Annotated in this window: 59 protein-coding genes, 2 tRNA genes and 1 riboswitch (1 of these 62 cut by a window edge); of the genes, 29 read left to right on the forward strand and 32 right to left on the reverse strand. The window is 55.5% G+C overall.

The features are described from left to right. Positions 1-99: 99 nt before the first annotated feature. From guaA to ACTQ3R_RS04875, 3 genes are all read right to left on the reverse strand, one after another. On the reverse strand, positions 100-1,389 hold the full coding sequence (gene guaA, locus ACTQ3R_RS04865; protein ID WP_441779098.1) for a glutamine-hydrolyzing GMP synthase: 1,290 nt from the start codon (positions 1,387-1,389) through the stop codon (positions 100-102). Between the two features lie 131 nt (positions 1,390-1,520). Further along, complete coding sequence (locus tag ACTQ3R_RS04870) at positions 1,521-2,048, reverse strand: cob(I)yrinic acid a,c-diamide adenosyltransferase (protein ID WP_441779097.1); 528 nt, start codon at positions 2,046-2,048, stop codon at positions 1,521-1,523. After that, complete coding sequence (locus ACTQ3R_RS04875) at positions 2,049-3,032, reverse strand: RluA family pseudouridine synthase (protein ID WP_441779096.1); 984 nt, start codon at positions 3,030-3,032, stop codon at positions 2,049-2,051. Between the two features lie 179 nt (positions 3,033-3,211). On the opposite strand from ACTQ3R_RS04875, the gene ACTQ3R_RS04880 reads away from it, so the two are divergent. Continuing rightward, complete coding sequence (locus ACTQ3R_RS04880) at positions 3,212-3,715, forward strand: YceD family protein (RefSeq protein WP_441779095.1); 504 nt, start codon at positions 3,212-3,214, stop codon at positions 3,713-3,715. A 43-nt stretch (positions 3,716-3,758) separates the two neighbouring features. After that, on the forward strand, positions 3,759-3,959 hold the full coding sequence (rpmF, locus tag ACTQ3R_RS04885; protein ID WP_441779094.1) for a 50S ribosomal protein L32: 201 nt from the start codon (positions 3,759-3,761) through the stop codon (positions 3,957-3,959). A gap of 51 nt (positions 3,960-4,010) precedes the next feature. Here rpmF and recO read toward each other — a convergent pair whose 3' ends face one another. From recO to ybeY, 5 genes are all read right to left on the reverse strand, one after another. Then, complete coding sequence (gene recO, locus ACTQ3R_RS04890; RefSeq protein WP_441779093.1) at positions 4,011-4,766, reverse strand: DNA repair protein RecO; 756 nt, start codon at positions 4,764-4,766, stop codon at positions 4,011-4,013. An 18-nt stretch (positions 4,767-4,784) separates the two neighbouring features. Next, positions 4,785-4,931, reverse strand: a complete 147-nt coding sequence (locus tag ACTQ3R_RS04895) for a hypothetical protein (RefSeq protein ID WP_441779092.1) — start codon at positions 4,929-4,931, stop codon at positions 4,785-4,787. A 134-nt stretch (positions 4,932-5,065) separates the two neighbouring features. Then, entirely contained in the window at positions 5,066-5,965 is a 900-nt protein-coding gene (gene era, locus ACTQ3R_RS04900) for a GTPase Era (RefSeq protein ID WP_441779091.1), read from the reverse strand. A 47-nt stretch (positions 5,966-6,012) separates the two neighbouring features. Beyond that, the gene (locus ACTQ3R_RS04905; RefSeq protein WP_441779090.1) at positions 6,013-6,174 is read right to left on the reverse strand and encodes a hypothetical protein; all 162 of its coding nucleotides are present in this window, start codon (positions 6,172-6,174) and stop codon (positions 6,013-6,015) included. A gap of 25 nt (positions 6,175-6,199) precedes the next feature. Next, complete coding sequence (ybeY, locus tag ACTQ3R_RS04910) at positions 6,200-6,688, reverse strand: rRNA maturation RNase YbeY (protein ID WP_441779089.1); 489 nt, start codon at positions 6,686-6,688, stop codon at positions 6,200-6,202. A 133-nt stretch (positions 6,689-6,821) separates the two neighbouring features. On the opposite strand from ybeY, the gene spoVAD reads away from it, so the two are divergent. Both spoVAD and spoVAE read left to right on the forward strand, forming a co-directional pair. Beyond that, entirely contained in the window at positions 6,822-7,835 is a 1,014-nt protein-coding gene (gene spoVAD / locus ACTQ3R_RS04915) for a stage V sporulation protein AD (protein WP_441779088.1), read from the forward strand. Positions 7,836-7,844: 9 nt separating this feature from the next. Further along, complete coding sequence (gene spoVAE / locus ACTQ3R_RS04920) at positions 7,845-8,201, forward strand: stage V sporulation protein AE (protein WP_441779087.1); 357 nt, start codon at positions 7,845-7,847, stop codon at positions 8,199-8,201. Positions 8,202-8,231: 30 nt separating this feature from the next. On the opposite strand, the gene plsX is transcribed toward spoVAE, so the two are convergent. The 4 genes from plsX to dprA form a co-directional block, all read right to left on the reverse strand. Then, positions 8,232-9,281: a phosphate acyltransferase PlsX gene (plsX, locus tag ACTQ3R_RS04925; protein WP_441779086.1), complete on the reverse strand. Its 1,050-nt coding sequence runs from the start codon at positions 9,279-9,281 to the stop codon at positions 8,232-8,234. Between the two features lie 47 nt (positions 9,282-9,328). Then, entirely contained in the window at positions 9,329-10,633 is a 1,305-nt protein-coding gene (trmFO, locus tag ACTQ3R_RS04930) for a methylenetetrahydrofolate--tRNA-(uracil(54)-C(5))-methyltransferase (FADH(2)-oxidizing) TrmFO (RefSeq protein WP_441779085.1), read from the reverse strand. An 8-nt stretch (positions 10,634-10,641) separates the two neighbouring features. Continuing rightward, positions 10,642-13,053, reverse strand: a complete 2,412-nt coding sequence (topA, locus tag ACTQ3R_RS04935) for a type I DNA topoisomerase (RefSeq protein ID WP_441779084.1) — start codon at positions 13,051-13,053, stop codon at positions 10,642-10,644. 65 nt (positions 13,054-13,118) lie between these two features. Next, positions 13,119-14,354, reverse strand: a complete 1,236-nt coding sequence (gene dprA, locus ACTQ3R_RS04940; RefSeq protein WP_441779083.1) for a DNA-processing protein DprA — start codon at positions 14,352-14,354, stop codon at positions 13,119-13,121. A gap of 83 nt (positions 14,355-14,437) precedes the next feature. On the opposite strand from dprA, the gene ACTQ3R_RS04945 reads away from it, so the two are divergent. Next, positions 14,438-15,682 carry an MFS transporter gene (locus tag ACTQ3R_RS04945; RefSeq protein ID WP_441779082.1) on the forward strand — a complete coding sequence of 415 codons (1,245 nt, stop codon included), beginning with the start codon at positions 14,438-14,440 and terminating at the stop codon, positions 15,680-15,682. Between the two features lies 1 nt (position 15,683). Here ACTQ3R_RS04945 and ACTQ3R_RS04950 read toward each other — a convergent pair whose 3' ends face one another. Beyond that, positions 15,684-16,436, reverse strand: coding sequence for a TrmH family RNA methyltransferase (locus tag ACTQ3R_RS04950; protein ID WP_441779081.1), 753 nt, complete (start codon positions 16,434-16,436; stop codon positions 15,684-15,686). 109 nt (positions 16,437-16,545) lie between these two features. After that, on the reverse strand, positions 16,546-17,358 hold the full coding sequence (dapF, locus tag ACTQ3R_RS04955) for a diaminopimelate epimerase (protein WP_441779080.1): 813 nt from the start codon (positions 17,356-17,358) through the stop codon (positions 16,546-16,548). A 207-nt stretch (positions 17,359-17,565) separates the two neighbouring features. Here dapF and ACTQ3R_RS04960 point away from each other — a divergent pair, with 207 nt between their 5' ends. The 5 genes from ACTQ3R_RS04960 to ACTQ3R_RS04980 all read left to right on the forward strand — a co-directional run bounded on the left by ACTQ3R_RS04960 (position 17,566) and on the right by ACTQ3R_RS04980 (position 22,933). Beyond that, positions 17,566-19,674 (forward strand): glutamine synthetase III family protein, encoded by a 2,109-nt coding sequence (locus ACTQ3R_RS04960; RefSeq protein WP_441779079.1) that lies wholly within the window; start codon positions 17,566-17,568, stop codon positions 19,672-19,674. Positions 19,675-19,790: 116 nt separating this feature from the next. Continuing rightward, entirely contained in the window at positions 19,791-21,050 is a 1,260-nt protein-coding gene (locus ACTQ3R_RS04965; RefSeq protein WP_441779078.1) for a diaminopimelate decarboxylase, read from the forward strand. A 14-nt stretch (positions 21,051-21,064) separates the two neighbouring features. Next, entirely contained in the window at positions 21,065-21,421 is a 357-nt protein-coding gene (locus tag ACTQ3R_RS04970; protein ID WP_441779101.1) for a CidA/LrgA family protein, read from the forward strand. After that, positions 21,418-22,101, forward strand: a complete 684-nt coding sequence (locus ACTQ3R_RS04975; protein WP_441779077.1) for an LrgB family protein — start codon at positions 21,418-21,420, stop codon at positions 22,099-22,101. Before ACTQ3R_RS04970 ends, ACTQ3R_RS04975 begins: the two co-directional genes overlap by 4 nt. Positions 22,102-22,204: 103 nt before the next feature. Continuing rightward, the gene (locus tag ACTQ3R_RS04980) at positions 22,205-22,933 is read left to right on the forward strand and encodes an NAD-dependent protein deacylase (protein WP_441779076.1); all 729 of its coding nucleotides are present in this window, start codon (positions 22,205-22,207) and stop codon (positions 22,931-22,933) included. A gap of 42 nt (positions 22,934-22,975) precedes the next feature. Here the strand turns inward: ACTQ3R_RS04980 and ACTQ3R_RS04985 are convergent, their stop codons facing one another. The 11 genes from ACTQ3R_RS04985 to ACTQ3R_RS05035 form a co-directional block, all read right to left on the reverse strand. Beyond that, positions 22,976-23,434: a low molecular weight protein-tyrosine-phosphatase gene (locus tag ACTQ3R_RS04985; RefSeq protein WP_441779075.1), complete on the reverse strand. Its 459-nt coding sequence runs from the start codon at positions 23,432-23,434 to the stop codon at positions 22,976-22,978. A gap of 161 nt (positions 23,435-23,595) precedes the next feature. Beyond that, on the reverse strand, positions 23,596-24,795 hold the full coding sequence (locus ACTQ3R_RS04990; protein WP_441779074.1) for a tyrosine-type recombinase/integrase: 1,200 nt from the start codon (positions 24,793-24,795) through the stop codon (positions 23,596-23,598). An 85-nt stretch (positions 24,796-24,880) separates the two neighbouring features. After that, the gene (locus ACTQ3R_RS04995) at positions 24,881-25,075 is read right to left on the reverse strand and encodes an excisionase (protein WP_035301233.1); all 195 of its coding nucleotides are present in this window, start codon (positions 25,073-25,075) and stop codon (positions 24,881-24,883) included. A 240-nt stretch (positions 25,076-25,315) separates the two neighbouring features. Continuing rightward, positions 25,316-26,611, reverse strand: coding sequence for a VapE domain-containing protein (locus tag ACTQ3R_RS05000; protein WP_441779073.1), 1,296 nt, complete (start codon positions 26,609-26,611; stop codon positions 25,316-25,318). Between the two features lie 13 nt (positions 26,612-26,624). After that, entirely contained in the window at positions 26,625-27,260 is a 636-nt protein-coding gene (locus ACTQ3R_RS05005; RefSeq protein ID WP_441779072.1) for a CHC2 zinc finger domain-containing protein, read from the reverse strand. Between the two features lie 15 nt (positions 27,261-27,275). After that, positions 27,276-28,751, reverse strand: a complete 1,476-nt coding sequence (gene mobQ / locus ACTQ3R_RS05010) for a MobQ family relaxase (protein WP_441779100.1) — start codon at positions 28,749-28,751, stop codon at positions 27,276-27,278. 2 nt (positions 28,752-28,753) lie between these two features. After that, positions 28,754-29,053 carry a DUF3847 domain-containing protein gene (locus ACTQ3R_RS05015; RefSeq protein ID WP_441779071.1) on the reverse strand — a complete coding sequence of 100 codons (300 nt, stop codon included), beginning with the start codon at positions 29,051-29,053 and terminating at the stop codon, positions 28,754-28,756. 314 nt (positions 29,054-29,367) lie between these two features. After that, positions 29,368-29,679: a hypothetical protein gene (locus ACTQ3R_RS05020; RefSeq protein ID WP_441779070.1), complete on the reverse strand. Its 312-nt coding sequence runs from the start codon at positions 29,677-29,679 to the stop codon at positions 29,368-29,370. An 18-nt stretch (positions 29,680-29,697) separates the two neighbouring features. After that, positions 29,698-29,928, reverse strand: a complete 231-nt coding sequence (locus tag ACTQ3R_RS05025; protein ID WP_154040653.1) for a hypothetical protein — start codon at positions 29,926-29,928, stop codon at positions 29,698-29,700. Positions 29,929-30,024: 96 nt separating this feature from the next. After that, entirely contained in the window at positions 30,025-30,768 is a 744-nt protein-coding gene (locus tag ACTQ3R_RS05030; protein ID WP_154040654.1) for a DUF2089 domain-containing protein, read from the reverse strand. Positions 30,769-30,866: 98 nt separating this feature from the next. Continuing rightward, the gene (locus ACTQ3R_RS05035; protein WP_118586058.1) at positions 30,867-31,085 is read right to left on the reverse strand and encodes an LLM class flavin-dependent oxidoreductase; all 219 of its coding nucleotides are present in this window, start codon (positions 31,083-31,085) and stop codon (positions 30,867-30,869) included. 58 nt (positions 31,086-31,143) lie between these two features. Here ACTQ3R_RS05035 and ACTQ3R_RS05040 point away from each other — a divergent pair, with 58 nt between their 5' ends. The 3 genes from ACTQ3R_RS05040 to ACTQ3R_RS05050 all read left to right on the forward strand — a co-directional run bounded on the left by ACTQ3R_RS05040 (position 31,144) and on the right by ACTQ3R_RS05050 (position 33,200). Beyond that, entirely contained in the window at positions 31,144-31,656 is a 513-nt protein-coding gene (locus ACTQ3R_RS05040) for a hypothetical protein (protein WP_441779069.1), read from the forward strand. 15 nt (positions 31,657-31,671) lie between these two features. Next, a complete protein-coding gene (locus tag ACTQ3R_RS05045; protein WP_441779068.1) occupies positions 31,672-32,520 on the forward strand; it encodes a helix-turn-helix domain-containing protein in 849 nt (282 codons plus the stop codon). Between the two features lie 119 nt (positions 32,521-32,639). After that, complete coding sequence (locus tag ACTQ3R_RS05050) at positions 32,640-33,200, forward strand: NYN domain-containing protein (protein WP_441779067.1); 561 nt, start codon at positions 32,640-32,642, stop codon at positions 33,198-33,200. A 77-nt stretch (positions 33,201-33,277) separates the two neighbouring features. Here ACTQ3R_RS05050 and ACTQ3R_RS05055 read toward each other — a convergent pair whose 3' ends face one another. Continuing rightward, the gene (locus ACTQ3R_RS05055) at positions 33,278-33,409 is read right to left on the reverse strand and encodes a hypothetical protein (RefSeq protein WP_441779066.1); all 132 of its coding nucleotides are present in this window, start codon (positions 33,407-33,409) and stop codon (positions 33,278-33,280) included. Between the two features lie 216 nt (positions 33,410-33,625). Between ACTQ3R_RS05055 and ACTQ3R_RS05060 the strand changes: the two genes are divergently transcribed. The 3 genes from ACTQ3R_RS05060 (at position 33,626) to ACTQ3R_RS05070 (ending at position 36,825) form a co-directional block, all read left to right on the forward strand. Next, positions 33,626-33,717, forward strand: a tRNA-Ser gene (locus ACTQ3R_RS05060). 561 nt (positions 33,718-34,278) lie between these two features. Beyond that, complete coding sequence (locus tag ACTQ3R_RS05065) at positions 34,279-35,682, forward strand: uracil-xanthine permease family protein (protein ID WP_441779065.1); 1,404 nt, start codon at positions 34,279-34,281, stop codon at positions 35,680-35,682. A 111-nt stretch (positions 35,683-35,793) separates the two neighbouring features. Next, positions 35,794-36,825: an acyltransferase gene (locus ACTQ3R_RS05070; protein ID WP_441779064.1), complete on the forward strand. Its 1,032-nt coding sequence runs from the start codon at positions 35,794-35,796 to the stop codon at positions 36,823-36,825. Between the two features lie 103 nt (positions 36,826-36,928). On the opposite strand, the gene ACTQ3R_RS05075 is transcribed toward ACTQ3R_RS05070, so the two are convergent. Next, on the reverse strand, positions 36,929-38,275 hold the full coding sequence (locus tag ACTQ3R_RS05075; RefSeq protein WP_441779063.1) for a HAMP domain-containing sensor histidine kinase: 1,347 nt from the start codon (positions 38,273-38,275) through the stop codon (positions 36,929-36,931). Beyond that, a complete protein-coding gene (locus tag ACTQ3R_RS05080; protein ID WP_441779062.1) occupies positions 38,268-38,963 on the reverse strand; it encodes a response regulator transcription factor in 696 nt (231 codons plus the stop codon). The genes ACTQ3R_RS05075 and ACTQ3R_RS05080 overlap by 8 nt, the downstream gene beginning before the upstream one ends. A gap of 183 nt (positions 38,964-39,146) precedes the next feature. Here ACTQ3R_RS05080 and ACTQ3R_RS05085 point away from each other — a divergent pair, with 183 nt between their 5' ends. The 7 genes from ACTQ3R_RS05085 (at position 39,147) to ACTQ3R_RS05115 (ending at position 44,913) form a co-directional block, all read left to right on the forward strand. Beyond that, a complete protein-coding gene (locus tag ACTQ3R_RS05085; RefSeq protein WP_441779061.1) occupies positions 39,147-39,725 on the forward strand; it encodes a TVP38/TMEM64 family protein in 579 nt (192 codons plus the stop codon). Between the two features lie 16 nt (positions 39,726-39,741). Further along, the gene (locus tag ACTQ3R_RS05090; RefSeq protein WP_441779060.1) at positions 39,742-40,362 is read left to right on the forward strand and encodes a CDP-alcohol phosphatidyltransferase family protein; all 621 of its coding nucleotides are present in this window, start codon (positions 39,742-39,744) and stop codon (positions 40,360-40,362) included. After that, complete coding sequence (locus tag ACTQ3R_RS05095; protein WP_441779059.1) at positions 40,359-41,195, forward strand: phosphatidylserine decarboxylase; 837 nt, start codon at positions 40,359-40,361, stop codon at positions 41,193-41,195. Before ACTQ3R_RS05090 ends, ACTQ3R_RS05095 begins: the two co-directional genes overlap by 4 nt. After that, positions 41,188-41,832 carry a phosphatase PAP2 family protein gene (locus tag ACTQ3R_RS05100; protein WP_441779058.1) on the forward strand — a complete coding sequence of 215 codons (645 nt, stop codon included), beginning with the start codon at positions 41,188-41,190 and terminating at the stop codon, positions 41,830-41,832. Before ACTQ3R_RS05095 ends, ACTQ3R_RS05100 begins: the two co-directional genes overlap by 8 nt. Positions 41,833-42,034: 202 nt before the next feature. Further along, positions 42,035-43,249, forward strand: a complete 1,215-nt coding sequence (gene dpaL, locus ACTQ3R_RS05105) for a diaminopropionate ammonia-lyase (RefSeq protein WP_441779057.1) — start codon at positions 42,035-42,037, stop codon at positions 43,247-43,249. Between the two features lie 19 nt (positions 43,250-43,268). Next, positions 43,269-44,453 (forward strand): YgeY family selenium metabolism-linked hydrolase, encoded by a 1,185-nt coding sequence (locus ACTQ3R_RS05110; RefSeq protein ID WP_441779056.1) that lies wholly within the window; start codon positions 43,269-43,271, stop codon positions 44,451-44,453. Positions 44,454-44,544: 91 nt separating this feature from the next. After that, positions 44,545-44,913, forward strand: coding sequence for a RidA family protein (locus ACTQ3R_RS05115; protein WP_441779055.1), 369 nt, complete (start codon positions 44,545-44,547; stop codon positions 44,911-44,913). Positions 44,914-44,988: 75 nt separating this feature from the next. Here ACTQ3R_RS05115 and ACTQ3R_RS05120 read toward each other — a convergent pair whose 3' ends face one another. Beyond that, a complete protein-coding gene (locus tag ACTQ3R_RS05120; protein ID WP_441779054.1) occupies positions 44,989-45,912 on the reverse strand; it encodes an alpha/beta hydrolase in 924 nt (307 codons plus the stop codon). A gap of 92 nt (positions 45,913-46,004) precedes the next feature. Next, positions 46,005-46,739 carry a hypothetical protein gene (locus tag ACTQ3R_RS05125; protein WP_441779053.1) on the reverse strand — a complete coding sequence of 245 codons (735 nt, stop codon included), beginning with the start codon at positions 46,737-46,739 and terminating at the stop codon, positions 46,005-46,007. Between the two features lie 143 nt (positions 46,740-46,882). Here ACTQ3R_RS05125 and ACTQ3R_RS05130 point away from each other — a divergent pair, with 143 nt between their 5' ends. From ACTQ3R_RS05130 to ACTQ3R_RS05140, 3 genes are all read left to right on the forward strand, one after another. Beyond that, positions 46,883-47,296 carry a PaaI family thioesterase gene (locus ACTQ3R_RS05130; protein ID WP_441779052.1) on the forward strand — a complete coding sequence of 138 codons (414 nt, stop codon included), beginning with the start codon at positions 46,883-46,885 and terminating at the stop codon, positions 47,294-47,296. 67 nt (positions 47,297-47,363) lie between these two features. Continuing rightward, positions 47,364-47,534: riboswitch (Lysine riboswitch) on the forward strand. Positions 47,535-47,651: 117 nt separating this feature from the next. After that, a complete protein-coding gene (locus ACTQ3R_RS05135; protein ID WP_441779051.1) occupies positions 47,652-49,382 on the forward strand; it encodes a Na+/H+ antiporter NhaC family protein in 1,731 nt (576 codons plus the stop codon). Positions 49,383-49,519: 137 nt separating this feature from the next. Beyond that, positions 49,520-49,593: transfer RNA gene (locus ACTQ3R_RS05140), tRNA-Gly, on the forward strand. 301 nt (positions 49,594-49,894) lie between these two features. Here ACTQ3R_RS05140 and ACTQ3R_RS05145 read toward each other — a convergent pair. After that, positions 49,895-51,154, reverse strand: a complete 1,260-nt coding sequence (locus ACTQ3R_RS05145; protein ID WP_441779050.1) for a cation:proton antiporter — start codon at positions 51,152-51,154, stop codon at positions 49,895-49,897. A 215-nt stretch (positions 51,155-51,369) separates the two neighbouring features. Between ACTQ3R_RS05145 and dhaS the strand changes: the two genes are divergently transcribed. The 3 genes from dhaS (at position 51,370) to ACTQ3R_RS05160 (ending at position 55,089) form a co-directional block, all read left to right on the forward strand. Further along, positions 51,370-51,966: a dihydroxyacetone kinase transcriptional activator DhaS gene (gene dhaS, locus ACTQ3R_RS05150; protein ID WP_441779049.1), complete on the forward strand. Its 597-nt coding sequence runs from the start codon at positions 51,370-51,372 to the stop codon at positions 51,964-51,966. 332 nt (positions 51,967-52,298) lie between these two features. After that, complete coding sequence (locus tag ACTQ3R_RS05155; protein WP_441779048.1) at positions 52,299-53,963, forward strand: nucleoside kinase; 1,665 nt, start codon at positions 52,299-52,301, stop codon at positions 53,961-53,963. 262 nt (positions 53,964-54,225) lie between these two features. Next, entirely contained in the window at positions 54,226-55,089 is an 864-nt protein-coding gene (locus ACTQ3R_RS05160) for a DegV family protein (RefSeq protein ID WP_441779047.1), read from the forward strand. A gap of 91 nt (positions 55,090-55,180) precedes the next feature. On the opposite strand, the gene ACTQ3R_RS05165 is transcribed toward ACTQ3R_RS05160, so the two are convergent. Further along, a protein-coding gene (locus ACTQ3R_RS05165) for an alpha-amylase family glycosyl hydrolase (RefSeq protein ID WP_441779046.1) crosses the window boundary here: on the reverse strand, positions 55,181-55,423 show its end. The gene runs 1,068 nt beyond the window's last position; the window shows 243 of its 1,311 coding nt (coding positions 1,069-1,311); its start codon lies off the right edge, out of view; the stop codon is at positions 55,181-55,183.

The following is a 55,423-nucleotide window of genomic DNA, read 5'->3' on the forward strand; positions in this document are numbered from 1 at the left end:
AGAATACCGGGCGGACACAAATAGTATCAATCCAGTATCAAGAGCAGTATGGACGGGCAAAAAAGCCTGTATTCATGCGGGTTTTCGCCGTTTCGAGCGTCATTCCCACTCAATGGTGCCGGTGGGCTTGGGCGTCAAATCAAAGAGCACCCGGTTGACTCCCTTCACCTCAGCGGTGATGCGGGCAGTGATGTGCTGGAGCAGCTCAAAGGGCACGTTCTCCACGGTGGCGGTCATAGCGTCCACAGTGTTCACCGCACGGATGATCACCGGCCATTCGTCCGCCCGCACGCCATCCCGGACGCCCACGCTCTTGATGTCGGGAATGGCGGTAAAGTACTGCCACACCTTCCCCTCCAGGCCATTTTTGGCAAACTCCTCCCGGAGAATGGCATCGGACTCCCGCACCGCCTCCAGCCGGTCTCGGGTAATGGCGCCCAAGCAGCGCACACCCAGTCCGGGGCCGGGGAAGGGCTGACGGTAGACCATGGAATCCGGCAGGCCCAGGGCCTTACCGCACGCCCGGACCTCGTCCTTAAAGAGCATCTTCAAAGGCTCCACCAGGGCAAAGTCCAGGTCCTCGGGCAGGCCGCCCACATTATGGTGGGACTTCACTGCCTTCACCGTCTTGGTGCCGGACTCGATGATGTCGGGGTAAATGGTACCCTGCCCCAGGAACTTGATACCGTCCAGCTTCCGGGCCTCCTCCTCAAAGACGCGGATAAATTCCCCGCCGATGATCTTGCGCTTGCTCTCCGGATCGCTTACACCCGCCAGCTTGTCCAGGAAGCGGTCCACCGCGTCCACATAAATGAGGTTGGCATCCATCTCATCCCGGAATACTTTCACCACCTGCTCAGGCTCCCCCTTGCGGAGAAGACCGTGGTTCACATGGACACAGGTCAGCTGCTTGCCGATGGCCTTGATCAGCAGGGCGGCCACCACAGAGGAGTCCACACCGCCGCTGAGGGCCAGCAGCACCTTCTGATCTCCCACCTGCCGGCGGATCAGCTCCACCTGGTCGGCAATGAAGTTTTCCATGTTCCAGTTGGCCTCAGCCCCGCAGACACCAAAAATGAAGTTGGACAGGGCCTCTTTCCGCTCCTCTGCCTTCTCAGGCCAAGGAGCATCCCCCTTGTGGTCCACCATCAACACAGGCACTGGGGCGTTGTAAATGCCTTGGGCCACATCGATCTCCACACCGTCTACCACCCGGTTGGGACCGCCGTTGAGAATCACGCCCTTCACGCCGGGCAGAGCAGCAAGCTCCTCAGGGGTGATGTCATGGGGGTGGATCTCAGAATAGACACCCAGCGCCCGGATTTCCCGAGCCAGACGGGGGTTCTCCTCGCTGCCCAGGTCAAGGACCACGATCATATCCTGCTTCATTGGGGGACTGCCTCCTTTAATCTATCTTTTGAAACTATATGGAATATATCTCTTCTCCCGGATGACGGCTTCCCGCACCGGGCTTTCTGATTTATTTTACCACAGGCCACGCCTTCACCGCAAGAAGGTGCTCAAAATTCCACACCACGCCGGGCTCGGATTCCCTGCGTAAAAGGGTGACGCTCCCCATCCATCCGGGTGATATAGTCCGCCGCCGTCCTCATCCAGGGCGCGGGTTCCCGGCCGGTGAGGACCACCTCCCGGCCTGCCGGACGGGACAGCACCGCCTCTTTCAGCAGTTTTTCTTCTACAAGGCCGGTCCGGCAGGCTCCGCAGGCCTCATCCAGCACCAGCAGGTCACAGGGTTCCTTCAAAGCCGCTTCCAACAGAGCGGTCTGGGCTTTGTAAGTCTCCCGCTGTTCCTGCTCCGTCTGCATCCAAGAAAACTTCATCGGCCCGGCTCCGGAATAGATCTTTGCCCCCATCCTCTTCAACGGCTCCAGTTCCCCACTGCGTCCATCCTTTAAAAACTGCACGACCGTAACCCGGAACCCCTGTCCCAGGGCCCGCAGAACTAGTCCCATAGCCGCTGTGGTCTTACCCTTGCCCGTTCCATAATAGAGATGGACCAGACCCTTGTTCTGTTTTCCTTCTTCCATTCAGCCCTGTTCCTCCAGAGAAAACGCCTCTCCAAAATATTCCTTCACAAAGTCCACGTCCTCTACCTGGAAGGTCCGGCCGTTCAGGTGCTCCAGAGGCCCGGCATCCGTGGTAAAGCGAAAGGTAAGCTTGTAGGAATAGAGCGCCTGGCCATGACGGCCGTACTTTCGGTTGTCCCGCTCATTGCCATACTTCCCATCCCCCACCAGAGGGTGGCCGGCAGCGGCAAACTGGGCCCGGATCTGGTGGGTGCGCCCGGTAATGAGGTCACACTCCACCAGAGACAGGCCGTTTTTCACTGCAAGGGTCTGATACACTGTAACAGCGGTCTTGGCTCCGGGCTCGGGGCGGGAACGGACATAGACCTGCTTTTTCACTTCGTCTTTAAAAATATAGCCCTTTAGCTGTCCCGCTGGGGGCTCCATTTTGCCCTTGACCACACAGAGATAATACTTGTTGAGCTCCCGATCCTTGATCTTCTGGTTCATGATCCGCAGACCTTCGGCGGTCTTAGCGGCAATGACAATGCCCCCAGTGTTGCGGTCAATGCGGTTACACAGGGCGGGGGCAAAGGAATTTTCCCAGTAGGGGGACCACTCCTTCTTTTGATAGAGATAGGCCTGAATGTGGGTGAGCAGCGTGTTGATCCGCTCGTTCTCATCCGGATGGACCACCATGCCGGGACGCTTGTCCAGAAGCATGATATGCTCGTCCTCATAGAGAATGTTCAGCTTTGGCTGATAAAGGGAGAGAAAGGCATTTTCCGGAGTGGGCTTTTCAAAAAACTCGTCATTGATATAAAGCTGAAGCACATCTCCCACATTGAGCCGTACATCCCGCTTTGAGCCCTTTCCATTCACCTTTACCCGCTTTAGACGGATATACTTCTGGGCCAAAGGGGCGGGCAGCACAGGCAGGGTCTTGGCCAGCCAGCGGTCCAGCCGCTGTCCAGCGTCGTTTTTTCCAATGACAAATTCCTTCATTCTTTCTCTGCCTCCCCTTCACTCCGGCTATCCAAACTATTTCACCATACCCGCCCCCCTCCTGTCAATAAATTTCGTGGATAAATTTGTGAAAAGTATTTGACAATCGGAGGACTTTTCTTTATAATACTCTCCGTACCATTCTGCGAGTATGGGGGCACACCCCAGGGAGGACAACCATGCGCCTGGATCTGCGCGATATTATCCACGTTCCGGACGCCCGGAAAGACTTCCAATTTCAGCTGGATCTATCCCAGCTGGATTTCTACGGGTCTAACCCCATCGCCCACCCCGTCCTGGCCGAGGGCAGCGTGACCAACCACGCCGGCGCTCTGGTGCTGGAGGGTACGGCAAGCTCTCTTCTGGAGCTGCACTGCGACCGCTGCGGGAAAGCCTTTTCCCGGGAAAAAACAGTGGCGCTGGACAGTCTGGTGGCCCAGGAGCTGGAGGATGAAGAGAACGACGACATCCTTCTGCTGGAGGGCACAGAGCTTGACCTGGACGAAGCGGTCACCACAGCTTTCGTGCTCGCGATGGATACCAAAAACCTTTGCTCAGACGACTGCAAAGGGCTGTGCGCCAAGTGCGGAGCCGACCTGAACAACGGCCCCTGCGGGTGCAGACCTGACGTAGATCCAAGACTGGCGGCCCTTGCGCAGCTGTTGGATAACAAAGCTGAGTGAGTACTCGAAGTGCCCCACGGCACAACCGAAGGAGGTGTCACCCATGGCGGTTCCCAAGGGAAAAGTATCTAAGGCCCGTCGCGACAAGCGGCGCAGCTCCCACTGGAAGCTGGAGACTCCCGGTATCGTGACCTGCCCCAAGTGCGGGGCTTACCGGCTGCCTCACCGTATGTGCAAAAATTGTCTGACCTATAACGGCCGTACCTTCGGTAAGGTCGAGGCTCCTGCCCAGGCTCAGCAGTAATGCCACATGAAAAAACCCGCTGCGGTTCGTCCGCGGCGGGTTTTTTTATTCCTATGGAAGCTGAATCTGCTTATAAAAATCCAGGGTACGAAACCCCCGCTCCAACTGGGTATGTACGTAGGCCTCTCCCGCATCGCAAAGCAGCTTCCGCCCCTCTCCCTCCAGCTGGAAGGAGAACAACCGCTTCGGATCTCCATGGGCAATGTACGCCAGAGCGGCCAGAGCCTCCAAATTCAAGGGCATGGAAATTCCATCCCCCACCTCATCCCGGCACTGGGCACAGTGAAGCACCCCCTCCTTCAGGTGGAACTGAGGTTTCTCCGGAGGAGTACGGCCACAGATGGCACAGCCGTCAAAGAGGGGTTCATACCCCGCCAAACACATGGCGCGCCACTCAAAGGCCGTTTTGATCAGTGCCAATGGCTTTTGGGGCATTTTATCCAAGGCATGCAGACTATTGAGGGTAAGAGAAAGAAGCTCCGGGCTGGGCAGCTCCTCCACCGACAGCGCCTCTGCCACCTCGGCAAAGTAGCAGCCCAGTGCAAAGCGCTCCAGGTCCTCCCGCACCCCCTGAAACAGGCGCAGGCTCTCCCCCTCCTTCACCGACCAGCGGCCCTGGTAGTCGTAGAGCACCAGCTCCGACCAAGCCAAAAGCTGACAGGAAGCGGCAATGGGACTGCCCTTTTTCCGGCAGCCCCGGGCGGAGACGGTGATCTTCCCCAGCTCCTGGGTGAGCAAGGTCAGGATTTTATCCGACTCCTTATAATCCACCGACCGCAGCACCAATGCCTTTGTCTTGGTGTGCATGGCCTCACCCCCCAGTTGCTAAACTTCCTCTCTTCGGGAACGGAACGCCGTTCTGGCCGGCAACTCCCGCTCCATCTGCTCCTCCATGCGCTGCCCGGCAATGGCCAAATAGGCCTCGGGCAGGCCGGTTTTCCAAAAGAAACGCCAAAGTCCCCGCTCATCCATCTCTGCATCCTCCTGCCTTTCTGCCCTTAGGCTGGCAGGAGAAGCGGAATGTTATGAGCGGTAATTTTTTCAGTCCTGCCTACGATCAAAAAAGCGGCACAGCCACTTTTTCGAGAAGGCTGCCGCTGGCCAGGTCAGTCCTGCTTATATCCGAAGTTCTGGATGGCTGCAGGGTTGTCCCGCCAATTTTCTTTTACCTTTACCCAGGTCTGGAGATACACCTTCGTGCCCATGAACCGCTCCATGTCCTGGCGAGCCAGGGTGGACACCTTCTTGAGCATGGCGCCACCCTTACCGATGATAATGCCCTTATGGCTGTTTTTCTCGCAGTAGATGGTGGCCTCCACCTCGATGACCTCGTCGTCCCGCTCAGCAAACCGGGTGATCTCCACAGCGGTGCCATGGGGGATCTCCTTGTCCAGGCAGAGCAGAAGCTTTTCTCTTAAAATCTCCGCCATCATCTGCCGCTCCGGCTGGTCGGAGGTCATGTCATCCGGGAAGAGTTGGGGACCCTCGGGCAGGTACTGCTCCAGCACATCCAGCAGCTCCTCCACCCCCTGTCCAGTTTTGGCGGAGATGGGCACTACCGCATCAAAGTCGCAGGCCTGGCTGTAAAGTTCCATGACCTCCAGCAGCTTTTCCTTCTGCTCCAGGGTGTCTGCTTTGTTGATCGCCAGCACCGCCGGGCAGCCCAGGGTCTTCATGCGCTCCATAAGCTGCCGCTCCGGCTCTCCGATGTTGGCAATAGGCTCCACCACCAGAAGCACCGCATCCACATCAGACACCGACTGCTTCACCACATCCACCATATAGTCCCCCAGCCGGGTACGGGCCTTGTGCAGGCCTGGCGTGTCCACAAAGACAAATTGGCTCTCTCCACGGGTGCGGATACCGCAGATCCGGTTGCGGGTGGTCTGGGGCTTGTTGGTGACGATGGCTACCTTCTCCCCCACAAAGGCGTTGGTAAGGGTGGACTTGCCCACATTGGGCCGTCCGCAGATGGTAATGATGCCGGATTTCTTAACAGTTGACATAATTGTTCCTCGCTTTCTTTCCGGGTACGAGCAATTTCCCGCTCTTCTTATTTGACAACTTTCTTCCAGATGATCAGGCTCAGGGCCAGGGCCCCGGCAATGGCCGCCGCCATGGCGGCAAACTCCCCAAGGGTAATGCCCAGCCGCTCCTCTTCCTCCGCAATGGGCTCTTCCTCAATGGGGACCAACTTGATTTTCATGGCGCTCATGGCGACACTTCCTTTCCTCTCTGCCTCATTCTTCCCGGACAATGCCCAGCTTACCAAGAATAGCCTCTTCCCTTGCCCGCATCTGCCGTTTCTGGGGTCCCTCATCCAAATGATCGTAACCCAGCAGGTGGAGCACCGAATGGACCCCCAAATAGCAGATTTCCCGCTCCAGACTGTGGCCGTATTCCTCCGCCTGGGCCTGGGCCCGCTCCAGGGAGATCATCATGTCCCCCAGCAGCACCTTGTCCGTATCCGGATCAGCCCAGTCTGCCTGGGGCTTCTCCCCAGGGGTCAAGTCGAACATAGGGAAGGAAAGTACGTCTGTAGGGGCGTCCACACCCCGCATATCCAGGTTGGTCTGGTGGATGCCCTCATTGTCGGTGATGCACACCTCAATGATACAGGGCACCCCCACCCCTTCCTCATCCAAAGCGGCCAGGATGGCCTCCCGCAGGCGGTCCTGCACCGGCTGAGGGGTCTCCACTTCCGTTTCCAGATAAATTTCATGGTCCATGGGATGTTCACCTGTCTTTCTTTTCCATGGTTCAGATGAAACCATTATATCGGCCTGTGGGATTTTTTCAAGTATATTTTCCCCTACAGGCAAGCAAACTATCAGAAAAACGCTGGCAAAATGAGGTGCTTTTATGACCACAAAAAAGCTGGGTGCCCAGACCGCTGTACTGGCCAATCCCCCCACTCTGGCCGCCTGGGCCAATGTAGTGGGCAAAAAGGAGGGGGAGGGCCCCTTGGCCGCTACCTTCGACTATATCGACACGGACGACACTTTTGGGGAATCCACCTGGGAGAAATCAGAGAGCGCTATGCAAAAGCAGGCCCTCGGGCTGGCCCTCAACAAGGCGGGACAGGCAGCTTCCAAACTGGACTGGCTTTTTGCCGGGGACCTTCTTAACCAGTGTATCGGCTCCTCCTACGCCGCCCGAGGCCAGCAGGTCCCCTTCCTGGGCCTCTATGGGGCCTGCTCCACCATGGGAGAGGGATTGGCTCTGGCCTCTATGACCTTGGACGGGGGCTTTGGGGAATGGGCAGGGGTCGTGGTATCCTCCCACTTCTGCACCGCGGAACGCCAGTACCGCACACCGCTGGAATACGGCGGGCAGCGTACGCCTACCGCCCAGTGGACGGTCACCGGCTCCGGGGCCGCCATTTTGGCCCGTGAGGGCGAGGGTCCCTATATCACCCACGTGACCGTAGGCAAGATTGTGGACAAAGGCATCACCGACACCAACAATATGGGAGCCGCCATGGCCCCGGCAGCCTGTGACACCATCTCCGCCCACTTTCAGGACACTGGACGCAAGCCCTCGGACTATGACCTCATCGTCACCGGGGACCTGGGCACGTTAGGCAGCGAGCTTCTGCTGGAGCTGCTGCGCCGGGATGGGATTCAGCTATCCAATCACATGGACTGCGGAGCGCTGATTTTTGACCTAAAAAAGCAGGACGTCCATTGCGGCGGCTCCGGGTGCGGGTGCTGTGCGTCAGTTCTCACCGGCTATTTGCTGGGCGGCATGAAGGCGGGCAAGTGGCAGAACATCCTCTTCTGTCCCACCGGGGCTCTCCACTCCCCCACCTCCGCCTTTCAGGGGGAGTCCGTGCCCGGCATCTGTCACGCCATTGCCATCTCAAACAAAACGTAGGAGGCCTATATGGAGTATTTAAACGCGTTTCTGTGTGGTGGTATCCTGTGTCTCATCGGCCAGATACTCATTGACCGCACCAGCCTCACCCCCGCCAAAATTCTGGTGTGCTACGTCACTGCCGGGGTCATTCTCAGCGGTGTGGGGCTCTACCAACACCTGGCCGACTGGGGCGGCGCGGGAGCCACGGTGCCCCTCACCGGCTTTGGCCATCTGCTGGCCAAGGGGGTCAAAAAGGCCGTGGGGGAGCAGGGGCTGCTGGGAGCCTTCACCGGAGGCTCCACAGCTGCGGCAGGAGGCATTACCGCGGCTATTTTCTTTGGTTTTCTGGTGGCACTTGTGGGAAAATCCCATCCGAAACGTTAAAAAATGGACCGCAGATGCGGTCCATTTTTCTTATTCCTTGTTCCCGTGGGGGGTAAGCTGAATTTCCTCCAGGCGCATGAGATCGACGTTTTCCGTAATGCTTTCGATAATTCCCGAGGAAACATACTGCTTGGCCTGGCGGATGGCATTCTGGATGGCATAGGCGTCAGAAGAACCGTGGGCCTTGATGACTGGCTTGGCAATGCCCACCAGGGCAGTGCCGCCTACCTCACTGGAGTCCATGATCTTCTTGATGTTCCGGATGCCCCCGGATACCATCACGGCAGCCAGCTTGGTAAAGAGGTTCTTGGTGAACATCTTCTTGATTTCCCGAGCCAGGAAGAGACCTGTCCCCTCCATAGTTTTCAGGAAAATATTGCCGGAATAGCCGTCGGAGACGATCACGTCCACCGCACCTTCCACAGCCTCTCGGGCCTCAATGTTGCCCACAAAGTTGATCCGTCCCTCATCGGCGGCCTTCTTCAGCATGGGGTAGACCGTGGTCTGAAGCGAGGTACCCTTGGTAGGCTCCACTCCAATATTCAAAAGACCCACCTTTGGCTCCGGGCGGCCCAGCACATGCTCAGCGTAATAGGAACCCATGTAGGCGAATTGGAGCAGGTACTCAGGGGGGCACTCCGCGTTAGCGCCGCAGTCGATGAGCACCGCGCCTCCGTTCCCGGTGGGCACTACAGGGGCCAGCGCCGCCCTGCGGATGCCCTTGATGCGCTTGACCAGCAGCGTGGCGCCGCCCAGTAGAGCTCCGGTGGAACCGGCGGAAACAAAAGCGTCTCCCGCCCCGGATTTCAGCAGGTTGAGGCCCACAGTGAGAGAGGAGTCCTTCTTCTCCCGGAAGGCGGTGGCTGGGTTGTCGCACATCTCAACCACCTCGCTGGCATGGGCGATCTCCACTCCGGCGGGCAGATCACTGATGCCGTTGTCGGCCAGAGTTTTCAGAATATCCTCCCCCCGGCCCACCAGGATGATGTCCACTCCATACTCCCGGTTGGCCTGGATGGCACCCATGACCGGGGCCTTAGGGGCGTTGTCGCCGCCCATGGCATCTACGATAATCTTCATGGCTCTCCTTCTTTCTTATCCATCACGGCGATATTCGCCTCTCCTCTTCAAGCCAGGTCCAGCTTGTCCAGCGCCTCCAGAGCCCGTTTGGAAATCTCCGCGTTTTTGTTGCGCTTGCCCTTCACCCGGTAACCCAACTGGGGAATGAGGCCGAAGTTTACGTTCATCGGTTGGAAGTTTACCACACTTTGGTCACTAATGTAAAGAGCCATTGCCCCAATCGCCGTTTCTTTGGGGAAATTGACAGGATCTTTCCCTGTCAGACGGCGGGAAAGCTCCATAGCGGCCAGGCACCCAGAGGCAGTGGACTCCACATAGCCCTCCACCCCGGTGATCTGCCCGGCAAACATGATCCGCTCATTGCCCTTCACCCGGTAGTACCGGTCCAGCAGCCGGGGAGAGTCCAGGAAGGTATTCCGGTGCATGACGCCGTAGCGGATGTACTCAGCATTCTTGAGGGCGGGGATCATGGAAAATACCCGCTTCTGCTCCGGCCAGCGCAGGTGGGTCTGGAACCCCACAATATTATAAATGCTGCCCTGGGCGTTATCCTTCCGCAGCTGCACCACGGCAAAGGGCTCCTTCCCCGTCTTCGGGTCCTTGAGCCCCACAGGCTTCAACGGTCCATAGCACAGGGTGTCCCGGCCCCGGCGGGCCATGACCTCCACGGGCATACAGCCCTCAAAGACGCCCGCATCCTCAAAGCCGTGGACCTCCGCCTCCTGGGCGGTGGTCAGTTCCTTCCAGAAGGCATCGTACTCCTCCTCCGTCAGGGGGCAGTTGATGTAATCCGGGGTGCCCCGGTCATACCGGGAGGCAAACCAGGCGCTGTCCATATCGATGCTTTCAAAGGTCACCAGCGGGGCGGCCGCGTCAAAGAAATTCAAGTACTTGCTGTCGGGAAAGAGCTTGGCGATTGCCTCCGACAGGGCCTCAGAAGTAAGCGGGCCGGTGGCAATGATCACGTTTCCCTCCGGAGGGATCTCTGTCACTTCCCCCTCCACCACGGTGATATTAGGGTGGTTTTTGATTTTCTCAGTAATGGCGGCGGCAAAGGCATGGCGGTCCACCGCCAGGGCTCCCCCCGCCTCCACCCGGTGGCTGTCAGCACATTCCATAATAAGCGAGCCGCAGCGGCGCAATTCCTCCTTCAGCAGGCCCACAGCGTTTTCCAGCTGATCGGAGCGCAGGGAGTTGGAACACACCAGCTCCCCGAAGTACTCCGTATGGTGGGCGGGAGACATTTTCTGCGGCTTCATCTCCCGCAGCTCTACGGGAATGCCCCGCCGGGCCAGCTGCCAGGCGGCCTCGCTGCCCGCCAGACCAGCTCCAATGACAATGACAGGTTCCATGTTGTCCCTCACTTCTCCTCGCCCTCAGCCGCCGCTTTTTTGGCGGTGGTCTTCTTGGCGGCGGTGGTTTTCTTCGCAGTACTCTTGGCGGCGGTCTTCTTGGCCGTCGTCTTTTTAGCGGCAGTTTTGGCCGCCGTCTTTTTCGTGGTCTTCTTCTCGGCGGTCTCCTCGGCGGCAGCCTTCTTTGTGGTCTTTTTGGCAGTTGCCTTTTTGGCGGGCTTTTTCTCCTCTGCCTTCTCCTCCGCTGCTTCCGCGGAGGCGGCGGGCTTCTTCCAGCCGCCCCGTTTCTCCTCGGGGGTAAAGTTGGAGCAGGCCTCATTGATACAGTAGGGTTTTTTCGCTCCCTTGCCCGGCTTTTTGAACATAGTCCAGCCGCAAATGGGACAGTTATCCTTCACAGGCACGTCCCAGGTCATAAAGTCGCACTTGGTGCTCTCGTCCTTGCTGCTGGCCCGCTCACAGCAGTAGTAGGTGTACTGCTTGCCGGTCTTTTTGCTCTTGCCCGTACGCTTGAAGAGCCGTCCCCCGCACTTGGGGCACTTGCCAGGCATTTCCACCACCAGAGGCATGGTAAAATCACACTCAGGCCATCCGGGACAGGCCAGGAAACGGCCAAATCGCCCGGACTTGATGACCAGGTTCCGGCCGCACTGGGGGCAAATTTCCTCCGACACCTCGTCGGGGACCTTAATGCGCTCCCCATCCAGTTCCTTTTCCGCCTTTTGAAGCTCCGCCTCAAAGTCGTCGTAGAACTCCTGGAGCAGGGCCTTCCAGTCGGTGTCGCCCTCCTCCACCTTGTCCAGACGCTGCTCCATCTGCGCCGTGAAGTCATAGTCCACAATGTCCTTGAACTTGTCCTTCATAAGGCCCGTGACCACCTCTCCCAGAGGGGTGGGACGCAGGGCCTTGCCCTCCTTTACCACATACTCCCGGTTGAGAATGGTGGTAATGGTAGGAGCGTAAGTGGAGGGGCGGCCGATACCCTGCTCCTCCAGGGCCCGGATGAGGCTGGCCTCCGAATACCGGGCGGGGGGCTGGGTAAAGTGCTGGGCCTTGTCCATAGCCTTGCCCGTCAGAGGTTCGCCCTCTTTCAGGTCGGGGAGGGGGGAGGTGCGCTCCTCCTCTTCCTCGTCCTTGCCCTCCTCGTACACGGCGGTAAAGCCGGAGAACTTCAGGCTGGAGTGGCTGGCGCGGAAGATATAGCCGCTGTTTTCCACGTCAATGGAGAGGCTGTCATAGACCGCGTTTGCCATCTGGCAGGCCAGGAAGCGGCTCCAAATGAGCTTATAGAGCTTAAACTGCTCGCCCGTCAAATCCTTTTTGATCTCCTCAGGCACCAGACTTACGTCAGAGGGACGGATGGCCTCGTGGGCGTCCTGGGCATTCCCCTTAGCCTTGAAGCGCCGGGGCTGGGCGGGACAGTAGTCGGCGCCGTAGCGGGTGCCGATAAAGCCCCGTGCAGCGGAGATGGCCTCCTCAGACAGGCGCAGGGAGTCGGTACGCATATAGGTGATGAGACCCACGGCCCCCAAACCGGTGAGCTCCACGCCCTCATAGAGCTGCTGGGCGATGGACATGGTCCGGGCAGGAGACATATTGAGCTTCCGGCTGGCCTCCTGCTGGAGGGTGGAGGTGGTAAAGGGCGGGGCGGGCTGGCGGTTTTTCTCCTGCCGTTTCACCTTGGCCACCGACCAGGCTCCCTTGGCCACCGTGTCGATGACATTCTGGGCCTCCTCCTGGCTATGAAGCTCCATTTTCTTCTCTTTGCCATAGAACTGAGCCTTGAAGGAACCCTGGTTGGGGCTCACCCGCTCCAGCTGGGCCTCCACGGTCCAGTACTCCTGGGGGACAAAGGCCCGGATCTCCTCCTCCCGTTCCACGACAAGTCGGGTGGCCACCGACTGGACCCGTCCGGCGGACAGGCCGCGGCGGATCTTCCGCCACAGCAGCGGGGAGAGCTGATAGCCCACGATCCGGTCCAGAATCCGCCGGGCCTGCTGGGCATTGACCAGGTTCTGGTCAATGGCGCGGGGAGCGGCAATGGAGTGCTGGACCACGTTTTTGGTGATCTCGTTGAAGGTCACCCGGTAGGTTTTGTCATCGGGAATCCCCAAAAGCTCCTTCAGGTGCCAGGAGATCGCCTCTCCCTCCCGGTCAGGGTCGGTGGCCAGATAGACCTTATCGCTGCGCTTAGCGGCCTTTTTCAGGTCGCTGATCACGTCCTCCTTTCCCTTGATAGGCTGATAATCAGGGAGGAAGCCGTGCTCAATGTCCACGCTCAGCTTGCTTTTGGGCAGGTCACGGACATGGCCCATGGAAGCCACGACCTCATAGCCCGGCCCCAGGTATTTGCCAATTGTTTTCGCCTTGGATGGGGACTCCACAATCACTAAGTCGGTTTTGTTCGCTGCTTTTGCCACTTTGGAAACCTCCAGAGATGATAATCATTAAACTCCCATGTGGGATGCATATGCTTGGATGAAACTCATTGTTCCAATTCGATCAGGGCCCGGAACCGCCGGCCGGGCAGCTCCTCCACCGCTCCCTGGACCTGAAGCATGGTCAGAGCGGACAGGACGTAGCGCGCAGAAATTTGGGTGCGCTCCACCACCTCGTCAGCAGACAAAGGCTTTTCCTCCAAAACGGCGATGATCTGAAGCTCATCGTCGGTAAAGCGGGCCTTCTGATCCTTTCGGAGGACCACTTCACGGCCGGAAGGCTGGGACTGCACCGGCTGCTTTGGCTCCGGGTTTCTGTCTGGCTGGGAAGGGCGCTGCCGTTCCACTGGCCGCTCCAGCCGTTCCCGGACCACTTGGGGCGGAAGGGGCGCGGTTGCAGAAAGCTTCAGAGGAAAGCGGTCCCAGTACTCCTCCAAAATGTCCCGGCCTGAGGTAACCAGCTTGGCACCCTGCTGGATGAGCCGGTTGGTCCCCTCGCTCATTTCATTGTCCAGGGCTCCAGGAACGGCAAAGACGTCCCTTCCCTGCTCCAGGGCATGGTTGACGGTGAGCATGGTACCGCCGAAGGTACGGCACTCCACCGCCAGCACACCCAGACAAAGACCGCTTAAAATGCGGTTTCTGGGGCGGTAGTGCTCTCCCTTATGCTCGGTGCCCGGAGGATACTCCGAAATGAGGGCTCCTACTGCCGCCACATCCTGGGCCAGAAAGCGGTTTGTCTTGGGCACGATCCGATCCACGCCTCCTGCCAGCAGAGACACCACTGCACCCCCGCCCTTCAACGCGCCCCGGATGGCACAGGTATCCAGTCCCTCCGCAATGCCGGACACCACCAGTGCTCCGCCGCGGGAGAGCTCTAAACCAAACTTTTCCGCCATCCGCTCTCCGTATTCAGTGGGCTTTCTGCTGCCCACCACGGCAATGGCCGGCTCCTCGTCAAAGAGGAACTTCTTTCCTTTCCAATAGAGCACCGCCGGCGGATCGGCCAGCTGGCGCAGGCGCTGGGGATAGGCTGCATCCTGCAGGGTCATAATGTCCACGCCCAGCCGGTCACAGTCGGCCAGAATATCCTGGGGACGGTCCATACTCTTGTCCTCCAGCCCCCGGCGCTGGCGCTCCGTCAGGGGAAAGAGGGCATACTCTTCCTGGTCGGCATAGTAGATCCGCTCCGGCGTGACAAAGTGATCCAGCAGCATCAGCACCTTCCCAGGGGTCATACCCGGACGTGTGGTCAACCAAAGCCAGTATTTCAGCTCTGTCATTTTTTCATCCCCCTTCCCCAAATTTTTGTTTACAAACGCACCCATCCACGGTATGGTTATCCTAACAAGGGAGGGAGCGTGCCATGTCACATACACCCACGGTACACAAGGTACATTATGCCTGGTCCATCTGCCTGGGCGGGACGCTTATGCTCTTTGCCAGCATTGGCCTGGGCGTCAATGTATTCTCCGCCTTTCAGCCCCATCTCATGGCCCAGGTGGGACTGAGCAACACCCAGGGAGCCTTTCTCATTACGGTACGCAGTTTTTTTGTCCTGGTGGGCATGACCACTGCCGGCGGCGTAGCCGGGCGGCTGGGCCTGCGCCGGGGCTGTACCCTGTCTCTGCTCCTGCTGGCTGCCTCCAGCTTTCTCTTTGGGGCAGCGGAGCAATTTCCCCTGTGCTGTCTGGCGGCGGCCATGGTGGGGCTCAGTTATAGCTGGGCAGGTGTGATCCCGCTGTCTCTGCTCATCGCCGGGTGGTTTCAGGACCGGAAGGCTCTGGCGCTCGGCATTGCCTCAGCGGGCACGGGCCTTGCTACCATTCTGGCCCCGGTTCCCTTCACCACCCTGATCGAGCACTTCAGCCTCCGCGTAAGCTTTTGGGCGGAGGGAGGGCTCATTGCACTGCTGGCCCTGCTCTTCTGGCTTCTGGTCCGGGACCGGCCGGAAGACAAGGGCCTGTCCCCTTACCAGGCGGGCAATCACGAAAATTTGCCGTCCCAGCCCCAGCCCGCACCAGTGGGATTTACTTCTCTGCGCCGGGCGTTCGTGCTCTCGGCCTCCTTCTGCGTGGGGGCGGCCACCAGCCTGGGCATCTCCAACTTTGGAGTGCTCTATTCCACCGCTGGATATGACGCAGACACCGTGGCCCGGCTCATCTCCGTCATGGGCCTTTGTATGATGGCGGGCAAGGTAGCCTGCGGCCAGATCACCGACCAGCTGGGCGGGCGGATTTCCAACTATCTGCTCTATCTTCTAGTGCTGGGGGGCTATGGCCTGTGCTGCCTGGCCAACCTGGGAAGCGTATCGCTGGCCTATTTGGCCATGATCCTGTCCGGACTGGGCCTTCCCCTGAGTGCAGTATCCCAGCCCATCTGGGCCAGGGATCTATGGGGGGAGGAAGGCTACGAGCGGGGACTGAAGTGGATCCAGTCCATCTATGCTCTGGGCATCTTCCTCATGGGCACCGTCCCCGGCGCTTTGGCCGACCGCACCGGCAGCTATGTTCCCGCCTATGTGCTCTTCTGGGCATTGCTGCTGCTCTCTCTGGTTCTTCTGGGCTATGTCTATGAAACAACCGGGGCGGGGCGGAGGCCGGCGCGCTGAGCTAGCGCCAGGCCTCCCACAGCACCACTGCGGCGGCCACCGCCGCGTTCAGGGATTCACACCGCTCCCGCATGGGGATTTTTACGGTCTGTTTGCTGGCTTGAAGCATCTGCTCCGACACTCCCCTGCCCTCGCTTCCAATGATCACGGCGCAGCGCCTGAGCTGCGCCGTTTTCAAGTCTACCGTATCCTCCCGCAGGGCGGTGGCATACAGGGGAAGGCCCGAGTCCTCCATCAGGCCGGGCAGCTCCTGCGCCCCCACTTCATAGACGGGCAGGCGGAAACAGGCCCCCATGGTGGCGCGCACGGTCTTGGGCGAAAAGGGGTCGGCACAGCCGTTGACCAGAATAAGGCCATCCGCCCCAAATGCATCTGCGGTACGCCAGATGGTGCCTACATTTCCTGGGTCCTGGACCCCGTCCAGCACCAGATACCGCTCCCCTGGCAGAGGGCGGGGCGGGGCAGTGTCAGGCAGCCTGGCCAAAAACAGCACCCCCTGCGGGGTTTTGGTATCGCACAGGCTCTCCAGCAGCTCCCAGGGCATCTCCACCCGCCGCACCCCTTCCGGGCAAGAAACCTGCACCCCCGGAGCGGTGATGACCGTCTCCACGGGGATACCGGCCTGAAAGGCCTCCGCCAAAAGCTTGGGGCCCTCTCCGGGGAACAGTCCCTGGGTCCGGCGCTCCCGGCGCTGGTGATTCAGCTTTCGGATCTGCAGGGCCAGGGGATTTTGCCGGCTGGTGATCTGCTCCACAACGAGGACCGTCCTTTCTGCGGCCCTGTTCTTCGGATAGGGGCCGGAATTCTCATATATATTAAAGGTATCATTTCCCGTTGTCAAGCTATCTTTTTGGCGTTTTGAGTCAAATGATCTCCTTTCCTTCCTCTTTTTGAGGTAGTTCTCCCTCAAAAACGATCCGAGCCGGGCCGGTCATGTATATCCGTTCTCCCCGCCGCTCCAGGATCAGGGTCCCTCCGGGGAGGTGGGCCAATGCCCGTGTTGCGCACCTTCCCTCTCTGAGTCCTGCGGCAAAGGCGGCGCAAGCTCCGGTCCCGCAGGCTAAGGTAATGCCGCTGCCCCGCTCCCACACCCGCAGGGACAAATTTTCCTCATCCGGGCAGGCAGCAAACTCCACGTTGATCCGCTCCCCCACTGCCGGGTGGTCCTCCAGCAGCGGCCCCAGCCGCTCCAGATCCACCTCCTCCGGATTCTTACAGAAAATAACCCCGTGGGGATTTCCCATCCACACAGGGTGCAGGGTAAACCGCTCCCCTGCCGCCTCCACCTCCATGGGCGGCAGCAGCCCTGCCTCCCCCATATCTGCCGTCACAGCCCTGACCACGCCTCCCCGGACATGGAGCTCCAGGGAGCGTGGTCCCGCATCGGTATCAATGGTCAGGCAGGTCTTTCGGGTCAGCCCCTTGTCATAGACGTACTTTCCCACACAGCGAATGCCATTGCCGCACATGGAACCCCTGGAGCCGTCCGCGTTGTACATCTCCATGGCAAAATCCCCCCTCCGGCCGGGTTTTATGCAGATGAGCCCGTCCGCTCCCACACCGAAATGCCGGTCAGACAGGCGGCGGGCCAGAACTGGCAAATTCTCCGGGGTCTCCCTTAAACAGTTTACATAAACATAGTCATTCCCCAGTCCCTCCATTTTTGTAAAGCGCATGGCACACACTCCTTTCCCGGCAAACGCCGGTTCTTTGGTGTAACCTATGCGTCCCAGAGGGCCCACATGTCTCTCCCTCCGAGTCCATTTGTGAAAATTTCCCACATCACCCCCCTTCCTGCCGGGGTATCTTGGCTGGAATTTTTTCTTGCAATGGGGAAGCAGATAGGATATGATGAAACTAATTTGAAAAAAGGGGTTGAGGGTATGAAGGACAATCTCACCGACCTGTTTGGTTCTAATGTATTCAGCGTCTCGGTCATGCGGGAGCGGCTGCCCAAAAAGGTTTTTGCGGAAATATTGGATGTGATGGAGCATGGCGGTAATATCTCCATGGCTACCGCAGATATCGTGGCCAACGCCATGAAGGATTGGGCCGTGGAAAAGGGCGCCACCCACTACACCCACTGGTTCCAGCCTCTTACCGGGGTCACCGCGGAGAAGCACGACAGCTTCCTGACCGCCCCCCAGGACAGCAAGACTTTGCTGCAGTTTACCGGCAAGCAGCTCATTATGGGTGAGCCGGATGCCTCCTCCTTCCCCTCCGGAGGCCTGCGCTCCACCCACTATGCACGGGGTTACACCGCCTGGGATATGACCTCTCCCGCCTTTGTAAAGGAGATGTCCTGCGGTACGATCCTGTGTATCCCCACCATTTTCGTCTCTTATAACGGTGAGGCTCTGGACAAGAAGACCCCCCTTCTGCGTTCCATGGAGGCCATCAACACCCAGGCACTGCGTATTCTCCGCCTGTTTGGCAACACCCAGGCCCAGAAGGTCATTCCCCAGGTAGGCGCTGAGCAGGAATATTTCCTGGTGGACCGGGAGAAGTACTTGAAGCGCCGGGACCTCATCTACACTGGCCGGACCCTCTTCGGCGCGCCCGCTCCCAAGGGGCAGGAAATGGACGACCAGTACTTCGGTGTCATCCGTCCCCGAGTAGGCGCCTTTATGTCCGACCTTAATCAAGAACTGTGGAAGCTGGGCATTCCCGCCACCACCCAGCACAACGAGGCCGCCCCCGCCCAGCACGAGCTGGCCCCCATCTACACCACCTGTAACCTGGCAGTCGACCAGAACCAGCTGACTATGGAGACCATGAAGCGGGTGGCCACCCGCCATGGCCTGGTGTGCCTGCTTCACGAAAAGCCCTTCGTCGGGGTCAACGGTTCTGGTAAACATAACAACTGGTCCATCTGCACCGATACCGGAGAAAACCTGCTGGACCCAGGGGACACCCCCAATGAAAACCTGCAGTTCCTGCTGGTGCTGGCCTGCATCATGAAGGCCGTGGATGACCACGCCGACCTGCTGCGCTGCTCCGCCGCATGCGTAGGCAACGAGCACCGCTTAGGCGCCCAGGAGGCGCCTCCTGCCATCATCTCCATCTTCCTGGGCGACCAGCTGGATGACGTGGTAGCGCAGATCGTAGCCAATGTGGAGTCTGTGAAGCTGCTGGCCAGGGGCACTTTGGACTCCGGCGTGTCCACCGTCCCTGTTCTGAACAAGGACGGCACCGACCGCAACCGCACCTCCCCCTTTGCCTTCACAGGCAACAAGTTTGAGTTCCGCATGGTGGGTTCTTCCGACTCCATCGCGGAGGCCAATGTGGCCCTCAATGCCATTGTAGCCGAGGCCTTCTGTCAGGCCGCCGACCTTCTGGAAAACGCTGAAGACTTTAACGCCGCCTGTTCCAAACTCATCCACTCCTGGATGTCTCAGCACCAGCGGATCATCTTCAACGATGACGGTTACTCGGACGAGTGGGTAGCCGAGGCTGTGCGCCGCGGGCTGCCCAACCTGCGCTCCATGGTCGATGCGGTGCCTGCCCTCACCACGGAGAAGGCAGAGAAGCTCTTCACCAAGTTTGGTATTTACACCAAGTCCGAGCTGGAGGCCCGTGCCGAGATTTTGTACGAGACCTATGTCAAGGTCATCAAAATCGAAGCCAACACCATGATCCACATGGCCGCCAAGCACTTCATCCCCACCGCCATCGCCTATACCACCCAGCTGGCCCAGTCCATTTCTTCCGTGGCCAGCGCCTGTCCCAGCGCAGATCTCAGCGTACAGAAGGGGCTGTTGGAGAAGGTCAGCCTCTGTCTGGCCGACGCCTCCGCCGCTTTGGAGCAGCTCAAGCCCCTTATGGAACGGGTAGACACCATCGAGGACATTAAGGAGATGGCCCACGCTTACCACGATGCAGTGGTTCCCGCTATGACCGCCCTGCGCATCCCCGTGGACGAGCTGGAGCTGTTGGTGGACAAGGACCTGTGGCCCGTACCTACCTACGGCGATTTGATGTTCGAGGTATAATTTCCCCTTTCACCCACAGGGGCCGCCCGGCGGCCCCTGTTTCATGGTAAATCCATCTAACGTGGATAGATGGACCCTTTCGTTCAAAAGATAGAGAAAAAGGAGCTGACACCCCCATGAAAACCCCTTTTGTCACCCTGGAGCAGCTCCAGGAGATGGTCAAAAAATACCCTACCCCCTTCCATCTTTACGATGAAAAGGGCATCCGGGAAAACGCCCGTGCCCTGCAAAAGGCCTTTGCCTGGAATCCGGGCTATAAAGAGTATTTCGCAGTGAAAGCCACCCCCAATCCTCAGATCCTTAAAATCCTTCGGGAAGAGGGCTGCGGCGTGGACTGCTCCTCTCTGACGGAGCTTATGATGTCCCAGCGCTGCGGATTTTCCGGAGATGAGATTATGTTCTCCTCCAACGACACCCCTGCTGAGGAGTTTGCACTGGCCGCCAAGCTGGGGGCCACTATCAACCTGGACGACATCACCCATATTGATTTTCTGAAGGATACCATCGGCTATATCCCCAAAAAGATTTCCTGCCGCTTCAATCCCGGCGGCGTGTTCCAGCTGGGAGAGAGCAAAGAGGGCTTCCAGGTGATGGACAACCCCGGAGACGCCAAATATGGCTTGACCCGGCCCCAGATGACCCAGGCCTTCCGCCGTCTGAAGGAGCTGGGGGCAGAGGAGTTTGGCATCCACGCCTTCCTGGCCTCCAACACTCTGTCCAACGACTACTACCCCGCCCTGGCTGCCATCCTCTTCCGCACCGCGGTGGAGCTGAAGGAGGAGACCGGCTGCCGCATTACCTTCATTAACCTCTCCGGCGGTGTAGGCGTGCCCTACCGCCCCGAACAGACCGCCAACGACATCTTTGCCATCGGCGAGGGGGTACGGAAAGCCTATGAAGAGATTCTGGTCCCCGCCGGCATGGGAGATGTGGCCATCTGCACCGAGTTGGGCCGCTTTCTGCTGGCCCCCTACGGCCATCTGATCACCAAGGTTCTTCATTTCAAGCACACACACAAAGAGTATGTGGGAGTGGATGCCTGCGCTGCCAACCTTATGCGTCCGGCTATGTATGGGGCCTACCACCACATCACGGTCATGGGCAAGGAAAGCGCCCCCTGCGACCACAAGTATGACGTCACCGGCGCTCTGTGTGAGAACAACGACAAATTTGCTGTGGACCGGATGCTGCCGGAAATCAAGATCGGCGATCTGTTGGTCATCCACGATACCGGGGCCCACGGCCACGCTATGGGCTATCAGTATAACGGCCGGCTGCGCTCGGCGGAGGTTCTGCTCCAGGAAGACGGCTCCACCCGCCTCATCCGCCGTGCTGAGACTCCTGAGGACTACTTTGCCACCGCAATCTGGGAGTGAATCAATTGAGCGTTATGGGTGAACTGGCCATTGTCTTCGGCGTGTGTCTTCTCTGTGAGGGAGTTGTGTCTCTGCTTCCCTTCGCCTTTCCCGCCAGCGTTTTAAGCATGCTGGTGCTGCTGGGGCTTCTGCTCAGCGGCATTTTAAAAAAGGAACACATCAGCCGGGTATGCGCCTTCTTTGTAGGAAACATGGCCTTCTTCTTTCTCCCCTCCTGTGTGGGACTTCTGGAGCACTGGGGGACTCTGTCTGCAGTACTCCTCCCTTTCTTCGCTGTGGCGATACTCACTACCCCCATCGTCTATGCCGTCACCGCCTGGACAGTCCAATTTCTCATGGTCCGGCGTAAGAAAAAGGAGGAGATGAAATGAGTGACGTGATCCTCTCTTCCCCTCTTTTTGGCGTTGTGCTCAGTTGTGCGGCCTGGTGTGTAGGGCTTTGGGTACAGAAGAAGACTCGCCTGGTCCTCTTCAATCCCCTGATCGTGGCTGTGGCGGTCGTCATTCTGATCCTGGTTCTTTTCCGCATTCCCTACTCCACCTACGACCGGGGCGGCAGCCTCATCACACTTATGTTGGGCCCGGTTACCGCGGTACTGGCCTTAAATATCTATGAGCAGCGCAAGCTGCTGGGGAAATACTTCCTGCCTGTGCTCACCGGGTGTCTGGCGGGCAGCCTTACCAGCGTAGCCTGTGCCCTGCTGCTGTGCAAGACTCTGGCGGTGGAGGAGTCGATCGCCGCCTCCCTGCTTCCCAAAAGTGTCACCACTGCCATCGCCGTGGCCATCTCGGAAAGCAGCGGCGGAATTCAGAGTATCACCGTAGCTGCCGTCATCGTGGCCGGACTCACCGGAGCTCTGTTTGCTCCTTTGTTTGCCCGGATGTTCCGTATTACCGACCCGGTGGCAGAAGGAGTGGCCATTGGCGCCTGCAGCCATGCGCTGGGCACTGCAAAAGCTCTGGAAATCGGAGAACTTCAGGGAGCCATGAGCTCCATCTCCATCTGTGTGTGCGGCATCATTACCTCGGTGCTGGTACTATTCTTTCCGTAAAATTTCTGCAATTCTGGGCCATACCTCAACCGGTATGGCCCTTCTTATTTACACCGTTTCTTTTTCGTGATACACTGAGAAAAACGAGAAGGGAGCGTTTGCTATGTCTGAGGAGCTGAATACCCTACAGCAGTGGATCGATCAGAGCCATTCCATCGTTTTCTTCGGCGGAGCAGGGGTGTCTACGGAGTCAGGAATCAAGGACTTCCGCAGTGTGGACGGCCTTTATAACCAGCACTACCAATGGCCTCCCGAGGAAATTCTCAGCCGCACCTTTTTTGACCACCGGCCGGAGGAATTTTACCGGTTTTACCGGGACAAGATGCTCTGTCTGGACGCTAAGCCCAATCCCGCCCACCAGAAGCTGGCTCAGCTGGAACAGGCACGGAAATTACGCTCTGTGGTCACCCAGAACATTGATGGACTGCACCAGGCGGCAGGCTCCAAACGGGTGTGGGAGCTCCACGGCTCAGTGCACCGCAACTACTGCATGAAATGCGGCAAATCCTATCCGGTGGAATGGATCCGGGACAGCAAGGGCGTTCCCACCTGCTCCTGCGGCGGAACGGTGAAGCCCGATGTGGTCCTTTACGAGGAGAGCCTGGACAGCCGGGTGCTGGAGGGTGCAGTCAACGACATTCACCGCGCCGACCTGCTGATCATTGGGGGCACTTCTCTGGCGGTCTATCCCGCCGCGGGCCTGATCAATTACTACTCCGGCAAGCACCTGGTGCTCATCAACAAGACCCCCACTCCCTATGATAATCGGGCGGATCTGATTCTCTCCGGCCCTATCGGGGAAATCTTAGGACAAATAGAAGTACGGGAGTAACGCAAAGAAACAGGCCGGAGAGTATCCTCTCCGGCCCGCTGTTTACCGTTTCTCCTTAAGCTGCCCCAATAGTTCCTGGCAGCCCTCCAGCACATCCTGCCAGGTGGTCTCAAAGTCCCCAGTATACCAGGGATCGGCCACTTCTCCCTTTCGTGAGGTGTGGTCCATAAGCAGAGAGATTTTTCCCTCCGGGTCGCCGCCACAGATACGCAGCATGTTGCGCAGGTTGGCCCGGTCCATTCCAATCAGCAGATCATAGGCCCGGTAATCCGACGGCCTCAGCTGGCGTGCTGCATGACCCTCGCAGGAGATGCCATGCTCTTGGAGCTTGCGCCGTGCCGGTGGATAGACGCTGTTGCCAATCTCCTCCGTGCTGGTGGCAGCAGAAGCGATGGAAAACATACTCTCCAGCCCCGCCTGTCTGACCAGGTCTTTCATCACATATTCCGCCATAGGGCTGCGGCAGATGTTACTGTGGCAGATGAATAAGATTTTTGTCATTGCTTTTATATCCCTTCAAAAGCCTCCAAACCCTGATATTTCAGGGTTTTTGGCGCTTCTTTTATTTTTGCTGTTGTGCCGGAAACCTACGCATATTCCCGTAACTCTACGCAGATTTTCGGGCAAATGGTGTAGTAATTGGTGTAGTGGCTGCGATTGCTTCAACCTGATTTTCTCTGCGGCTCCGGTGCGGCAAACCCTCTAAAATCAATGATCTTTGCCATCTGCTCGGCTGCGCGGTCATAGCTCGCGTGTGTGTAAACATTCAGCGTGACGCCCACATCGGAATGCCCCATGACATACTGCAAGGTCTTGATGTCCATACCAGCGTTCGCCATGTTCGTGCAGAAGGTGTGCCGGAACACATGAGGCGTGATGTGCGGCAGAGGCTTGTCCGGGTGCAGCTTTTGATACTTCTTCATTGCCCAGCGCATTTCATTCTCGATGTGCAGGGCAACCTTCGGACTGTCGTTCTTGTCCAGCAGAAGAAAACCGCTGTACCCGTCGATGATCGTTTCCGTTTTCACGCGCTTGCGGCGGGAGAGAATATTTTGCAGGCTCCGGTAAACCTCGTCCGTCATAGGAATGTAGCGGCAGCCGCACTCGGTTTTGGTTTTCTCCACATAATACTTGCCACCGCGCTCCCGGACAAGCTGATGATCCACCCGGATTTTCCGCCCGGTAAAGTCCAGATCAGCCTTTGTCAACCCGCAAAACTCGCTGACACGCATCCCAGTTCCCAGCAGCACCACAAACTCGTCGTAATACTTGCAGTAGGTCTTGTCCTTCCGGATGAAATCCATCCAAAGCGTCTGCTGTTCCTCTGTCATGGCAATGCGCTTTTGTGAATCATTGGAAACCACATCGACCAATTTGAAGTCAAAGGGATTCCGACGGATCACATCCTCATTGTACGCCATCTGGAAAGCCGGTTTGACAACGCCCCGAACGCTGGTGAGGGTGCTGTATCCCTTTCCGTCCTCGTGCAGCTTCATGATCCATTTCTGCGCGTCCGAAACCTTGATGTCCCGGATGGAACGATAACCGAAATCTTCCTTCTTCACCAGATTCAGCACGAAGTTATAGCCGACTTTGGTATTGTAACGTACGCCCTGCTTGATGTTGATATAGCGTTCCAGCAGTTGAATGACGGTAATTTTGCCTGCGGCATAATCAATGCCATCATCAAGCTGCTTCTGGATTTCCTTTTCTTTTTCCCGCAGTTCTTTCAGATCGGAGGAATACACCGTCTGCCGCTTGCCGCGAATGTCTGTATACCGATATTGATAAATCAGGTCTTTTCTCTGGCTCTCTCCTGTCCGCAGGATACGTCCCTTGTTGTCCTTTCTCTTTTCGGACATTGTCAAACTCCTTTCCGTGATGGAAAGAGCCCTGATATGACACACTTATTGTATCATATCAAGGCTCCGATTTACACCACAAATTTCAAATAGAATACGCCTGCTCGATGAACTGATCGAACAGGCGGCGTTTAATCAGACGCTTGTTGCCCACCCAGAGGACAAATTTACATCGGTCCTCGTTGGTGATCTCGCGCAGTTTGTTGATGCCGATGCCGGAGTAAGCCGCAGCCTCCTCCAAGCTCAGATTGCTCTTTTCCCAAATCGGGATTTCCTTCATAGGCAGTTTATCCTCCTTATAAAAACAGCCAGACAGGGTGAGGCGGCAACGAAGTCCGGCAACGGACTTCCAAAAACCTCAAAGATTACCAGATCTGGCGGTTGATTTACGATTTCCCTTTTCTTCTATTTTTCTGTTGTTTTGGTTGTCAAAGGTAGAAAAAGCCTGACAGGGCAGGGATTTCTCCGGCAACCAGCCCGACAACGGAGTAACAACAGGATTTGCAACCAGCCGCACTTTTCAGAACGGCATCTCAATCTGCTCCGTGATCTCCAAAAATCCGTCCGGGATTTCTGCGGCATGGTTGCCGCTGTCGGTTGCAGCTCTTTCGCGCTCCCAGCCCTTTTGCCTGCCGTATCCGGCAAAGCTGCGGGGATTGGAGAAATACGTCCAGCCGGTCACACACTGGTTCATGATCTCATTGATCTCGCGGATCTCCCATTGCTTCGGCTCGTCAAAAGCATGGTTCAGCGCCTCCTTGTAAAGCTGCTTGGAACAGACGGTATCGCCCGTGTAGCTGTCCAGAAACGCCTGAATCATGCCCGCTTTCGTGTCCTCCGGCATGAAGTCCTTCTGATGCTCCTTGAGATAGCACACCATTTCCGGGCTGAATGTCAGCTTCCAGCCGCCTGCCCGGTAGATGGTCATCGCCTCCGCCCACACCTGCTGCAAGTAGACTCTGGATGCGGCTTCGTCCTCCAGAATGTGAACCTCCGCCTGCTCCGGGCAGACCTGTACCGGCAAAAAGCGACGATTGCCGGAACGGTCGAGGGGCAGGAAATCCATTGCGTTTGACGTGCCGCCAAACACACATTGCCGCAATCGGTCTGCCGGGTGGGTTTCATACGGGATTTTGTAGACCTCCTTCTGGCGGCTCAGAAACGACTTGATTTCCTCAATGCTCTTGGCGTTGGCGGTGGCGATCATCTCTGACATTTCAATGATCCAGTGACCTTGCAGCTTGCGGTATACGTTTTCATCGTCCAGCTTCCGCAGATCATCAGAAAACCACTCGTCCTTGCCTGCCAGCAGCCGGAAGAAGGTGGACTTTCCCGCGCCCTGACCGCCCACCAGACAGAGCATAACCTCAAATTTGCAGCCGGGGTGAAATGCCCGGTGAATCGCCCCCAGCAGGAACAGGCGTAATGCCTGAAAGGTGTACTCATCTGCCTCTGCGCCGAGGAAATGATGCAGGCAATAGCGAATGCGCTCCGTGCCATCCCATGTAAGGCTGTTCAGAAAGTCCCTGACAGGGTGATAGCTGTTCTGATGGGCAGCGAGATCGGCGGCATCCATGATCTTCTTCTCGCTTGTCAGGTCGTAATTCTCTTCCAGATACAGCCGGATGTACTTCATATCCGTGTCGGTCATGGAGGCGCTGGGGCTTCGGTCGTAGCCGATGGACTTGACAACGTCGGTGCGGTCGGTCAGCAGATTGTAGGCAATCGCGCCGGAGAGCAGCGGATCGTGTTGAAACACTGTCAGGCAGTTCTTGATGCTGTTGCGGACACCACCTTTTTCCGTGGTGTCCAGCATGGCTTTTACTTCTTCAACGCTCATCGACGGTGCTATACTGCCCGCCTGAATTTTGAGCTGCTGCCTCATCTGCGGCGGCAAGCTCTGCCATTCGCTGCTCAATTTTCCTCACTTCCTCTCCATATTCGATCACAACGGATGCCCGCGCCTGTATATCCCCGCCAAGCAGCTCGTCCAGCAGATATTCAACCAGCGAGAGCTTCTGTGATGCTTCTACAAAACGCGGATGATAGCCGTCCTCCGGCGTCTGCGGGGCATAATCCTCCTTCCAGCGGCATAAAAGTCGGTAATAGTCCAACAGCACACGGAAGCAGTAGCGTTCCATGTGCTGATAATTCTGTTCGTCGGTATTTTGTTGTCGCGGCTTGCTCATTTTGCCCGTGCCATCCTCATACGGAATAGCAAAATCCTGTGCCAGCAGAATTGCAGCTTCCTTGCTGCCGATCCCGCGAAGCCGGGAAACGAAGTCAATCACATCCCCGGTGGCACCGCAGCCGAAGCAGTAATACCGGCGATCCAGCTTCATGCTGGGTGTGCTGTCATCGTGGAACGGGCAGCGGCACATTCCGTTTCGCTCCACCCGGGTGCCGTATCGCTCCGCAGCCTGCCGGGTGGTCACAGACTGCTTGACGGCTTCAAAGATACTCAATAGGCAACGCCCTCCTTAGTGTTCAATTTCCTGCCTTTTCTGCCGCGTCGCGGCGTTCTGGCGCTCTTGCTCATGCTGCACCTCGTAGATGTTGTAGTGGATCGCCCAGAGCTTTTTCGCGTCGGCATGGAGCGGCGAAAGTCCCGTCTGAATGTCCCTATATTCCTGCTCCAACTGTTCGCGCTCTCTGCACCATGCGGTGATAGGCAGCTTGCCATCTTTGAAATACGGTTTCAGCTTGCGTTCCGCCATATAAAATGTCCGCAGTTCATCATCGTGTTTGGATTTGTATTTCTGCCTGGATTTCTCAAATCGGATGGATTTCAGCTTGTCCGCAGCGGGCTTGCCAGACTTGTAATAGTCCACCATGCGCAGCAGCTCATTCACTTCCTTGATACGGGCCTGCTTTGACGATGCCGACTTTTTCAACGTGTCGATTTTGTCCTGCATGGCGTGAAGCGTAGTTTCCAGATCGTCCACGGTGTAAAGGTTTTTGGATTGTAAAAAGCTGAACGCCTCGACGTAACGCTGCAAGTTGGCGTTTTTCGCCTTATTGCTGTACGCGCCCTTGTTGCGATTGGCACAATGCAGCGCCAGCAGATCGTTGAGCGTAGGCGGCTGGGGCTTGGCAAGCTCGGCTTTCACATCCTTCAGCCAGCCGATCAGCGCGGCAATCTTTTCCTTTGCCTCACGCAGCAGCGCGTTGGTTTTCCGAATGAAGCGATTCAGATCACCTTTGTCGGTGCAGATGCCCTTTGCCTCCATCGCCCGGACGGTGGGACCTTCGTGCTGCGTGGGGATCTGCTCCACACCCTGACGGGCAAAGCTACGGTGATCAATGCGGCAATCCAAGCCTTTTTCAGCAAACTTGGCGTTGCAAAGGTCAGCCCATGCCTGCCGCCATGCTTCCAGCGTTTCGGGCTTGCCCCAGTCCGTCGTGGGGACGGCATTGAATACATAATTGCCCGCCTCATCCAGAACGCGCTCTCCATGCTCGTCCAGCACATATTCCCGGTGCTGTTTGTTTCCCCACCTGCCGTCCAGTTCGATGGGACGAATCGGACACATGACGTGAAAATGCGGGTTGGAAATGCCGCCGTCCTCCTTGTCCGGCTGATGCACGGCAAAGTCTGTCACCATGCCCCGGCTCACAAAATTGTCCAACAGAAATTGCCTTGCAAGGCCGATGTTCTCATCCATGGAAAACTCATTCTGCAAGGCAATGTCAAAGCTGTATGCAAGCTGGGCTTTCTTGCCGCGCTCGGCTTTTTCCACGGCGTTCCAGAGCGTTTCGCGGTCTGCATACTCAGGCGGCGCGTGTGACGGGAGTAGAATTTCAGAACAGGTCACGCCGCCCTTGCGGGTGTAGTCGCTGTCCTCACCGTAATACGCACTGTGCAGCTTCTCCCCGGCGCGATAGGCGGCAGCAGCCACGGCAGATTGCCCCGCGCTGCGCTTGATCTGCGTTACATGAAAATGAAACAACGCGATACTCAGTCACCTCCTGCGTGATTGCCGGTGACTTCCATAAGCAGTCTTTGCGTGTCCGGCAGAGTAAAGGCCTGCTCTGCAAAGGCATAAAACGCAGTTTCGCTCAAATCTTTCGTCTGCGGTGCGACGCTCTCGATGGCTGCGCCACGGGTGATAAGCCGGTGCGCCCGCTTGCGCCGTTCTCCCTTTTCATAGTAGGCGGCGCGGTTCTCAAGGCGCTGGATTTTGTGCTCCTCCTGTGCAAGCTGGCATTCAACTTTCTCTTTCTCGGCTTGCAGTTTCTCAATTTCTTTTTCGTGCATGATTTTAACCTCCTGACTGATAAATGATGGGATGGATAGATACAAAAAGACCGCCTACGTTTTCGGTAGACGGTCTGACTCATGGTATGGGATTTTCAGGCTTTGCGGCGGAAATGGTCTGCGCCAGCAGACGGTTTCCGCTGCAAAGTCCGCTGGGATAGGCGCGCAAGCGTCGCAAGGGGTGCAGACCCTTGTACGGAGCAACGCGACGCAAAACAGCCCGGACAGTCAACTGTCCGGGCTGTCTGCCTCGCAGAGCGCACATACTCCCGTCAGGAGAGTATAGAAGTGCGCCCTTGTTACCAAGGGATTATTTAGCATCCCAATTCTCTAAGGATGTTCTTGCAATACATGATTTCTGTTTCAGAAAAAAGTGCCGCGTACTCCGGCTTGCATACCGATTCTTCCATTGATAAGTCCAAGCGCCCACAAGACCACAGTGTAGATAGCCCTTCTGATAAATTTCCCGTTTTTTGCGCACTTGCAATCAGCCGCCGTGCGGTTTCGACACCTCCGTATTGCGCTAACATCTGGTTGAACCGTGTAGGGTTATATTTACACGCTTTCTTTGCTTGTATCATTTTTTCACGCAGTTCTTCTTCAAATGTTCTTGTCAATACCTCCATGTGATAATCGCCCCCATTTTATATTTTTCGCTCAAAAACTTTTCCGCAATCCTGACATAGAAATTTAGTCTTTCCCCTTTTTCCGTTTATTCCGCTGGCTGCACCGATTATCGTGCCAAGAGGGTTAAACAAACTCCCCACAGTTCCACCGACAACAGCTCTTCCAACGGAAAATTTTGTTTTGGTTGACACTGGAACAATGTTTGTGCTTCTGCAAAAAATATTCGGGCAGCAAATCCTTCGCGCCATTTTCGCGTCCTCCCAATAGGCACAGTATGATTTAGTACTTGTTCTTAAATAAGAGGTTGTACCAGAAACTAACAAAAGCAATGAGTAAGAATTGTATCATAAATCGTTATGCTCCTCAGTTAGAATTAACTCGCCACGTCCATTCTTAGCAATCCCCGCCCACTCTAAAATTGCAGCCATTACAAACACGGGATCAAAAACCGATTCTCCGATTGTTCGACCGCGGTGAAGCGCTATTGTACCGACAACGGTATTTTCCTCACAGCCGGGTTCACCGAGCTTATAGTTTCTTCCATTGCCTTTCTTTGCTCTGCCGCCTTGTTTTATAAGGAGTTCTACAATATCGTCAAACACCTTATAGTCGTAGGCTGGCTTAACAGGCAACTTATCACTTGTAAAAGTTGTTCCGTCTGACTCTGCGTAGATCTCACAAGGAAGACCTCTGGCTGTGTATACGGTGATGTGACCACCGTGCGCTTTCAGCTTTGCTTTGATGATTTCGGACGCGAGTGTGCTTGTATAGTCCACATCCATGCGGCTTACATCAATTTCCTTTGGCATTACCTTCTCCGTTCCACCGCCAAGATTTAAGGCGGCAAGCAATTCATCCAGTTTCTTTTTTGCAGTTGGATAAGATATTTGCATATCAGACTGTACCTCCTTCAGGTTTCCTCTGTCTTTCAAAAAAGTAATCAAGAACTCGAATTGCTCCTTGTCGAGCCGATCAAAAGGGCTAAGGTCGAACGTGTTTCTTAGCTCCATGCCACAATCAGGGCATTGTAGCGTGCTAACTCGCAGTGTCCCATGACAGGCGGGACATTTTGAAATAAGCCGGTTCATGTAAATCACCTCTTCGCTTACATGATACAATTAGAAAACGATTTTGTCAATATAGTGCTTAATTATATTTATTACTATATTGCTTTTTGGAATGTGTCTCACCGCTTCTGCCACACAATGTCATACCCCAGCGCGTCCGCCAACTCTACCGCTTCGCCGTAGCGGAGCGAGCCACGCTTGAGCTTGCCGGAGAGATTGGGAACGCTGCGGCTCCAGCCGTATTCATCGGAGAGGTAGTCCACCACCTCCGTCATAGTCATTCCTGTGCGGACAATGTAGGACTTGATCTCATTACGATAAGTTTCAGATTTTCTCATATTAAAACTTCCTCCTGTTTTTTCGTTGCGCTCTATGGTAAAATGGGTTTGTCAAATCGTGACACCTATTCGCCATAGGGCGCTGATTTTTGATGTACGGCTTTTCGCTGGAAATGCCGCCGATGATGCGTTGGTCACAGGCGGCACCTTCCTCTTTTGCCATTTGATGTGTCTTTGCGTGAAACGGCGAAATGTCAAACTGGATAGCAAACGTCGCTCGCTGCCGGATAGCGCTCTATTCCGTGCAGATAACCGCACGGAGCAGAAAACTATTTCGCCGTTTTCACTTGCTCTGATTTTTACATTCGATTTTGCCGCTCTTTCCGAACGTCGTTCCTGCCCGGGATTCTCACCCCGGCGTTTCGTTCTCCTTGGTGCGCTGGATGCGGCACTTCGCCAGAGAACATATCCCGTTCGGACGGTCATGCAGTTTTCAAGGTTCAGGTGCGATTACAAGACCATTTTAGCGAAAAATATAGCCCTCTCCCGTATATCCAAGAGGTCGGAAAACGCGCCGAAAAACGCAGATTTCCACGCTTATGGACAAGACCGGAAAAGGGCAGGAATTTGAAGGGAGGACACCGCTATGCAGCCAAAACTCACCATTCAGGAACGGCTCAAAGACCTGCGCGTGGAGCGCGGTCTGACGCTGGAACAGCTTTCTGCGGAAACAAGCATTTCAAAGTCCGCGCTGGGAAAATACGAAGCCGACGATTTCAAGGACATCAGCCCGTTCAGCATGGTGGAGCTGGCTAAGTTCTACGGCGTGTCCACCGACTATCTGCTGGGGCTGACAGAACAAAAAAATCACCCAAACACAGAGCTGAACACTCTGCATTTGGGTGATGATGCAATTGAGGTATTGCGAACGGGTAAGTTCAACCACCGGCTGCTGTCGGAGTTGATCTGCCACAAGGATTTCCAGCGGTTCATGCTGGACGCTGAGATTTACGTTGACCGAATCGCGGATATGCGGGTCAATGACATGAACGCCGTGCTGGAAGCCGTCCGGCAGATGGCGCTGATGAAAAACGGCGGCGAGGAAAATGATCTGCACCTGCGGACACTGGAAGTCGCGCAGATCAGAGAGGACGAGTATTTCGGAAGCCTGATTGCAGATGACCTGAAAGGTATTCTCCGTGATATTCGGAATGAACATCGCCCCGATACCATGACGGCAGATGAAACATCCCTTGTCGCAACCGTACAGGGGCAGTTGCAGGATGCGATGAACTTTGAGGGCAGTTCTGAGGAAAAGAAAATCCGTGCATACCTTGCGACCATCGGCCTTGACTATGACGTCCTCACGAAGGAAGAATTTGTTTCGCTGATTGGGATTCTAAAAAAGTCCAAGTATATGAAAAATCCTATCAGTCAGCGTGGAAAAGCAAGAGCGCAGTTACCGCACGGGAAAGGTAAACGGAAACGTAAATAGTCACTATGACTGTGCAACTTTAGTTTATTCCAACAGATAGAGACATTTCCAAAAACTTGTGATATAATTTCAATAGGTTGAATCACAGCATACTAAATTAAGGAGGAGGCAAAATAATTATGGCGAAAGTGTACATTATCTGGGATAACTCAAATATTCATTATGGCGGTCTTAATCAAGTGTTTCCAATTAAAGAACCTGGACAGCAAAAAGAGTTATATCGAACTCATTTTTTAAACTTGCTTAACCTTGTTGCTGGGAATCGTGAAATTGGGCAAGTATACTTTGTTGGTAGCACGCCACCGGAATCGGATAGTATTTGGGCATATCTTCGCAGTGTTGGGATAAAACCCGAAACAATTCCGCGTTCAACTGCTGGAGGTGAGAACAACACTACTGATTATTTGCTTCAAAATCACCTTCTGCGGCTCGGCTACCTTTCTGAAAAGGGTACTATTGCACTTCTGTCAGGTGATGGCGCAGGAATATACAAAGATGAAGGCTTCTTTGCAGATTTGAAGAAGCTCCACAATGTTGGCTGGAATGTTGAGGTCTATGCGTGGGATGAAACTTGTCATAGAGGTATGAAAGACTTTGCAGAACAGAATTGGAATTTTACAAACTTAACCGACAGCTATTATCACATCACTTTCCTGCAAGGAGTTCGACCTGCTATATAAAACAAATATGGGCAGAGTATGTCTCAGCAAAGAGAATACCCTGCCCTTTTTATTTTGATTCTATAAAAAGTGTCACATCAAAGCTCTTCCACAAATGGTGTAATTGTGGTGTAGTAAGCGCCATTCGAGCGATGAAAACCATTGATATAATAGGCTTTTTCGGGGCTTCTTAGGATATTGCCGTGGCAGACAAATAAAATCTTAATCATCCCTATACTCCTTTAACTTACTGCTCTCCCAGTATAGCCGTTCACACTCTGTCTGTCAATTTGGCATGGAGGCCAAAAATCTTCTGGGAAAACCTTGATTTATCCGCCGTTATCTGGTATCTTAATAGGGCTGGCAAGAGATACCCACTTCAAAATGCTCAGCATTCCAACAAGTGAACACCAGGTTGTAAATCGGGCGACCGATTTTCAATACATGGAGGTGTACCCAAGTGGTTGAAGGGTCCGGATTCGAAATCCGGTAGGTCGGCTTCGCCGGCGCAAGAGTTCGAATCTCTTCACCTCCGCCAAGGCTCCGGAAGCATTTGCTTCCGGAGCCTTTTCTCTATCAACGAACTAGCGGTATGGAACCAAACTCCATGACGCTATCTTGTTCTTCTGCACGAACCTCCTCCATCCATTCCCTGTACTGCAGGGGGCGGGTAGTGATGACCTGCCCCTTACGGATACCAGCCAGCAGGCCAGAAACCCCTTAGTTTAGAACCTGGCCTGTTGATCCATATTGATTCAGCTCCAAGCCTTCCAAGATGACCTTCTCTCTTTGTCAGTGTAATATTTGGAGCGGAACAGTTACCGTACCTGGGTAGGAGCTCGGCTCCGCTACCGCTTCCATCTGCGCCTTAGCCGATATATTTCCCTGGAAAAAGAGCTCCAACGGTTTTTCTTCCCGTCAAAGGTTCCAAGAAAGCAAAAGGAATTGCGTTTTTCGTTGAGTAAAAGAGAGAATTTCCTTCTTTTGCCACGAAAACAGATGAATAATCTGTGAACAGACCAAAATTTTGGTATAATGGGATACGCCCCTGGGCTTGGTGGTCCTGGGGCGTATCTTATGTATGACAGGAAGGATCACAATGGAGCGTTCCAACCAGTATTCCACCCCCTATGAGTTTAAGGGGCGCCTTCCCCTGCGGCAGGCCATCCCCCTGGGGCTTCAGCATGTGCTGGCCATGTTCGTGGGCAATCTGACCCCCATTCTCATTATTACCAATTTGTGTGCCGCCGCTGGCGGCGGAGCGGAAGATTTTGCCGCCATCCAGGTAACCCTCCTTCAGAACGCCATGCTGGTGGCCGGACTGGTCACCCTGGTACAGCTGTTTTCCATCGGCCCGGTAGGCGGCCAGGTCCCCATCATCATGGGCACCAGCTCGGGCTTTATCGGCGTATTCCAGAGCGTGGTCAGCGTAATGGGGGGCGGTATTGTCTCCTATGGGGCGATTATGGGCGCCTCCATTTTAGGCGGCCTGTTTGAGACCGTGCTGGGTGCCTTTCTAAAGCCTCTGCGCCGGTTCTTCCCCGCCGTGGTTACCGGAACGGTAGTGCTCTCCATCGGCCTTTCCCTCATCAGCGTGGGCGTGGGCTCTTTCGGCGGCGGCACCGGTGCCAAGGACTATGGTTCTATGGAAAATCTGCTCATCGCCCTGGCTGTGATGGTCATCGTCCTGGCCCTGAAGCACGGGGCAAAGGGGCTGGCCAGCTCCTCCTGCATTCTCATTGGCATCATCTGCGGCTATGTGATCTGTGCAGTACTGCCCCTGTTTCTCTCTACCACCGGCGTCACCGCCGACGGAGTGGAGTATACCAAAGCCTGGGTGCTCAATTGGGACAAGGTGGCCCAGTCCAGCTGGGTGTCCATCCCCGCCATTCTGCCCGTCAAGCCGGTCTTTGACCTGCGGGCTATTCTGCCCGTGATGATTATGTTCATCGTCACTGCTGTGGAGACCGTGGGCGACATCTCCGGGGTCACGGAGGGCGGTATGGGCCGGGAGGCCACCGACACCGAACTGTCCGGAGGCATCATTTGCGATGGCCTGGGCTCCTCCTTCGCTGCTTTGTTCGGGGTATTGCCCAACACCTCCTTCAGCCAGAACGTAGGTCTGGTCACCATGACCAAGATCGTCAACCGCACCGCGCTGGCCTGCGGAGCCGTGTTCCTGGTGCTGTGCGGCCTGCTGCCCAAGCTGGCCGCCGTGGTATCCATCATGCCCCAAAGCGTGCTGGGCGGTGCAGCGGTCATCATGTTCTCCTCCATTGTCATGAGTGGTATCCAGCTTATCACCCGTGAGCCCCTTACCGCCCGGAACATGTCCATCGTCTCCGTGGCTCTGGGCCTGGGGTATGGTCTGGGCGCCAACAGCGGAGTGCTGGCAGGCCTGCCCCAGTGGGTACAGCTCATTTTCGGCGGCTCCGGCATTGTCCCCGCTGCCTTTGTGGCCATTCTTATGAACCTGCTGCTCCCCAAGGACAAGGAGAACTGACCGCTTTCCCGTTGACTTGTTCCCCCAGATAGAGTAAACTGAACGCGGACTGACAGGGCCGTCCCCAGATTTCTGGAGACGGCCTTTCTCAATCAATAGGAGGTGCCCACTATGGTGCGACGACAGGAACTGAGCTATATGAATGCCCTGGCCAGTCTGGCGGTGATTCTCATTCATGTGCTGTCTCTGGGGATCTCCAGCCTGACTCCCGGCACCTGGCAGAGTGTGGCAGTTTATCTCCCCTGGCGCCTGGCCGCCTTTGTGGTGCCCATGTTTCTCTACACCGGGGCGGTAAAAATGGCCATGCAGGTGTGGGACAAACCCCTGGGGCTTCGGGACTACCTGGGCTACTGCCTGAGACGAATACAGAAAATCTACCTCCCCTATGTGCTGTGGGTCGTGATTTACTACCTGGCCTTTTGGGTCATCCACTACGTGAGAGGGGACTGGGGAGAATTTTTCTCTTACCTTTGGCTGGGCAATCTCTCCTCGCCTTTCTACTACATTGTGATCGTCATGCAGTTTTATTTTCTCATGCCCCTGTGGCGGTGGACGGTACGCCACCTGTCCCCCTTTGTGGGCATGAGTTTGAGCCTGCTGGTGACCCTCTTCATGCAGCAGCTGCCCGCCCTGCTCCCATTTCCCTACTACGACCGGATTTTCCCCACCTACCTGTTGTTCTGGATGGCAGGGCTCTATGTGGGCCGGTACTACCGGGGGGTTCGGCTGCTCCGAAACGGATGGAATCTTGTGCTGGCCGGGGCGGGAGCTCTGTTCTGTGCAGGACTGGCCTGTTGGCAGTACGCCACAAGGCAGTGGGTCGTGAACCTGGATCTCATCAAGCTGTGTGCCGACCTGCTCTCCATCTTTTTCCTTCACTCCCTGTGCCTCTCCCTCACTCGGGCTCCGCAGCGGCTGCAAAGCCTATTGGTCAAGCTCTCCCAGTGTTCGTTCTTCGTCTATCTTTCCCACTGTCTGTTCCTCACTCTGATCACCGCGTTCCTTCAAAACCGGGGTGTGACATCCGTGGGTCCTCTGCTGGCAGCGCGCTTTGCCGTGTGCTACACCTTCCCCTTCCTGTGCTATTGGATCTACCGGAAGATGACCCGCTATCTTCCCTTCGCACGGGGACTGCTGGGATAAATACGATTGTACGATTGCTTTTCAACAAAAATCCCCCCTGATGCAAACCACTGCATCAGGGGGGATTTTCTGATTATTTCGTTGCTGCAAAGGCGGCAGCTTCTCAGTGTTCCTCAGGCTGGACCGGGGACGGCTCCCCATTGATCCACATCGGCAGAATAACCTCCACCTGGAACCGCTCTCCCTGCTCCCGGTAGGAAAAACTGCCTCCGTGGCAGCGGAGAATCTTACCGCAGGTATTGAGTCCGATATTCGTGCTCTGCCGCTTGTCCCTGTGGGGTGAAACACGGTTGGAAAGAGAAATATGCGCCTTGTCCCCGTCTCGCCAATAGGCAAGCTCTACCGGTTGAGCCGGGTCAGCGTATTTCAACAGATTGCTGTAGAGATTATCAAACATCCGCCGCAGAAGCTCCAAATTCACCTGGAGCTGCCCTTGCAGGGGCGAGAAATTCTGCTGCACCACAAAGCCATGGTTTTCCAGAGAAAATGCGTATTCTCCCAACAGGTGCTGAAGCAATTCATCTCCGTCCCGGTGCTCCAGGCAAGGCGCTGCCCACTCCGAGGAATAGACCAAAACATATTCAAAGAGCTTATCCGCCATAGACTTGATCTGAAGGGTTTTTTCCAGACTGCGCCGAATAAAGTGGGAAAGCTGCTCCTGATTTTCGTATTTGCCCCGCTCCATCAGCTCCAGATAGGCCAGCAAAGAGGTCAGCGGGGTGCGCAGATCATGGGACATGGCGGTAACCAGTTCAGAATTGGCCAGGCGCATACGCTCCTCCGCCGCCTGGTGAGCAGCAATGGAACGGCGCATCTGGTCAATCCCATCCGCCAGCTCTCCCAGCTCGTCGTTGCCCCGCACGGTAACCTCATAGCTGAGATCTCCTCCCGCCAAAATATCCAGTTCCTTTTTTAGCTGCTGGATGTAGCGAAGCTTCCTGTGGATCAAGGCAATAAAGCACAAGGAAAACGTCACAAACGCACCCAGTGCGGACAGAAAAATGGTTCCGTAATAATAGGCCTCACCGGCGTAAACGTACAAAAACGCCCTTGTCTGGGTACCATCACTCAGCTTCAGCGCAAATTCCCGCTCTGGACTTTCCATCTCAGGCGTGTAATCCTCCACCGGAGGCTGTCCCTGGGAGGTATAGAAGGATTCATAGATCAGCCGGTCATTCTCATAGATCACCAGATAGATCTGATTTCCCCGCCCGCACCAGATATCCAGCGGACGTAGGTTTTCCGGCGTGACCTCTTTCTCCATCACATATTCCTGGAGGCGCTCAAATTTCTGTTTGGTCACCTGCAGAGTAAAGCTTTCCCCATAGACCGTCCGGGTAAGCAGCCAGTCGCCGCCCCAGAAAAGGACCAAAAACACAGCGGCGGCAGCCAGCAGCGACCGCAGAACATCAAAAAACAGTTGGACGCCGAGGCTGTGCCTTTTACTCAATCCGGTACCCCCTCCCCCACACGGTGCGGATGGTACGGCTGTTCTGAGGATCGTCCCCCAGCTTGCGGCGAATATTCCGGATGTGGACCATGACAGTATTGTTCGAGCTATAGAAATAGGGCTCGTTCCACACACTCTCATAAATATTCTGCACGGAAAACACTTTGGTGGGGTGGGAGGCCAACAGCAGCAAAATCCGATACTCCGTATCCGTCAAAGGCACCTCGCGCCCCTCCTGACGCACCACACACTGGCGCGGATCGATTTCCACCGTTCCGCAGCAGTGGATCGTGGACTCCAGATCCGTCTGTTTTGCTCCATATACATAATAGCGGCGGAGCATAGCCTTCACCCGTGAAATGAGCTCGCTATAAGAAAACGGCTTGACCAGATAGTCATCCCCTCCCGCAGAAAATCCCAGCGTTTTGTCGGAATCCTGAGACTTCGCGGTGAGAAACAGCACCGGCACGGCCGAGCGCTTGCGGATTTCTGCGCACACCCCATATCCATTCATATCGGGCATCATCACGTCCAGGATGACCAGTCCTACCGAATCGTCCAATTTTTCCAGCACCTGTTCCCCGTTGGTGGCCTCAATCACCTGATAGCCTTCACTCTCCAGCAACAGTCGCAGCACTTCCCGGATCTCCGGGTCGTCATCCACAAATAAAATTTTCTGGCCTTCCACAGCCTCGCCTCCTTTCGTATTTTCATTATACCTCTTTTTTCCCGCTCCGGATAGATGCCTCCTGGAAGCTTCAGATTTCTTAAGATGTTCCCCAGGCAGATATTAAGGAATCCTCTTTATACTGTTTTTACCAAAGAAAAAGACAAAAATCAACTGTTTTCTAAATTTTGGAGGTCCTCAGCTATGCCAAACGCGCGCTCATTTAAGCGCTTTCTTACCGTTTTTTTGGTCTTGCTGCTGGCAGTGTGCATGCTCGTTCTGTTTAAGGGATATTTAGACGGACATTTCCGCTCCATGGAATCTCTGCGGGCCTACGTGGGCAGCTTCGGACTGTTTGCACCGCTGGTGCTGACGGTGATCCAGGCCATTCAAGTCGTGCTGCCCGTGCTGCCAGGCTTTCTCGGCTGTATCGTAGGGGCCGGCATGTTTGGGGCTATGGGTGGATTCTGGTGCAACTACATCGGCATTAGTGCCGGGTCTATCATCGCCTTTCTTCTGGCCCGAACTTTCGGTACAAGCCTGGTGCAATGCATGGTCCCCATGGAGAAATACCACTCTTTTGTGGAGTGGATCGAGCGGCGGCGCAGTTATACCGTTATTTTATTTCTGGCCATCCTTCTGCCCCTGGCCCCGGACGACTTTCTATGCTACTTCTCCGGTCTGACCGGGATGTCCACCAAAAAGTTTACCTGGATCATTCTGCTGGGTAAGCCCTGGTGCATCCTGGGATACAGTCTCTTTTTTGCCTATTTTGCCAAATGATATGGGAGGATTCAATATGCTGGGCGTTTACAACTATACTGTTATTTTGACCTACTTTGGAATGCTGGTCTCTTTTGTTGGCCTTTCCTTCACGATAAACGGAGACTTCAAAAGCGCATTGATCTGTCTGATGATCTCCGGAGTGTGCGACATGTTTGATGGAAAGATTGCTTCCACCATGGTACGTACCCGGCAGGAAAAGTGCTTTGGCATCCAAATCGACTCCCTCAGCGACCTGGTCTGCTTTGGCGTGCTGCCGGCTGTGTTCGTCTGCCAGGCAGCTTCCGAAAATAAGTGGTCTTTTGCCATCAGCGGGGTCTATCTTCTCTGTACGCTCATCCGTCTGGCCTGGTTTAATGTAGATGAAGAAGAACGGCAGGCAACATCCCAGCAGCCCAGGACAGTCTATCTGGGCCTTCCGGTAACCACCGCGGCTCTGCTTCTGCCTCTGCTGACGGGACTTTGCGGTATGGCAGGCTGGTCCCTCACCTGGGCAGCTCCGCTTCTTCTGCTGGCTATGGCCTTGGCATTTCTCACCCCCTTCCAGCTAAAAAAACCAGCTCTGCTGGGCAAACTGGGCATGCTGGCGTGCGGCGCTGCCGGATTCTTCATTCTAATGGTGGGGGTGCAGCCATGAAAGGATCTTCCCCCGCGGTTCAATTCTTATATGGGACAAGACCGGGCCGGGCCATGTTGTCTCTGATTCTTCGCTCCCGGTTCGATCGTACCATAGTCCGCTTTCTCCGCTCCCGGTGGTCCCGGCCTCTGGTAAGCTGGTATGCCAAACGCTACCGCATCCCCCTCACACGGGAACAGCGCAGAAGCTTCCATACCTTTCGGGACTTCTTCGCCCGGGAGCGGGAGGAACTGGATTTTGACCCCGCCCCCCACCACCTGATCAGCCCCTGTGACGGGTGGCTGAGCCATTTCCCCATTCAGCCGGACAGCAGCTTTTCCATCAAGGGCTTCTCCTACCGGTTGGAAGACCTGCTTGAGGATCAGGATCTGGCCCCCCGCTACCACGGAGGGGATTGTCTCATTCTCCGTCTGGAAGCCTCGGACTATCACCACTACTGTTACATTGACGACGGCTTTCAGGGGGAAAACCACCTTATCCCCGGCGCCCTTCACAGCGTCCAGCCCTGCGCCTGTGCCGCCTTCCCCGTCTATACCCTCAACCGAAGGATGTGGACGCTCCTGGCCACGGAGCACTTTGGCCCCGTGATTCAAACTGAGGTAGGTGCTCTGGTGGTCGGCGGCATCGTCCCCCAAAAAAAGGGCGGGCGCTTCCGAAAGGGAGAGGAAATGGGGCATTTTGAACTATGCGGCTCCACCATCGTGCTGCTTTTTGAGCGGGGGCGTATCCAACCGCTCCCCCGGCTTATCCCCAGCCTTGCCGATGGCGGAGAAATCCGCGTAAACCAGGGAATGTGGATTGCCAGCAGCGCAGGGAGGACCACCCATGACTAAACGTCTCTCCAGAACGTGGCTGTTCCCTCTGTGCGCGGTGGTATGGAACCAGAGTGTATATTATGGTGGAAATCTGCTGGCGAAAAACGCCCCCCACTGGAATCTGGAGCTCTGGCTGGATTCTCTGGTCCCGTTTCTCCCCTGGACCGTATCCATCTATCTGGGCTGTTTTCTGTTCTGGGCGGTATTTTATATACGCATGGCCGGAGAGGAACACCGCCTGGCCTGCCGCTTTTTCCTGGCCGATTTTCTGGCCAAGGGAGTTTGCCTGGTCTTCTTTGTGCTGCTGCCCACCACCAATCTCCGACCTCTCGTTCCCGGAAACGGGATATGGGACCATCTGATGCGGTTTGTCTATTGGGCGGATGCTCCCACCAACCTCTTCCCCTCCATTCACTGTCTGGTCAGCTGGCTTTGCTTCATCGGCGCCCGCAATCTCCCCCGCTTCCCCCGCTGGGGCGTATGGCTCACGGGGCTGACGGCAACGGCAATCTGTCTGTCTACTCTCACCACCCGGCAGCATGTGGCCGTGGACGTGTTGGGAGGCATTTTATTGGCGGAAATGAGCTACTGGATTGCCGGACACAACGTGCTTTTGGAACCCTTTTCCCGCCTTTCACGCCGGCTCACCAACTGACCTGTGCCGCATAATTGACCGATTCAATGGAAAAGCCGCTGGGACGGACATGACGATCCGTTCCAGCGGTTTCTTTTTTCAGCTAGACAAGCGCTGCGGCTTGCAAGCTTAGGATTGCTCTTTCTCTTCCCAGGCGTTATAATGGCCTTGCTTTCCAATGCTACAACGGCCGGCAGGCCGGAGAAAGGAGACTCAATCCCATATGGATTCCTTCCAAATTGCCACGCTCTCCCGCAAGAGGCAGCCCTCACTCAGCTTCCGCCCCTTTACCGTGGCCGAGGCTCAGAAGGCCCATGATTTTCACGCAAGCTTCCCCATCTATCAGCCCACCCCTCTCACCGCCCTGCCTAACCTGGCCCAGGCACTGGGCGTGGAGGAGATTCGGGTCAAGGACGAGAGCTTTCGCTTTGGCCTAAATGCTTTCAAGGTCCTGGGCGGGAGCTACGCGATGGGCCGGTACATTGCTCAAACGCTGGGCGAGGACATCTCCGCCCTCCCGGCCGAGCGGATCCTCTCCTCTGAAGTCCGGGAAAAGCTCGGAGCGGTCACGTTCGTCACCGCCACAGACGGAAATCATGGCCGAGGCGTGGCCTGGACTGCACACCAGCTGGGCCAGCACTCTGTGGTCTATATGCCTAAGGGCAGCGCCCCGGAACGGCTTCACAACATTCAGGCCGAGGGCGCCCAGGCCTCCATCACCGAGCTCAATTATGACGGAGCCGTGCGTCTGGCCAACCAACAGGCTCAAGAAAAGGGCTGGGTCATGGTGCAGGATACCGCCTGGGAAGGGTATACCGACATTCCCCTGTGGATCATGCAGGGGTACACCACCATGGGCTATGAGATCGTCCGTCAGTTGGAGGACGAGGGGGCTCCCCCGCCCACGCACCTGTTTCTTCAGGCCGGTGTGGGCAGCATGGCCGGGGCCATGGCCGCTTTCTTCTCCTCCTACTATGGCGAACACAGGCCCTTCATTACCATCGTAGAGCCCAACAAGGCCAACTGCCTCTTCCGCACCGCCCAGGCGGACGACGGAACGCTCCACTTTGTCACTGGTGATATGGACACCATCATGGCCGGTCTTGCCTGCGGCGAGCCCTGCACCATCGCCTGGGAGGTACTGCGGGAATGCGCCGATGCCTTCCTAAGCTGTCCGGACTATGCCGCGGCGGACGGCATGCGCATTTTGGCCGCTCCCCGAAAGGGAGATACGCCCATTGTCTCCGGCGAATCCGGCGCGGCTACCTTGGGCTGCACGGCCAATATTTTGCTGCGGGAAAGTCTGCGGGAGCTGAAACAGGCCCTGCAGTTAGACGAACACAGCCGCCTGCTCTTTATCAGCACCGAGGGAGACACCGACAAAGACAACTACCGAAAGGTAGTCTGGGGCGGAAAATATTCCAAGGTCTATGAATGATACGGGAGGTTTCATAATTATGTTAACCGAGCAACAGAAGCATCAGGTAGTAGAGCTGTGTCAAACCTTAGTACGCTCCCCCAGCACCAGCGGCCATGAGGACGGTGTGGTGGCTGCGCTGAAGGAATTTTTTGAGTCCAATGGCTTTGACAGCGTCCATGTGGACCGGTACGGCAGTATTATAGGCTGTATCAAAGGGAACCGTCCGGGCCCCCGGCTTCTCTTTGACGGGCACATTGATACAGTCCCCGTGGGGGATGCCGCCGCCTGGACCCACAATCCCTTTGCCGCGGCCATTGAGGACGGAAAAATCTATGGTCGGGGCACCTCGGATATGAAGGGTGCCGTGGCCGCCATGGCCTGCGCCGCGGCAAACTTTGCACAGGAAACCGGCCGGGACTTTGCCGGAGAAATCTATGTGGCCGGCGTGGTCCACGAGGAGTGCTTCGAGGGGGTGGCCGCACGGGAAATCAGCGCCTATGTAAAGCCTGACTATGTGGTCATCGGAGAAGCCAGCCAGCTGAACCTGAAAATTGGCCAGCGGGGCCGGGCAGAGATCGTGGTGGAGACCTTCGGTAAGCCGTGCCACAGCGCCAATCCGGAAAAGGGCATCAACGCCGTCTATAAAATGGCAAAGGTCATTGAGGCGATCCGCACCCTGGAACCCACCCATCATCCCGTACTGGGAGACGGCATTCTGGAGCTCACCGACATCAAATCCAGCCCCTATCCCGGTGCCTCAGTCGTTCCGGAATATTGCCGGGCCACCTACGACCGGCGGCTGCTGGTGGGGGAGACCACGGAGAGCGTCCTGGCCCCCATCCAGACCCTGCTGGACCAGCTGTGCAGGGAGGACCCGGAGCTGAAGGTCCAGGCAAGCTACGCGGTTGGGAAAGAGATGTGCCACACAGGCAATGAAATCCAGGGAGAGCGTTTCTTCCCCGGCTGGCTCTTTGAGGAAAACGCCGACTTTGTTCAGGCGGTGTACCACCAGTTGCAGGAGATGGGCTACGCTCCTGAGATCACCCGGTATAATTTCTGCACCAACGGCAGCCACTACGCCGGTGAGGCAGGGATTAAGACTCTGGGTCTGGGGCCCAGCCGGGAAAACTTAGCCCATACGGTGGATGAGTACATTGCGCTTGACCAGCTGGTCAAAGTTTGTCACTGCTACACCGGCGTTATGGCCGCCCTGCTGAAATGACCACTTTCCAATCAGCGGCAGCTATGTTATACTAAGTCAGATCATTCCGGGCCTTCTTCCTGGAATTCATATTCGGAAAGGATGATTTACCATGAAAATTCTGGAAACCACCAGCGCTCCCGGCGCCATCGGCCCCTATTCTCAGGGCTATGAGGTCAACGGCTTTATCTTTACCTCCGGACAGATCCCGGTAGACCCCGCCACTGGCGAGGTTCCTCAGGGCATCACCGCCCAGGCCACCCAAAGCTGCAAAAACGTGGGTGCCATTCTGGAAAGCGCCGGTGTGGACTATTCCAAAGTTGTAAAGACCACCTGTTTTTTGGCCGACATGGGTGATTTTACCGCCTTCAACGAAGTCTATGCTCAGTATTTTACCTCCAAGCCCGCCCGCAGCTGCGTGGCGGTCAAGGCGCTCCCCAAGGGCGTACTGTGCGAGATCGAGGCAATTGCCGTAAAGTAATTTGTCCTTATATCCCTTGATTTTTATGTAAAAAATCCCCTTACACGGCCTTTTTCCGTGTAAGGGGATTTTGCTTTATAGTCCTCTGCTTTTGAGCCAGGCCAGCAGGTCATCCATAACCTCCTGCCGGTTTATTTCATTGAACATCTCATGCCGCCCGCCGGGGTAAAGCTTGACGGTCACATCCCGGCAGCCCACCGTTCGGAACATCTGGGCCACCTTTTGTACACCCTTTCCCATGTTCCCAACCGGGTCCCGGTCACCAGACAGGAAGTAGATGGGCGTGTTTTTGTCCATCTTTGCCAGGTTCTTTTTCCTGCCAATGAATTGGATGCCTCCCAACATATCCCGGAACATGGTCACCGTGGGCCGGAAGGAGCACAGGGGGTCATGTTCGAATGCCCTGACTACCTCCATGTCCCGGCTGAGCCAGTCTCCAGAGGTTTGGTTGGGCTGGAAATGCTTATTATAGGACCCCATGGACATGTCGTACACCAGGTCACTTACATATTCTCTTCCCCGGAGCGTACCAATCATACCGGACATGCCTCTTCCAAACGCCACCAGCGGGGCGGCCTCCTGTCCGGTTCCAGACAAGACAGCAGCATCCACTGTCCCCGGCCAGCGGATGAGATAGGTGCGTGTCAGGAAAGAGCCCATGGAATGGCCCAGCATAATATAGGGAATACCGGGGTACTTCTCTCCCTCCAGCTTCCGCAGGCGGCGCACATCACGTGCCACCAGATCCCATCCGTTTTCAGGGCCAAAGTATCCAAACGTTCCCTCTTTGGCGGTCAGGCCGTGGCCCAGATGATCCTCCCCGCACACCAAAAAACCATGTTCCGTCAGGTATTGGGCCAGAGGATCATAGCGAAGGGCATACTCCGCCACTCCGTGGACAATTTGTACCACTGCCCTGGGTTCTCCCTCTGGCAGCCACTCTACGGCGTGGATCTGGTGCACTCCATCGGTGGATAGATAGGTAAATTCCCTTCTCATCGGTACCCTCACTTTCCGCTGGACTGCTGTATAAACAAGCTATCCAGCCTCTTTCGTTCTTTATCCTAGTGTACTCCCACTGGTCCTCTCCGTCAAGTCATCTGCTCCAGCAGGGAGCGGATGGTGCCCGCGTGAAGCTTTCCCTCCTGGCCTAGCTCCTCATAGAGTGCCCGCAGGCAGGGATCCTGGGTATTTTCTGCGGCCTGGCGGTTACAGTGTTCCCATCTCTGCTCCCACATAAACTGCTCCCGCAGGGCCAGGCTGAAGGAGGAGGGCAGTTCCGGATGGGGGCAGCAAGGACGAAAGCGTTTGCCGGTAATGAGGAAATAGGCCGCTGAAAGCCTGCACAGTGCCTGCCGGTGGTCTGCCGCCAAACTTCTCATCGTCCCTCTGGCACAGCTTCCGCAAGACCGGCTGGAGAGCATCTGCCCAGCCAGCATTCCCCGCCGCGCCATAGACATCAGTTCCTCCAGACGGCGGCTGTCCCCCTGTGACCCCTCCCCCAGGCACAGCTCTGGTGTGCCCGTGCAGGGGCATTCCTTTTTTTCTCCCTCCGTTTCCTCCGAGCAGGCCGGAACCTGGGGCAAATCGGGTTGCTCCTCCTGAGGTTCCGACTGGGATTGCATCGGCGCTGTCTCCCCGGTAAGCTGGGGCGCAGCGGCGGCCTCCCCTGGCACCGCCGTCTCTGGGACCTGCGTTTCCGCTTGGGTGCCCTCTACCGAAATCGGACTGTTGGTCTGATCGGGCATGACCCGCTCCCAGACCCGGCGGAAGGTATCCTGATCTACGTTCTTTCCGCTCAGAGGCGGTAACGTTGCTTTTTCCATATAAGTACTCCCTTTCTGTTCAAAAATCATGGGCCGCTCCCAGCCATTCTATGCCGCAATCAACCATTTGGTGGCCCAATGGGCTTGCCAGTGGAGAAAAAACGTGCTAATATGGCAGAAGTTTGTCAAAGGAAGTGTCTTGTATGGATGAAAGAAAGCACCCCATTCTGGACGTGGTCAACACACCCCATCAGTTTTCCTATGAAAATGGCATCGAAGTTACCCATGTCGAGCCCGGACTGGCCCGCGGTGTGCTTCACGCAGGCCCCAATTCCATCAATCCCCACGGCATGATCCACGGCGGCGCCATCGCCACTTTGGCTGACACAGTGGCCGGAAGTTGTGCCTGCTCTCGGGGCGGAAACTGCGTCACCTGCTCCACTACTATGGAATACCTTCGCCCCGCCTACGGAGACCTTTTCTGCGAAGCGACCCCGAAAAAACTGGGCCGCAGACTGTCTGTCATCCAGGTGGAGATTCAAAACGCCCAATGCAAAACCGTTGCCACCGGAACCCTTACGTTTTTTATGGAGGTTCCAAAAAATTTCGAGCGTTAACAAAAATTTTACATTTTTCCTTGACAAGTATGAAGGACCGTGATAGGATACTTGCAATTCCAATTTTATTATGGATAGAGGCGCGAAGTTCATGCGTACCGTGGGGCTAGGCCAGGCAGCCGTCCTGCGGGAGAGGGGACTTTGCCGAAGATCAAGCGGCCTGCCTGGGCCGCGCGACCTGGGCCGTTGGGAGAATATCCCGCGGACTGTCACGAGTGAGTGGAGCGCTATCCAGAGGTCCCTGAGCATCTTGTCTTGGGGGCATCCGGTTTGCCATGGAGCGCTTTGCGCCCCGTGGCTTTTTGTTTTGCGCCATATTCTTGCGCGGCCCAAACAAAATTTGGAGGGAATTAAAATGAGAGCTAGAAGATCCTGGCCCGTGCGTGTCATCGTCCTTTTCATGATGGTCCTCGCTCTGGCCACCACCGCCTTTGCTGCCGGCGATCCCACAGAGGAGACCGGCACAAAGATGATCAGCTGTCCCGATTGCGGCGGCATTGGCATTGTCCTGACAGATGAAGGAGAGGCCGCTGCCTGCCCCGCCTGTGAAGGAACCGGCTACGTGGTTTCTCCCAGCAATTATTACAACACCGGCCTGGCCCTGCTGCCCCCTATGATCGCCATTGCTCTGGCCCTGATCACCAAGGAAGTCTACTCCTCCCTGTTCATCGGTATCGTGGTAGGCGGACTGCTTTATTCCAACTTCTCCTTTGAGGGAACCCTGAACCATGTGTTCAGCGGCGGTATTGTTGCCTCCCTGTCCGACAGCTACAATGTAGGTATCTTGATCTTCCTGGTCATTCTGGGCACCATGGTGTGTCTGATGAACAAGGCCGGCGGCTCCGCTGCCTTCGGCCGCTGGGCAAAGAAGAACATCAAGTCCCGTGCCGGTGCTCAGCTGGCCTCTGTGCTTCTGGGCTGCCTCATCTTCATTGACGACTATTTTAACTGTCTCACCGTGGGCAGCGTCATGCGTCCCATCACCGACAAGCACCAGGTCTCCCGCGCCAAGCTGGCCTACATCATCGACGCCACTGCCGCTCCTGTGTGTATCATCGCCCCCATCTCCTCCTGGGCCGCTGCTGTGTCCGGCTTTGCAGAGGATGGCCAGGGCCTGAACCTGTTTATTCGCGCCATTCCCTATAACTTCTACGCCCTGCTGACCATCTTAATGATGCTGGGCTTGATCCTGTTCAATGTGGACTTCGGTCCTATGGCAAAGTTTGAGCGCAATGCTGTGGAAAAGGGTGACCTGTTCTCTGGTTCTAACCCCTATGCCATGCTGGATGAGGACATCGACGACACCAAGGGCACCGTCATGGATCTGGTACTTCCCATCATCGTGCTGGTCATCTGCTGCGTGGTAGGTATGATCTATTCCGGCGGCTTCTTCTCCGGCAGCGACTTCGTCACCGCCTTTTCCAACTCCGACGCCTCTGTGGGCCTGATGCTGGGTTCCGCATTCGGCCTGCTCTTCGCTTTCATTTACTACTTTGTGCGCCGCTCTATGAGCTTCAAGGAAATGATGGGCTGTATCCCCGAGGGCTTCAAGGCCATGGTTCCCGCTATTCTGATCCTCACCTTCGCCTGGACCCTGAAGAGCATGACCGATTCTCTGGGTGCCAAGTACTTTGTCCGTGACTTTGTGCGCAGCGCTGAGCACCTGCAGATGTTCCTGCCCGTGATCGTTTTCGTCATCGGCTGCCTTCTGGCCTTTGCCACCGGCACCAGCTGGGGCACCTTCGGCATTCTGATTCCCATCGTTCAGAACGTCTTCTCCATGGACAACCCCCTGGCCATCATCTGCATCTCCGCTTGTATGGCCGGCGCTGTGTGCGGCGACCACTGCTCCCCCATCTCCGACACCACCATCATGGCCTCTGCCGGCGCTCAGTGCGACCACGTAAACCATGTGTCCACTCAGCTCCCCTACGCCATCTCCTGTGCGGTCATCTCCGGCATCAGCTACCTGATTGCCGGTGTGCTGGCCATCAACGGCCTGCCCGGCATCATCGCTCTGCCGGTAGGCATTGTTCTGATGTTGGGTTTCCTGATGATCATGAGAAACAACAAGGCCGCTGTTTAACCTACATTTCGCAAAAGGCCGCTCTTTTGAGAGCGGCCTTTTCTTTATTCCAGTAAAAGAAAAAATCCGGAACGACAAATTTCCGCTTGCATTTACATGGAAAATATGGTATAGTATGAAAGCTTTCAACAGAACACGCAGGTGTAGTTCAATGGCAGAATGTCAGCTTCCCAAGCTGAACACGAGGGTTCGATTCCCTTCACCTGCTCCACGCCGGAGCAAGCGATATACCGCTTGCTCCGGCTTATTTTATAAGTCAGAGCACACTCATTTTGCTGCTCCTCCTTTCCAAATCACAACCTCTTTCACTGGGTTGTGATTTGGTTTTAGGTGCAGCCCCAGAGCATTGGCCTCTATAGTGCTGCAATATTTCAAAAAAGAAGGACATCCCTTTGGATGTCCTTCTTTTTTGGAACATATCGAACCATCATTTTGTTTCTTTCAAAACCCTGTGGTCCGTATGTAATGCGCTTATTTTTGTAGGCAGAAGCACTTTCCTGCCAACGCTGCCGTCAGGACAGCCTTTCCAGGTCCTCCTGCATACCTGCGTGGTTGGCCTTCCCCAGTTCTCCGGCCAGCTGAAATCCCTTTCGCGCCAAAAATACCGCGATCACTTCATTTATGACTGCTGCAGCCGCAATGGTGCCGCGGACAATATCTCCGTACGGTCTAAATTCTCCGGTCAATGCGGAGATCGCAATTCCAGTCAGAACCAGTGACACACCGGAGTGGGGCATTAGTGTAAGCCCTAAATATTTTCGAACGGTATCCGGCGCCCCGGATATTCCCGCCCCTAACGCTGCACCGCCAATTTTTCCTGCCCCTCTGGCCAGAATATAAACGGCTGTGAAGAGTCCGGCCTCCAGAATGAGATGATAGTCCAACGGAGCCCCCAGATTCAGAATAATCAGGGTAAAGCAGCCTCCGATCACAGGGGCACACACGTCCATCATGTCCTCCAGAATATCAGACGGGACGCGGTTGGCGAACACTGCAGAATAGACCATACCAGAGAGCATGAAGTTGAGCACAGGGAAGGGCATACAATAGGTGTTGGCTGCCATAGTAAGGCCAGCCGTGAGCAGAACACCGAAGAATGCCACAGCAGCATTTCTCCTGCTGTGCTTGCTGCGGCACAAGATTGCGGATATTGGAAGGCCTACCGCAATTCCAATAATAACGGGGAAGAAAATAACCAGAAAAATGAGAGAGCCGGGCACTGTGCCGCCTGCGGTCTGCCCCAGCACAATGCTCATGACTGACAGGAATACCGCAATTGCAGCCACATCATCCAAAACAGCCAGTGGGATCAGCGTACGGGTTACCGGGCCTTCGGTATGATATTCGGTCACGATTGACAATGCAGGCGCAGGCGCGGTCGCCAGCGCAATGCCGCCGAAAATGAGCCCCAGGAACATAGGGATCTCCATAAAATAAAATATGGCACAAAAGGCCGCACTTACCACGGCAAAGGTGCCCAGGGACTCCGTCAGCGTGATGACCAGCACCTGTTTTCCATAGGTCTTCATTTTTCTCCAGACCATCTCTGTCCCCAGCATCAAGCCCATGCCGCATTCCAACACGGAGATGAGCTGGTGATAGGCAGGTGCATCCAAAAGGTCCTGTGTCAGCAGATTGGCCGCGTTAGGGCCCAGCGCCATGCCCGCAACCAGAAAGCCCAGTACAGCAGGCATTTTTAGTTTGGCGGCCAATTTTCCAAAACAAGCCCCCAATATCACGACTGCAAGCAGGCGTATGAAATCCATCAGCATAGTATGTTCCTCGTTTCTTTATAATAAAGTAAGTTGTGACTGTCTCCTCCACTCCAAAACACACGGCCCGTCTTGTACAGCTCCTATTCTTTTTATAAGCAGCATGATTCCATGCAGCCCCCGGAATTCTTCCACCTGTCGGTACAAATGATGGATAGTTGCGGTCCTGCAAATTCCATGATAAAATACAAAAAACTCTTTCTGGAGGCAGAGCAATGTCCAATTCCGACTTTACAAAGTTTATGATCGCTCGGGGCTTTAAGCAGCTGCTGGAGAAGAACTCCTTTTTGGATATCTCTGTGGGGGACATCGCTCGACACTGTAAAATCAGCCGGAATACCTTTTATTATCACTTTCGGGATAAGTACGATGTGATCTCCTGGATTTTTTATACGGAAATCACCCCTCTGATTGGCGATACGCTGTCCATGGATCAATGGGGAAACGGGATGCGGGCCCTGTGCCACTATATGCAGGCGAACAAGTCTTTCTATACGAATGTCCTGCAATTTGAGGGGCAGAACAGCCTTGCGGACTGCCTGATGGATTTCTATCAAAATCTGATGCAGGACATCATTCTGAATGCCGGTGGAGATCAACTGCTTGAACCCAACCAGATCAGGGTCATTGCCCGCTTCTATGCACACGGAATGTCCGGCGTTCTGCTGGACTGGGTAAAAAACGGAATGGTAAGGGATCCCGACGCCACCATCAGAATGCTGGAGGATCTTCTTTCCGGTGAGATCTTCACACAAATTCTCGCGATTCCAAACGATCGTGAAAAAACGGAAGAGCCCGGTGTGAATTTGTGAAATATTTTATTCCTCTGCAGCCCTTTTGCCCATAGGAAACTGGGCCGGATTGTCCCAAAATAGGACATATCCATATTTTTGTCATACGTTCCGCTTGGTTGATATCAAGCGGAACATTTTATTTCTGCAGCTGGCCTCATTTTCATGTAGAGAAAGTTTACATAAAGTTATATTTCCGCGGCGAACACCGTATTCTGGCACGACCATAGGTTTTTCCGATTCTGCATGCAATCAACAATAGTACAGAATGAGTGTTTGCTCTTTCCGAGTTTTTGAGGTATGATACAGAAATACAGATATAACTGCCAACCGCAGGCAAGGGAGGTTTGTATATGGAACATTTATATCATGTAACGGTAGACGGCATTATGCGTCAATATCCCGCCGGGACATCCTACCAGGCCATCGCACAGGAATTCCAAGCGTCCTATCCCAGTGACATCCTTCTTGTGGAACGCAACGGCAAGCTCTGCGAGCTCGGAAAATGCCTGGACCGGGACTGCACCCTGAAAATGATCACCTTACAAGACAAGCCCGGCCTCCAAACCTATGAGCGCAGCGCCATATTTTTAATGCTCAAAGCGTTCTATGACATCATCGGTCAAAATCATATTGAGCAAATCTGTGTAGAATACTCTCTCAGTCATGCGTTGTTTATCCGTGCCAAAGGAGAATTTCAGCTGAATGAACCGCTGCTGGAGCAGGTGGAGTCCCGGATGCGGGAACTGGTCCGTCAGGCCATTCCCATTCAAAAGCACTCCATCTCAACAGACGATGCCATTGAAATGTTTGAAAAACGCAGCCTGCACGACAAGGCAAAGCTGCTTCGCTGCCGGATCAGCTCACGGGTCAACTATTATTCCCTGGAGGATTTCTCTGACTACTTCTACGGCTATATGGTTCCAAATACCAGCTATATCAAATGCTTCCATCTGGAACTGTTTGACCGCGGTCTCATTTTGCGGCTGCCTGATCCGCAGGCACCAGACCGCCTTGCCGCTTTCCAGCCATCCCTTAAAGTCTTTCAGGCGCTTTATGATGCGGACCAAAAGTCGAAACATCTGCACATTTCCAATGTGGCAGATCTCAATGAAGCCATCTGCTGCGGAAATGCCACCAGTATCATCCTGGCCCATGAAGCCATGATGGAAAAGCGAATCGGCGACCTGGCCGAGACCATTGCCCAGCGCCGGGATGTTCGCTTTGTTATGATCGCCGGCCCCTCTTCTTCCGGGAAGACAACCTTTTCCCACCGCCTATCCACCCAACTGATGGCTTGCGGGCTGACCCCTCATGCCATTGCCACGGATAACTACTTCAAAAACCGTTCCGAAACGCCACGGGATGCCAACGGACAATATGACTTTGAAAGCCTGGGTGCCATGGATGTTGAGCAATTCAACCATGACATGACGCTGCTTTTACAGGGGGAGACCGTAGAACTTCCTCAATTCAACTTCAAAAAAGGGATCCGGGAATATAACGGGGACCGGCTTACTTTGGGACCGCGGGATGTGCTGGTAATAGAGGGCATTCATTGCCTGAATGATGCCTTTTCCTATTCTCTGCCCAAACAGAGCAAGTTTAAAATCTATATCAGCTGCCTTACTACATTGAACGTAGACGATCACAACCGGATTCCTACCACAGATGCCAGATTGCTGCGCCGAATTGAACGGGATGCCAGGACGCGGGGATACAGTGCCAGGGCCACCATCCAAATGTGGCCTTCGGTACGGCGCGGCGAAGAATCCAACATCTTCCCCTATCAGGACAGCGCAGACGCGGTATTCAACTCCGCCCTTATTTATGAAATCGCCCTGCTCAAACCCTATATTGAACCGCTGCTGTTTGGAGTCCCCAAGGATTGTCCGGAATATCTGGAAGCAAAGCGGCTTTTGAAATTTTTGAGCTACTTTCTGCCGCTGCCCGCCGATCAGGTCCCCACAACCTCTCTCATGCGGGAGTTTATTGGCGGTGGGTGCTATCATGTCTAACGGCCCACGTTTTACCGGAAAAGGAACCTGGCATACAGCACTCACATTTAGTACAATTCGGTCAAACTGTCCGCATTACGGACAGTTTGATCAAATTGACCATTTCTTACCTGGTACGTTTCCTCTACAATCCGTTCTGATAAAATGGAGAAGTCTAATTAGACCAGTCTAATTTACAGCAACGGAGCGGCCCCCCTACGGGTCCGGGCACAGTCGCCCTTTTTCTGAGGGCAGCCTAAACTAAAATTGAGAGGAGAAGCATGTGAAGACGGCAGTTGTAACCGACAGCAACAGCGGTATTTTTGAAGAAGAAGGAAAGCAGTTGGGAGTATTTGTGCTTCCCATGCCGGTCCTGATCGATAATAACGTATATTTTGAGGGGCACAACCTCTCCAGCACACAATTCTATCAGTATCTGCAGGAGGGCAGAGATATTACAACCTCTCAGCCTTCTCCCGGCGATCTTTCTGCTTTGTGGGAACAGGTGCTGGATCTGGGCTATGACGAGTTGGTCTACATCCCCATGTCCAGCGGCCTGAGCAACTCTTGTGCCACCGCGAAAATACTCTCAGAGGACTATGACGGCAAAGTTTTCGTGGTAGACAACCACCGTATTTCGGTCACACAGCGGTATTCTGTGCTGGATGCTCTGGCATTGGCACAAAGCGGATGTACCGCTCGGGAGATCCATGCAGAACTGGAGCAGAGCGGATTGGACTCCATTATCTATATCGGGGTCGAAACTCTGCAATATCTCAAACGCGGCGGTCGTGTGACACCAGCTGCGGCTGCCATGGGTGCAATCATGGGAATCAAGCCGCTTCTGCTCATTCAGGGGGATAAGCTGGATGCCTGCGCCAAGGTGCGTGGGACCGCCAATTGTAAAAAGCGGCTGGTCCAGTATCTGGAACAGGCCGCGGAAGACTATGCAAGAAGAGGGATTCCATTTCAGGCTGCCGCTGCAGGCAGCTTCCTTACCCAGTCAGAGACACAGGCATGGAAAGCCCTTTGCCAGGAGCTCTTTCCCGAGCAGACCCCCCACTACGATCCCCTTACCTGCAGCATCGGCAGTCATGTAGGTCCCGGTGCCTTCGGAATGGCCATCACCCGCAGGCTTGTTCGCTAAACACTTTTGAAATCGCCCGACCCATTTCCCACAGTAATATACCCTGACATAAAAAGGAAGGCGTACCTGACCGGTACGCCTTCTCTTTTTATTACCACTCCATTTTCCAGAACTGTGCACTGTAGGGGGCCAGCTCACTGCCGCCGCCAAAGTCGTGTTTCTCTCCGGTAATGAGATCCCATGCGAGGCCGCAGCCCGCATCAAAGTGGGCCGTATAAGGCTCACTATCGGCATTGATGGCCACCAGCACCCGCTCCTCGTCACACTTGCGCTCAAAGATGATCTGCTTGTTGGTGAGCACTACATTCCGGTAGCCGCCATAGCACAGGGCCTT

This window comes from Lawsonibacter sp. LCP25S3_E2, from assembly GCF_052117285.1.
GTDB lineage: Bacteria > Bacillota > Clostridia > Oscillospirales > Oscillospiraceae > Lawsonibacter.

Bases quoted from the DNA above. Each gene is read 5' to 3' on its own strand.
- guaA (WP_441779098.1), bottom strand. From the start codon at position 1,389: ATGAAGCAGGATATGATCGTGGTCCTTGACCTGGGCAGCGAGGAGAAC.
- ACTQ3R_RS04870 (WP_441779097.1), bottom strand. From the start codon at position 2,048: ATGGAAGAAGGAAAACAGAACAAGGGTCTGGTCCATCTCTATTATGGA.
- ACTQ3R_RS04875 (WP_441779096.1), bottom strand. From the start codon at position 3,032: ATGAAGGAATTTGTCATTGGAAAAAACGACGCTGGACAGCGGCTGGAC.
- ACTQ3R_RS04880 (WP_441779095.1), top strand. From the start codon at position 3,212: ATGCGCCTGGATCTGCGCGATATTATCCACGTTCCGGACGCCCGGAAA.
- rpmF (WP_441779094.1), top strand. From the start codon at position 3,759: ATGGCGGTTCCCAAGGGAAAAGTATCTAAGGCCCGTCGCGACAAGCGG.
- recO (WP_441779093.1), bottom strand. From the start codon at position 4,766: ATGCACACCAAGACAAAGGCATTGGTGCTGCGGTCGGTGGATTATAAG.
- ACTQ3R_RS04895 (WP_441779092.1), bottom strand. From the start codon at position 4,931: ATGGATGAGCGGGGACTTTGGCGTTTCTTTTGGAAAACCGGCCTGCCC.
- era (WP_441779091.1), bottom strand. From the start codon at position 5,965: ATGTCAACTGTTAAGAAATCCGGCATCATTACCATCTGCGGACGGCCC.
- ACTQ3R_RS04905 (WP_441779090.1), bottom strand. From the start codon at position 6,174: ATGAGCGCCATGAAAATCAAGTTGGTCCCCATTGAGGAAGAGCCCATT.
- ybeY (WP_441779089.1), bottom strand. From the start codon at position 6,688: ATGGACCATGAAATTTATCTGGAAACGGAAGTGGAGACCCCTCAGCCG.
- spoVAD (WP_441779088.1), top strand. From the start codon at position 6,822: ATGACCACAAAAAAGCTGGGTGCCCAGACCGCTGTACTGGCCAATCCC.
- spoVAE (WP_441779087.1), top strand. From the start codon at position 7,845: ATGGAGTATTTAAACGCGTTTCTGTGTGGTGGTATCCTGTGTCTCATC.
- plsX (WP_441779086.1), bottom strand. From the start codon at position 9,281: ATGAAGATTATCGTAGATGCCATGGGCGGCGACAACGCCCCTAAGGCC.
- trmFO (WP_441779085.1), bottom strand. From the start codon at position 10,633: ATGGAACCTGTCATTGTCATTGGAGCTGGTCTGGCGGGCAGCGAGGCC.
- dprA (WP_441779083.1), bottom strand. From the start codon at position 14,354: ATGACAGAGCTGAAATACTGGCTTTGGTTGACCACACGTCCGGGTATG.
- ACTQ3R_RS04945 (WP_441779082.1), top strand. From the start codon at position 14,438: ATGTCACATACACCCACGGTACACAAGGTACATTATGCCTGGTCCATC.
- dapF (WP_441779080.1), bottom strand. From the start codon at position 17,358: ATGCGCTTTACAAAAATGGAGGGACTGGGGAATGACTATGTTTATGTA.
- ACTQ3R_RS04960 (WP_441779079.1), top strand. From the start codon at position 17,566: ATGAAGGACAATCTCACCGACCTGTTTGGTTCTAATGTATTCAGCGTC.
- ACTQ3R_RS04965 (WP_441779078.1), top strand. From the start codon at position 19,791: ATGAAAACCCCTTTTGTCACCCTGGAGCAGCTCCAGGAGATGGTCAAA.
- ACTQ3R_RS04970 (WP_441779101.1), top strand. From the start codon at position 21,065: ATGGGTGAACTGGCCATTGTCTTCGGCGTGTGTCTTCTCTGTGAGGGA.
- ACTQ3R_RS04975 (WP_441779077.1), top strand. From the start codon at position 21,418: ATGAGTGACGTGATCCTCTCTTCCCCTCTTTTTGGCGTTGTGCTCAGT.
- ACTQ3R_RS04980 (WP_441779076.1), top strand. From the start codon at position 22,205: ATGTCTGAGGAGCTGAATACCCTACAGCAGTGGATCGATCAGAGCCAT.
- ACTQ3R_RS04985 (WP_441779075.1), bottom strand. From the start codon at position 23,434: ATGACAAAAATCTTATTCATCTGCCACAGTAACATCTGCCGCAGCCCT.
- ACTQ3R_RS04990 (WP_441779074.1), bottom strand. From the start codon at position 24,795: ATGTCCGAAAAGAGAAAGGACAACAAGGGACGTATCCTGCGGACAGGA.
- ACTQ3R_RS04995 (WP_035301233.1), bottom strand. From the start codon at position 25,075: ATGAAGGAAATCCCGATTTGGGAAAAGAGCAATCTGAGCTTGGAGGAG.
- ACTQ3R_RS05000 (WP_441779073.1), bottom strand. From the start codon at position 26,611: ATGCTGGACACCACGGAAAAAGGTGGTGTCCGCAACAGCATCAAGAAC.
- ACTQ3R_RS05015 (WP_441779071.1), bottom strand. From the start codon at position 29,053: ATGCACGAAAAAGAAATTGAGAAACTGCAAGCCGAGAAAGAGAAAGTT.
- ACTQ3R_RS05020 (WP_441779070.1), bottom strand. From the start codon at position 29,679: ATGGAGGTATTGACAAGAACATTTGAAGAAGAACTGCGTGAAAAAATG.
- ACTQ3R_RS05025 (WP_154040653.1), bottom strand. From the start codon at position 29,928: ATGGCGCGAAGGATTTGCTGCCCGAATATTTTTTGCAGAAGCACAAAC.
- ACTQ3R_RS05030 (WP_154040654.1), bottom strand. From the start codon at position 30,768: ATGAACCGGCTTATTTCAAAATGTCCCGCCTGTCATGGGACACTGCGA.
- ACTQ3R_RS05035 (WP_118586058.1), bottom strand. From the start codon at position 31,085: ATGAGAAAATCTGAAACTTATCGTAATGAGATCAAGTCCTACATTGTC.
- ACTQ3R_RS05045 (WP_441779068.1), top strand. From the start codon at position 31,672: ATGCAGCCAAAACTCACCATTCAGGAACGGCTCAAAGACCTGCGCGTG.
- ACTQ3R_RS05050 (WP_441779067.1), top strand. From the start codon at position 32,640: ATGGCGAAAGTGTACATTATCTGGGATAACTCAAATATTCATTATGGC.
- ACTQ3R_RS05055 (WP_441779066.1), bottom strand. From the start codon at position 33,409: ATGATTAAGATTTTATTTGTCTGCCACGGCAATATCCTAAGAAGCCCC.
- ACTQ3R_RS05065 (WP_441779065.1), top strand. From the start codon at position 34,279: ATGGAGCGTTCCAACCAGTATTCCACCCCCTATGAGTTTAAGGGGCGC.
- ACTQ3R_RS05070 (WP_441779064.1), top strand. From the start codon at position 35,794: ATGGTGCGACGACAGGAACTGAGCTATATGAATGCCCTGGCCAGTCTG.
- ACTQ3R_RS05085 (WP_441779061.1), top strand. From the start codon at position 39,147: ATGCCAAACGCGCGCTCATTTAAGCGCTTTCTTACCGTTTTTTTGGTC.
- ACTQ3R_RS05090 (WP_441779060.1), top strand. From the start codon at position 39,742: ATGCTGGGCGTTTACAACTATACTGTTATTTTGACCTACTTTGGAATG.
- ACTQ3R_RS05095 (WP_441779059.1), top strand. From the start codon at position 40,359: ATGAAAGGATCTTCCCCCGCGGTTCAATTCTTATATGGGACAAGACCG.
- ACTQ3R_RS05100 (WP_441779058.1), top strand. From the start codon at position 41,188: ATGACTAAACGTCTCTCCAGAACGTGGCTGTTCCCTCTGTGCGCGGTG.
- dpaL (WP_441779057.1), top strand. From the start codon at position 42,035: ATGGATTCCTTCCAAATTGCCACGCTCTCCCGCAAGAGGCAGCCCTCA.
- ACTQ3R_RS05110 (WP_441779056.1), top strand. From the start codon at position 43,269: ATGTTAACCGAGCAACAGAAGCATCAGGTAGTAGAGCTGTGTCAAACC.
- ACTQ3R_RS05115 (WP_441779055.1), top strand. From the start codon at position 44,545: ATGAAAATTCTGGAAACCACCAGCGCTCCCGGCGCCATCGGCCCCTAT.
- ACTQ3R_RS05120 (WP_441779054.1), bottom strand. From the start codon at position 45,912: ATGAGAAGGGAATTTACCTATCTATCCACCGATGGAGTGCACCAGATC.
- ACTQ3R_RS05125 (WP_441779053.1), bottom strand. From the start codon at position 46,739: ATGGAAAAAGCAACGTTACCGCCTCTGAGCGGAAAGAACGTAGATCAG.
- ACTQ3R_RS05130 (WP_441779052.1), top strand. From the start codon at position 46,883: ATGGATGAAAGAAAGCACCCCATTCTGGACGTGGTCAACACACCCCAT.
- ACTQ3R_RS05135 (WP_441779051.1), top strand. From the start codon at position 47,652: ATGAGAGCTAGAAGATCCTGGCCCGTGCGTGTCATCGTCCTTTTCATG.
- ACTQ3R_RS05145 (WP_441779050.1), bottom strand. From the start codon at position 51,154: ATGCTGATGGATTTCATACGCCTGCTTGCAGTCGTGATATTGGGGGCT.
- dhaS (WP_441779049.1), top strand. From the start codon at position 51,370: ATGTCCAATTCCGACTTTACAAAGTTTATGATCGCTCGGGGCTTTAAG.
- ACTQ3R_RS05155 (WP_441779048.1), top strand. From the start codon at position 52,299: ATGGAACATTTATATCATGTAACGGTAGACGGCATTATGCGTCAATAT.